Genomic DNA, 57,671 nt, shown 5'->3' with positions numbered 1-57,671 from the left:
TCTGGCAAAGCTTGGTTGATAGAGGTATTTCTTGCTTCACTTTTCTTTAGGTCCTCATATGCTCTTTTTTGTGAAGTTATGTCACGACCTACACCTAGAACATATTTAGCTCCTCTGTATTTTATTAGTGTAAGTGTAAGTTCAAGAGTTTTAATTTCATCATGAACCAGATATGAGGTTTCTATGGTCCCACCAATTTCCCATAATCTAAAATGTTCTTCTAAATCCACATTTTCCTGATTTGTAGGCAAGAAATTACTAATATTCATTTTTAACAGATCTTGAGATTGGACATTAACAAAATTGCAAAAAGCATCATTTGCTTTTATGTAATTGCCCTGTATATCGATAACAGCAATAGGGTTTAAATTGTTTTGAAACAAGGCCTCATAAAATCGAGCATTATAGCCTGCTACGTACTGATCTTCATTATTTTCAATTGATGACTATGTATTAAATTCCATAATTTTACAACCATTGATACAAACGTCGATTTCGCAAAGCACACATTAAAGATCATCTTATTTATATTTATATATATATTAAGTATGCTATGCCTAATAATATTTTGCTCATGCATTGTACAACCAAAAAAGGAATATAGCCTTGAAAGGAGAATACAAAATTTAGATAATCAACTCGAATCATTACAGGAATCCCTATCAGAAACCAACAAAGAGTACAGTGGGCCCGCTGGAATTCGAATCCAGGATCTCCGCCGTGTGAAGGCGACGTCATAACCGGCTAGACTACGGGCCCATAAAAAGATATTTACCTAAGTGAACCACAATAAAATATAAGGTTTTCGACGGCTTAGAAAATAGGAGAAGACAATTTTATAGAAATATAAAAAAAATGTGTGGTGAGAGATACCACTTTTATTCAATGTACATCAATTTACCTTCTTCTCCGGGATCGACCTGATACCTGGCATCAAGTTTCCATTCGTAATTTCCATTATTTTCACTGATTGCCCAGATGTCGTGATCCCAGTGTACCCTGTCACCATTTTCATCCAGTTTTGTCCAGCCGGTGACACCGAAATACGTATCGGAAAAGGGTATTCATTGCCAGTTTTGTGCTTTCATCCATTCTCAGGCACTGCATCGAGATCCACGAATGTAGCCAGCCAGAGAGCATCATATGCAGCCAGTGCATATGTTTCAGGAGCCCGGCCAAGTTCTTCCTCTATTCTGGATTCGATTACCTGATAGCGGTCGTTTTCTTCCTCATAACCATAAATTGGTGCTCTGAGGTTGATAAAAATGTATCAATGGTGATATCTGTCAATTCGGTACAATATTATGCGCGACAATCAAATATACAATTAGGAAAAATGATAATTGTCAGGTTTCTACTTTCTGAAAAAATAATCATATAACAGGTGTCATTATTACTAAGGGAGAAATGGATTATGTTCGATAAAATATTACCACAACAAAAAAGCATGTCCACAAAATTAGGCGGATTACTTGTACTTGTAGGAGAAACAATGTTCCTATTCTCCTTGATGAACTTGAAAAAAAACAACGCCCGGGAAAGGAATAAATGACAATTGAGATCGAGCCGCTTGTGGATGAACCTGCCCTGCTGGTAAAGGGTCAATCCCACAACCTTGTACTCTCAGACCTCCATATAGGTATCGAATGGGACCTCTACAACAGTGGTTTCCTGGTTCCCAGCGGTCTTGAAAGACGACTCAAAAAGATAGAGGGTTATATCGAACAGACCAAACCCGACAGGATAATACTGCTGGGGGATATAAAACACAATGTACCGCAAATTTCATGGCAGGAGCGGGATGAAATCCCCATGTTCCTCGAAAGGCTTGCCCTGCATGCAGAAGTCGATATTTTCCCGGGAAATCATGACGGAGGGATTGAATTCCTGCTGCCAAAAAACAAACGTATTCACCTTCATCCCTCCAGAGGTGACATAATAGAGGGGGTTGGATACTTCCATGGCCATACATGGCCCGATCCAAAACTCATCACAGCAGAGCATTTAATTGTAGCCCACAATCATCCGACCCTGCGAATCACCGACAGCCTGGGATATTCCACATCCGAACAGGTCTGGGTGAAAACTAAATTGAATCATGAAAAACTAAAAAACCATTTTGAAAAGATCGGTGTTGAAATACCGGAAAGTGACACACAACCTGATGTTGTAGTTATTCCTGCTTTCAATGAACTCTGTGGAGGGGTAGCTTTTAACGAAGCTATTCTTGATGACCTGCTCGGGCCTGCATTCTCTTCGGGTTCCATTGATGTATCAAATGCGGATATCTACCTGCTTGATGGAATGTACATGGGCAAACTGAAGGATATTAAAAAACTCAGTATTACAAAAAAGCGCACAGGCAAAAGGAGGCGAGGGCGATGATGGATACGGTCTTTGGCCAGTTGCACCCTAATATCAGAAAGGCCCTTGCAAAACAGCAATTCCATACACCCACCCAACCCCAGCAAGAGTCCATTCCACCTATCCTGGAAGGCAAGAACGTCCTGCTTATTGCACCCACCGGTTCGGGAAAGACCGAATCTGCAATCCTGCCTCTTTTTGATCACATCCTTGCCAAAAAACCAGATGACAGGAAAGGCATTTCTGCTCTCTACATAACACCCCTGAGGGCTCTGAACCGTGATATGCTACACCGCATACAATGGTGGGGCCAGGAACTCGATATCAAAGTCATGGTGCGACACGGGGATACCAGCCAGTATGAGCGCCAGAAACAATCAAAAAACCCTCCGGACTTATTGATTACCACTCCTGAAACCCTGCAGGCAATGTTTACAGGTAAAAGGCTGCGCAAAAATCTGGAAGATGTGAGTTTTATCGTGGTAGATGAGATCCACGAACTTGCCGAATCCAAAAGGGGAGCACAGCTGGCTATCGGGCTGGAAAGACTGGTAGAATTATCAGGCGAATTCCAGAGAATAGGCCTTTCTGCAACAGTTGGTAATCCTGATGTTGTGGCAGCTTTCCTTGCAGGGGCAGAAAGGGACATGCAGGTAGTAAAAGTGGAAATGCTCAGCCTGCTCAAGTTCAACGTGGTCACCCCTCACATGGAGGATGAATATCTCAAAACAGCACGTAAAATAGGATGTTCTGCGGAACTGGCCACACATCTGCGTTGTATTCAGAATATTGTAATGCAGAAAAAATCCACCCTGATTTTTGTCAACACGCGCCAGAGTGCCGAAGTGCTTGCATCGGGTTTCAGGATGCTGGACTTGCCCATCGGGGTACACCACGGCTCCCTGTCCTATGAAGCCCGTCTGGAAGCGGAAGAGAACTTCAAGAACGGGGATTTGCGAGGCCTGATCTGTACATCCTCAATGGAGTTGGGAATCGATATCGGCAGTGTGGATCATGTAATCCAGTATGGCTCTCCCAGACAGGTTGCCCGGCTGCTGCAAAGGGTTGGCAGAGCAGGACATCGCATTCATGAAATTTCGGAAGGAACGATAATTGCACTGGAATTTGATGATATCGCCGAAAGTATGGCCATCGTTGGAGCCGCCAGAGAAGGTCGGGTGGAGGACATTTCTCCCCAGAGCGGGGCCCTGGATGTAATCGCCAACCAGCTTTCAGGTATCGTGCTGGACTTCGGGGATATAGAGATTCCCCGTATACTTTCCATTCTCAGGCGAACCTACCCTTTCAAAGACATGAGCCTGCAGGCACTGGAAAAGATCGTGGAGCAGGTAACATACAACAGGCTTGTGTGGCGGGATAAAGGTTCCAGTATCATCAGTCGGCGCAAAAGGAGCTGGCAGTATTACTACCAGAACCTTTCCATGATCCCGGATGAGAGGAAGTTCGAGGTTTATGATATCGTCACCGGCAAGGCGGTCGGAACACTGGATGAAGCTTTTGTGGTAAACTTTGCCAATCCCGGAGCGATTTTCATAACGCGGGGAGAGGTGTGGAGAGTACTGGAACTCGATCCTGAACGAGGGCGCATAAAAGTTGAACCGGTGAGAAGTATGGGGGAAATCCCCAGCTGGGTCGGGGAGGAAATACCCGTTCCCTTCGAGGTAGCACAGGAAGTCGGGAAACTGCGCCGGGAAACTGCAGACCTTATTACAACAGGTGCAGAAGAGAAGCAAATCATCAATACATTGATGGAACGCTATCCTGTGGACAAATATTCAGCAGATGGGTTTTTCCGGCTAATCAAAAAACATGTGGATCAGGAATGCCCTATGCCACATGACCGACAGGTCATTATCGAGAAGGAAGAGGATGGAATGGTTATCAATGCATGTTTCGGGCACAATACCAACGAAACCCTGGGCAAGGTACTGACAGCCCTGCTTGCGGCCCGGTTTGGCAGCAGTGTGGGACAGGAAACAGATCCCTATCGCATCAAACTAGCCTTGCCGGTAAGTTTTCGTGCCGAACAGATACGTTCCATGATAGCCGATACACTTCCCGAACACGTGGAACCTATCCTGGAGATGACACTGAAAAATACCTCCCTTTTGAAATGGAAAATGGTGCAGGTAGCCCGCAAATTCGGTGCCATCAGCAAAGAAGTGGACTACGACAAGATCAGCATGAAAAAACTTATCGACATTTACGAAAACTCGGCTATGTACGATGAGGTATTAAGAGAGATTTTCCACAATATGCTGGATGTAAGTCGCACAAAGGAGATACTGGAAAAGGTGCAGCAGGGAGAAATCAACATCGCAACAGGCCCTCCATCCCCTCTGGGAGGAGCGGGATTCGATGCGAAAAAAGACCTGATAGCACCGGAAAGAGCTGAAGGTTCGATCATAACAGCACTGAAAAACCGTATTGAAAATGACAGGGTAATCCTGTTCTGTGTGCACTGTACTAAATGGGTATCCCGTCGCAAAGTGAAAAATGTGCCTGAGAACATTGTGTGCCCTATATGTGAATCTAAAATGGTAGCTGCCCTGAAACCCTGGGAGGAAGAAGAGATTAAACTGGTTAAGAAAAAAGATCGAATGGATTCAAAAGAGGACCAAAAACGCATCCATAAAGTATTTCGCAATGCCAACATCGTAATGACACAGGGAAGGACTGCGGTTGTGGCCCTGGCAAGCCGTGGGGTTGGCCCTGAAACCGCCACCCGTATTATACAGAAGATGCAGGTGGATGAGGAAGGTTTCTACAGGGACATCATGGAAGCCGAACGCAACTACGCTAAAACAAAACGGTTTTGGGGTTAATGAAGTCTGCATTTTGTTTCCTTCCAAAAACTAAAATAGATTACAAACTGTTATTCTTATTATGAGCTCAACTATTGAAGAGTTAGTCCAGTCATTAAATCCCAAACAGCAAGGCTATGTGAACCTCGAATTGCCCGACCCGACCAACGGTGAATACCTGCTTACGGTTTTCAGGCTAGTTCCCGGCGGGGAGATGAATATGCTACAGGCAGCAGCTGAAATCGCAGCGGAATCATCAACGGGTACGAATTTCAGGGTAAATACCGAGACGAAGTTCTCAAAGGTCATGAATGCCCTGGTCTACCAGATGGACCTGGAAAGGGAACTTGTGTGGATAGCCTATCCCTGGAGACTTTTTGACCGTGGAGGCAATGTACAGAACATCCTGACCTACATCGTGGGAAACGTCCTGGGAATGAAAGAGATATCAGCCCTCAAACTGCTGGATGTCTGGTTTTCTCCCTCAATGCTTGAACAATATGACGGGCCCGGTTTCACAGTCGATGATATGCGCAGTTATCTCGGAGTTTACGACAGGCCTATTCTCGGTACCATCGTGAAACCCAAGATGGGGTTGACATCTGCCGAATATGCCGAAGTCTGCTATGACTTCTGGGCAGGTGGCGGGGATTTTGTCAAGAATGATGAACCACAGGCAAATCAGGACTTCTGCCCCTATGACAAGATGGTAAAGCACGTTAAAGAAGCCATGGACAAAGCAGTAAAGGAGACGGGGAAAAAAAAGGTGCATTCATTCAACGTCTCGGCACCGGACTTTGACACCATGATCGAGCGCTGCGAAATGATCAGGAATGCAGGGTTTGAACCCGGAAGTTATGCTTTCCTCATCGACGGTATTACCGCCGGGTGGATGGCTATCCAGACAATCAGAAGGCGGTATCCAGATGTTTTCCTGCATTTCCACAGGGCAGCTCACGGTGCCTTCACACGCCCGGAAAATCCCATAGGTTTTTCCGTGCTGGTACTGTCTAAATTCGCACGTCTGGCAGGCGCCTCCGGCATCCATACGGGTACCGCAGGAGTCGGAAAGATGAAAGGAACTCCTGAGGAAGATGTTGTTGCAGCCCATGGCATCCAGTATTTGAGTTCACATGGCCATTTCTTCGAACAGAGCTGGGCCAAGATCATGGAAACGGATAAGGATGCCATAGAACTTGTGAATGAAGACATAGCCCATCACCTTATCCTGGAAAAAGACAGTTGGAGAGGCATGAAAAAATGTTGTCCCATTGTTTCCGGTGGACTGAACCCGGTCAGGCTGAAGCCCTTCATCGATGTAATGGGTAACGTTGATTTCATCACGACCATGGGATCAGGAGTGCATGCCCATCCGGAAGGAACCCGATCAGGAGCAAAAGCACTGATACAGGCATGTGATGCCTATCTGCAGGGGATCGATATCAAGGATTATGCCAAAAATCACAGGGAACTTGCACAGGCTATTGAATTCTTCCCGGAAAAATGACATCATATAATTGAAAAGGACGTCCTGTGCGTGCAACTGCTGCGGGCCGAAAATAACGGCTTCGCAGCAAAAAAGATCAGCCGTACTTATTCATGTAATTTTTGTAGGTCCGTATATATTCGGCATGAGGCCATATCAGTGGAATAGTGACGTATGCAAGTCCATCATTCCACTTGGGGTGAGCACGGACGTGTTCTATCATCTTCATCTTGCTGTCCCTGAGAATTTTGGCATTGGTATAATCCTCCAGCCACATCTCAAACCGTTCTATGGTTGAAATATGTTCAGGTAACTGGTACTCATGAGCCATATCAACCACCCATCCCAGGTACATTTCTGCCATTTCTTTTTGATCAATATTTATGAAATGATTTGCAAGTTCACAGGTAAAATGACACCATGGACCATAGCCACCATTATTCCGATCCCAGTGTTCAGGGTAGCGGTTCAGGCCGCCAATTTCCTTATCCCATAAATTATCATGAATTCGTTTTACAGTAGACTTTATTTTAACATCCGAATCCGGGAGGAGACCAAAATAGGCAGGTGCATATTCCACAGCATCCACATCAATAACACTGGAGGCAAATGCATCATAACCTATTGGGTTACTGCTTTTATCCTTCACACGGATACATTTTATAAAGGAACGCCTGCGTGGACTGTAAAGACGTGTCATGATGGCATTCCTGACCTTTCCCCCTTCTTCCTTCCACATTGAGACATCCTTACCCAGGGCTTCCCCCATCTTCACAGCTTCCAGTACACCCGCACAGCATGCACAGTTGGCATACATCTCAAAACCATGCTCATAAGCAGGATATTCATGAATACTGTTTACTGTATGGATAAGATCGACTTCTTCATTTTTATTCATCAGGATAAAACCGACTGCTTTTTCAATTACAGGCCAGTACTCTTCGATAAATTTCTTATCAGCCATCTTATCAAAAAATGACCCTCCTGTGGCCTCGAAATACTTCCCCAGCGCATAAAGGATAAGACCGTTTCCGTCTATCTGCAAATCCTTGTAACTTGCATCATTACCGTCTATATCATATCGCTGGGAAAATTCACCCAGGGGTTTCTGGGCATTCAACATAAATTCGAGCCCTTTGCGAGCCTGATCCATAAGATCAGCATCTATTGCACCAAGGATATCCATCGAATGATCCCTGGGGTAAATGAAAGGATATCTTGTACCGGGAGGACTTGCATAAAATCCACCCTTTTCATGTTGGTTTTCACTAAGAATCTTGACACTGTTTTCATAAAGCCTCTGGGCTTCCAGATAATTCAATAGGATCACTCCTCTTCAGGATATTCGATTTTAGATACGCAAAACGATTTATCAAGATAGCCGGAAACTTCATCCTTTGAGATACCGGACCTTGCAATAGCCTGCTCATTATATTCTTTAGTTTCACTTACAGGTGATTTACTACCCAGATTAAGGAGTTTTGCACCTGCCAGTTCAGCACGTCTTTTACTGTAGATATGATGCAATATCCCCACGACACTGGAAAGTGCAGGATAATTCCACCCTTCTTCAGATTGTTCTTTCTGATCCTTTACAAAATCAATTAGTTGCTGGTATTCTTCTGGCCTTTCCCCGTATATTTCTATAAACTCTACAAGGTCATTGCCAAATGGGCATACAGGCAAATAGTTTATGTTGTCGTCCCTTGCACCCTCAAATCCTGGACCTTCAATCTCAGCAAGCCTATTACCAATAGCTTCAATCCAGTGGTAGGTCTTTTCCGGCCCTACCAAATCCACCATTTCTATAATGCCCACAAGAAAAGCCTTGGGAAGCATATTTTCAAGTCGTATCACAATATTTCCCCCTTATTTTAAGATCAAACTGTATCCCTGTTCCCATTAGATCCGATTAATTTAAGAATTGCACGGTTCCATCCAACAGGGCCTATCCCTTCAACCCTGTTTATATCATCATCCTTAATCGCCGGATCATGTTTACCACCTGGTTTCTGGACAAGAAAAGCCACATCCACCGTCTCTAACATGGGCAGGTCATTCTGGCTATCTCCAAGCCCTACACTAACCACAGAGGGATGAATTTTCCTGTATAATTCAGTCAAGATAGAAACTGCCATTCCTTTGTCATTATCCCCCATCAAATGCCAGTATCTTCCCCCTCTGGTGAAATTCAATCCCTGTGCAAGAATGTGCTCTTTGAGCAGTTCCGTTCCTGCATCGTCTTCCATTTTAAAGGCTTCATCGTATTCCCTGCTTTTGGCAAGGGTTGCTGATTCAATGTCCAGGCCTGTATCCTTACTTACCTCTGCAGCATCCAGGTCACCAAAACCAGTAATTGGAAGAGAGGTACGATCTCGAATAATCGAAAGTACCCTGCGAAGCTCTTCATAGCGGGTTCCAAGTTCAATTATTTCATAATCCCCATTTTCACTTGTGTACTCAAAGTCCACATTGAAATAGCCACGGGGGATGAAAATAGCCCCACCGTTTTCAGAAATAAAAGGATGATGAATATTTAGTTCCTTAACGTAAACCTCTATTTCAGCGCGGGTCTTACTGGTACAGAAAATCAGGGGAATATCCTTTTGATCAATCAATTTTATTGCATCAAGGGCAGCTTCATATGAATAGGTATCATGATCAATCAATGTACCATCAAGATCAGTAAAAATAATATATTCCATTTTTGAACACTCCCACATAGGTATCACATTTAGAGTACCAAGGCCCTGCAAACATATCTGATTGCTATTATTGTCTCTGTAGATTCCATTTGTAAGAAGAAGTATGTGAACTACACCACGCTTAAGCATGGTGCTTCCTGCTTCATTCTTTTTCCTGACGGAAACAAGTCCACAGGCTCTCCCCGTAGTTCCTACGGTGCTTCAAATACCTACTAAATTCTGTTTATTTAAGGCAAACTTTTTAATGTTAACTGCAGCATTGACATCTCTGTCATGGGTTTCACCACAATCAGGACATTGCCATTTACGGTCTGCAAGTGTAATGTTTTTGTTATGATACCCACATACATTGCATATTTTAGAAGATGGCTCAAATTGTCCAATTCTCAATATGCTTTTGCCATACCATTCTGCTTTATATTCCAATTTGGTTACAAAAGAACTCCATGATACATCACTAATGGATTGTGCAAGTTTATGATTTTTCAACATTCCAGATACGTTTAATGTTTCCAGTGCAATCGCTTGGTTTTCGCTAATTAATCTGGAAGTTAATTTATGCTGGAAATCATTTCTCTGATTTGCGATTTTCTCATGAAGCTTTGATATCTCCTGTCTTGCTTTTTCTCTGTTTTTTGAACCTTTTTGTTTTCGTGAGAGACGCTTTTGCAATACTTTCAAACATTTTATTGAATTATTAAGATGCTTGGGATTATCTATTTTTTCGCCGTTAGACATGATGGCAAAATCCTTAATTCCAACATCAATACCAACCGTACTATTTTCATCAAAATCCTGTTTATCAGGCAAATTTTTTTCATTACCTACAAGAATACTAATGAAATATTTACCTGATGGTGTTTTCGATATTGTTGCAGTTTTCAAATAACCTTCAAAACATCTGTGCAACTTTGTTTTTATCCATCCGATTTTTGGAAGTTTCACTTTGTTACCATCAAAATCTACCTCATAATGTTGTGGAACAGAAAATGATTGTACTGGATTTTTCTTCGATTTAAATTTAGGAAAACCCTTTTTCTCACGGAAAAACTTAGTAAACGCATTATCCAGATTAAGAGTAGCTCCACGCAAAGATTGTGAATTAACCTCTTTCAACCATTTCCTATCTTCATACAATGTTGGAATCGTTTTATTTAATGTGAATCTGGATATCGCTTTCCCATCTTGTTCATAAGTTTTAATTTTCTGTTCTAACGCCCAATTATAGATTACCCTCACACATCCGAAATGCTTGCTAAACATTTCTTCTTGCTGTTTTGTAGGATACATTCTATATTTGTAGGCTTTTAACATGTATATTTACTTGTGCATTTGACACTATTTATACTTTGTGCTAAAACAACAAAAAGACGCATTCACCTCCTACATCACGGAAGGAGTCTTCTGCTTATTCAGATAAACAACGACAACGTTTACCAATTACATGGACAAGAAATAATAAGTAGACAGGTCTTACTTCACATGATGCAAAAGCTAATTTCAATATTCAACTCCCATATGAGTATTGCAACAAAAAATAACATCATTGATAAAATCGGGAAAAGACAAACTGAAATTATAATGCCCACTGCAAATCATTTATTAATGAAGATACAAGGAAAATCCAATACAAATGGAAATAAAAAACCATCAACAACAATTATAGATAATGGTTTATGTGAAAGCAAATCACATGTTCTTGCAGAGAAACTGAATACTCTCCTGACAGATGTAAATGGAAAACTGCAAGCTCCGGGACTGTATATCGAAGATATTAAGAGAGACGTAATTGGTGGTTTTGCTTTTATAACAAGAAGCAATAGGTGGATTACCTGCGCAACTGACCTTTTAGGAGTGAAATCTCTCTGGTATTCTACAGAAGATGGCTTTGCGGTTGCATCCGAAAAGAAATATCTTGAAATGACTGGTTACTATAATATTGAAAAAGTTGACCCGCGAAGTACCCTTAGCTATGATACAGAAAAGGGGACATTACATACATACAGCAACTATGAACTGAAACCATCTGTTGAACCTGCAACAAAACAACCCGATGAAATAATAGAACAATTATATGGACTGCTTGGGGATTCTATCAGCAGGTGTCTTCCTCCTTCTAAGATAGGAATTTTGTTTTCAGGAGGTGTGGATTCCACACTTGTAAGTATGTTGTGTAAAAAATATAGCAACCAAACTATCTGTTGCTATGTAGCAGGCCTTGAAAGTGAAATACAAGCACCCGATGTACAGCATGCACAAAAAATAGCAAACGAGCTGGAGTTGCCCCTGAAAGTTATTGAAGTATCTTTTGAGGAGACAGGAGAAATCCTGAAAAAACTCGTTCCCCTGATAGAAACTACAAGTGTACCCATGGTGGGGGTTGCCCTGCCAACTTATATAGCAGCCCGGGCAGCAAAAGAGGATGGAATCAACGTTCTTTTCACGGGTAGCGGGGCAGATGAAATGTTCGGTGGTTATAACAGGCACAAAAAAGCAACTGACCTGAACAATGAATGTCTGAAAGATACACTAAATATCCATCTGGAAGATACTTACAGAGACGGATTGATTGCATCCGAACTGGAGCTGGACTTACGCTCCCCTTTCCTGAACAGAAAAGTTGCAGAATATGCTCTGGGGATCCCTGCTGCCCTTAAACTTAATGAAAAAGGCAATAAGATGATACTGCGCCAGGTGGCTGAAAGGTCCGGAATTCCTGCAGAGTTTGCACTCAGAAATAAAAAGGCTGCCCAGTATGGGAGCAAGTTTGACAGGGCTATCGAAAAACTTGCAAAACGAGCTGGTTATAAAAACAAAACGGATTATCTGAAGAACATGGAAAAAAACTACAAACCCAAACTGGGAGTACTGTTCAGTTCGGGAAAAGATTGTCACTTTGCAATGTACAAAATGGAAAATGCAGGTTATCCGATCAAATGCCTGATCACAGTCAAAAGCCAAAATCCGGATTCCTATATGTTCCATACACCCAACATCAATATGGCATTCCTGCAATCCGAAGCCATGGGAATCCCCCTTCTGGAACAGGAGACAGCAGGGGAAAAGGAAGTTGAGCTTGATGACTTGAAAAAAGCAATCGAGAAGGCAAAGAAAGAGTATGGGATCGAAGGAGTTGTAACCGGTGCCCTGTATTCAACTTACCAGAAAGAGCGAATAGAAGGTATCTGTTCAGAACTCGGAATGAATGCGTATTCACCTCTATGGCATATGGATCAGGAAGAAGAAATGCGCAAATTGCTGGAAGAAAAATTTCATTTTCTATTCAGTAGCATAGCAGCTTATGGTTTAAGCAGCAAGTGGCTGGGTAAGGAAATTACCAAAAATGAGATCGATGAACTGGTAAAACTAAATGATACAATCGGGCTGAATGTCGCCGGAGAAGGAGGAGAATTTGAAAGTTTCGTTCTTGACTGTCCCCTCTACTCCAAAAGAATAGAAATAAAAAAGAGCACTATCATAGATATTGATGAGTATACTGCACGCCTTAATATAGAGGATGCTATACTTGTACAAAAGGACAGGGTACAAAGGGAGTGATTATATGCCTACACCATCAAATGAACCAAAACCGATTAAGAAAAAGGAAGAAGAGCCGGGGGAAACTGCTGAAGAGGAAATCGATGACTGGTGTGAACTTGTAAGCAGTGATGAAGAGGAAACAACAGAAGCTGACCGCGAGATGAAAGAATGGTGCAAGAGCACCACATCCAAAAAGGAAGAAGAGTAATAGTTGACTTCCTTACAAACACATGAGTATAAATATGAAATTACCAGATCACCGTACCAAAATTGTATGCACTATTGGCCCGGCTTCCAGTCCCGAACCTGTACTTCGGCAATTGATACTTAAGGGGATGAATGTAGCCAGGATTAATTTTTCTCATGGTGAGCTGGAAAAACACAGGGAAGTTATTCACAGGATCCGTAGTTTATCAACTGAATTGGGAGTGACTGTGGCCATCCTTGCCGACCTGCCCGGCCCCAGAATAAGGGTTGGACACCTGGAAAACGAACCTTTAACTCTTGAAAAGGGGGATACTGTTTATCTTACCCCTCTGGATATAGAAGGTGGGAAAAACATCATACCGGTAAATTACAAAAGGCTTTATGAGAGTGTTAGCCCGGGAAGCAATGTATTTCTCAATGATGGTTTTATCCAGCTTAGATGTTTGGGTAATACCGATAAAGGGGTAGAATGCAAGGTTGAAATCGGGGGTTATCTCACATCCCACAAAGGAGTAAATCTGCCAGGCTCCCGCATCTTTCTGGATGCTGTTACTGATGGTGACCTGAGATTCATGAAGTTTGCCCTGGAGGAAGGAGTAAACATATTCAGTCTCTCATTTGTAGAAAATGCATCTGATATTCAAAAGTTGCGACAATTTGCCCAGCAGCATGGTGAGTCCATTTATGTCGTGGCAAAAATAGAAAGGGAAGAAGCGGTAAAAAACATAGATGATATTCTTGGCCATACCGATGCTATAATGCTTGCAAGAGGGGATCTGGGAGTGGAAACCCCGATCCAGCAAGTACCGGTTTTGCAAAAAGAGATTATACATAAGGCAAATCTGCGGGGTAAACCTGTCATTACCGCAACACATATGCTTGAATCAATGACAGAAAATATTCGTCCCACACGTGCAGAAGCCACTGATGTGTCCAATGCAATACTTGACGGAACCGATGCCCTGATGTTATCCGGGGAAACGGCAGTCGGAAAATATCCGATTGAAACCGTGTTGATGATGACTGGAATCGCTTCAAGGACCGAAAAATGGAGAAATGAAACTGGCTGGGGAACTGAATTGCTTACAAAGGGCATCGATGAACTTACCATGTCAGTAAGTGATGTTATTGCCCTGCAGGTTTACCAGGCCATCAAACGTTTGAAAGTAGATCACACTGTAACACCCACCATTTCCGGCCAGACTCCGCGCAGGATTTCCCGACTTAAACCCGATTGCTGGATATTCGCTATGAGCAGAAGACAGGAAATATGTGAAACCCTTGCCCTTTCATATGGGGTTTATCCTATATATTCCCCGAATAAAGGTGGCAGCTGGGAACAAACTGCCTCTACATTGCTGAAAGAAAATCAGATAGCATCGATTGGCGATCTCATAGTGTTCACAGAAGGGCAATCTCCCGGTAAGCCGGGAGGTACCAACATGCTGAAAATCTTACAGATTGAATGATTTTAAAGCGTTTGTTCTGCAAGTAACGTAGAGATGTCTTTTATCGCTGGTTTTGGCTCTCCTGAAACACTTTCCAGATGATACTGGCAAAAGGGACAGTAGCTCACAAGTGTGTTGCTTTCCTGAAGATTTTCAAGGGTTAGATTTGCTATTTTACCGGATATTTCCGGGAAATTAGGTTTGACACCGGCAGGTGCACCACAACAAACCGTACCTTCAAACAGTTCTTCTATGGAATAACCCATCGCTGAAATCAATTGTCTGGGAACATCCTTTTCCTTTCTCATGGGACATGCATCCCTCAGAGAGACCGTACCCGTGGTCTTTCGTGGCTGCAATCTGCCTTTACTGACAAGATTACTGAAGAGGTCAAGAGAAAATACCACTTCGAATTCCGGTTTTTTGCCTAATTTTGCATACTCTTTCCCGATAACCTCATAACATCCCGGACATGAGACTACCAGTTTTTTTATTCCCTGTGATTCGATGTAATCCACATATTTACGTGCATGTTCTGCAGCTTCATCCAGATGGCCGTTGTCAATCAGGAAAAGGCCACAGCATTTTTCTTCTTCAAGTAACATGGGCCTGATATCTGCAGCATTCAGTAATTGGATCGTTGAACGTGCAATCTCCGGCTGAGCAAAGGATGCCCAGCAGCCACCCATGTAAGCAATTTCTGCCTTTTCAGCGATTTCCAGATCATTGGTTACCCAGTCAAAACGATGAGCATCATCCATGTGGCCCGGCACATTATTTACCAGAATGTTCTGACAGATCTTTCCGGTTTTCTCCGGTTCCCTGCCCTGCTCTGCGAGAAGTTGTCTCTCCCTCTGTATAATATCCGTTATTGGAATGTCCACGGGACAGACATCATCGCAGGCGCCACAGCGTGTAGAAAGATACACATTGTTCATTTCTTCTTCTGTAAGTTCTTTTCCTGCCTCAATACGGTCAAGCAGGGAAATTTTAGCCCGGGGTGTAAAAGAGTCATTGCCCGTAACTTTTGTAACAGGACATACATCAAGACATTTGTTACATTCGATACATGAATCTGCAAGTTCCTGTAAATTTATCATAAACTACCTCTGAATATTTTCTGCTATAAAATTGTGTTTTCGGATATTAATAAATAAGTAATTAGTTGTACAAAAATAAGAAAAATATCAGCTAATATACATCAGCCAATATCACTGGTGAAAAGGTAGTCATTGTCCTTTGCAGAATTGTGACAGTTAATGCAACCATCCACCTGTCCTTCCGCAAGGACTTCCCCTTCAGGTGAATAGGATGCCCAGAACCAATCATTATGGTCCGGATCATAACCTTCTACCTTATACATCACAACTATGTTGCTGAGTTGCCTGTCGGATGTGTATCCTTCCTTAACAACAATACTTCCCTCGGGCAGGACACCTTCCCTATTCTCAATTGCGATTCTTGCATCCTCTGTTACATAAGTTGTGAGTAATTCCCCATGTGCACCACTACTTTCATAAAATTCCCCGGCACCCGGCCAGAGGTCCCACTGCCTGTAATCGGAATCTTCTGTAATCATGCTATAAACATCAGCACCAGTTACTGATGCCGTGTCTTCCTGGGCAGTTTCGTCACCATTGCCGTAATCTGCACAACCGATAACCAAAAACATGCTCATCAGGATTGCAAGTACAATCATTGTCTTTTTCATATAAAATCCCCCTTAATATCCATTATAAAATAATGTGTCCTGTGGAATGATAAATATGCCGCTTAAATTTTCGCATTTGAGGGGGTCAATATTTATTCCTCAAAGATATCCACAGGTTTCTGATCACAACCTTTCTGGAAATGAAACGTAGTACACCCGGAATAAATCTGTACAGCCGGATACGAAAACTGCCAGAGGCATCTATTTCTAAAATTTCATTATTAAAACAGGGAACAATCTGATAATTGCATTGAAGGCAACTGCGCTTAACTATTCCAAGAGCCGCATGTAAAAACCCACACAGAATGCCTGTATATGCGGGATCATCAAAACCATATCTCATATCAAGAGAAAAAGAGGGAAAATGGATAGCTTTTAAGGTGTCTGATACCAACCTGAAAAGGGGATTTTTGATCTCAAAGAAAATAGAAGAATACGATGACAGATCATTTACAATAGTTGAATTGTTTTTTACCGGACTATCTGTTTTAATTTCATCTTCTTGTTCTTCATTTTTTTTATTGCTTGAAGATTTGATATTTCTGGAGATTCCCAACCAGGTTATTTTCAGGTTTGTTTTGTAACTGTTTTTTTCTAATGTAAAACTGAATGTCACATCAAATGCGACAAAAAAGAATAAAATTGCCACTAACAAAAGCAGCAAAATTACAGAAAAAATAATCATAGGCCACATAGACCCGGATACTTAAATTGCCTGTCTCCTAATGGAAACAGGTTAATCTTTTTCCTCTTTATCTGACTCTTCTTTTACTTCTTCAGGTCTGTCAGAGGCATGCTTTTTCCCTTTCATTTCTTTGAATTTCCCGATTAGTTCCGGAACTGCTTCAATGACCTTATCGATATCGCCTTTGCCGGATACACGCAACAACTTTACGTCTTCTTCAGATATAACAAGAAATGCAACAGGCTCAATTTTTGCACCTGCCCCGCCGCCGCCACCAAAGCCCGATTCGGTTGCACTTTTCTTACCTTCACCACCGCCGCTACCAAAGCCAAAGGATACTTTGCTGATGGGTATGATAGTCTTTCCACCTACTTCCATCGCTTCTCCTACAACGGTTTTTGTGCTTACAAGGCGTTCAAGTTCCCCTGAGACCTCTTTCATTACATCTTCTACTCCCATATTGACACTCCCTAAAATTCGATAGTTTATTGATATTAGAAGATAGGCACTTTTCTTTAAAAAGATATTCCACCATCATCTGGAAATGAGAAAATATAGTTACATACTAAACAGAAGTCTGTGCATGAATACAACGCTTAATTATATAAGCACGTACTTACACACACATAATGTTTCTAAAAGAAACTGGAAATAATTCTTAAAGCCAGATGGATGTGGAACAATGAAAGTTGTAGGTTTTGTAGGAAGCCCACGTAAAGATGGGAATACAGATGTCCTCGTACAGCAAGTCCTTGACGGTGCCTCCGAGAACGGGGCCGATGTCAGGAAATTCAATATCAATGAGATGGATTTCCAGGGTTGTCAGGCATGTGGATACTGTAAAGCCCATGAAAGATGCAAACTTGATGATGATATGGAAAAAGCCCTGGATGCAATTATCGACGCTGATGGTATTGTTTTTGGATCGCCGATATATTTTGGCCAGTTTACCGGACAGGCACGTTCATTCATAGACAGGTTCTACTCTCTGATTAACCCGGATTTCTCTCCGCGTATCGATGCAGGTAAGAAACTTGTATTGGTGGGTTCACAGGGATTCCCTGAAAAGAATCAGTACAAACCGGTATTTGAAGAGTTTGGAAGACTGATGAACCAGTTTTTCGGAATGGAAATCAAGAATACATTGCTTGGTGCCGGATACTACGAGCCAGCAGCAGTGAAAGATAACACTGAATTAATGGACGAGGCAAAAACTGCCGGAAAAGAATTGCTCGACTGATTCCCGAACATTCCTGCCTGTGTATTTTCATATCACAGGCATAAATTTACTTTTTACTTACGGAAAACACCGGTATAATGTGGCCATCTGAAATACTCCCCATGCCTGCCGGAAAGTTCTGCAAGACCTGCTTTTTTCATGTGGTCTACTATTTCTACAGGGGGCATACCATGGTCATGCTTGGTTGGTTCCCTGATGTAGATAAGACCGGTTTCCTTAAGTTTGCCTGCAAGGGAATTTAATATTTCCTGCCTGTCCTTTTCTTCAATGTCATGGAGGACAAAATGAATGATAACAGAATCAAAATAATTATCAGGCAGGTCTGCATCCTCGATCCTTCCACAGACAAACTCAACATTGGAAAAGTCCTTCATCCGTTTTTTTGCTTTCTCCAGCCAGAAAGCAGAGGTGTCAATGCAAACAAGATTGCCACTGTCTGAAAGGGCGTTTGCTATATGCTTTGAAGCCGCGCCTCCTCCGCATCCAAAATCCAGAATGTTTTCATCACCTTTCAACTGCAGACCCTGAATATATTGCTTATAGCGGAAACTTCCCAGACGGTTCCAGAGCACTTCCATTCGCAACTTTTCAAAAAAACCAGGGTTATCAAAGCTCATGCGGTATAATCAATAATCTATTTCATTAGTTTTTCGCCATATTTTACACATTGCAATTTTATTGAATTTGATGCCAGCAACGGTAAAACACATAAGTCTTTATCCCATGTGTATACCCATGCCAGCAAGAATACATGAAATCATGGAATCCGAAAGGCTTGTCATAAGGCCGCTGCAGGCGAAAGATTTTGCTGGTTTTTACAGATTTATCTCAAATGACAAAGCTACAAAATATTTTTTCTTCAGTCAAAAACCTGCATCCTATAAAGATACCCGCAGGTTTTTCCATAAAACGATGGAAAACTACAATGAACCAGATGAGGTCTATGCCTATACTGTCGCAAAAAAGAGCAGTGATGAATTTGTCGGTTCTGTTGGAATGCTGCCTGACCCGGCCAAGGGAGCATAGCAGGTTTACTGGTCCATTTTACCAAAACACTGGAACCGGGGATTTGCAACCGAGGCTATCCAGATCTTCTTGCATCACGCTTGCCGCAAACTGGATTGTAAGCAGTTCATCGCTTTTTCGCATGAGGATAACATTGCTTCCAGAAAAGTTGCTAAAAAAATCGGTATGAAAAATGAAGGACCTACAAATGTAAAAGGGGTTGACCATAAACCCCTGCGCTATACACTGGACAATTGTGAAAATTGAAATTGGGTATTCAATCGACCAATTTCAATCAAAAGAACTGATTAAAAATCGATTCAAAAAAGTTAAGCAGGATTTTATTTTGTAGACAGGTGATTTAGATCGGCGATTAATTTTTTAGTGTCCACATTCTGCTTGTCTGCGATCTGGCATATTTCATCATATAACAGAGTAAGTTCCAATTCGTATTCCGATTCTCCCTTGACTCTGGACCAATAATCCAAAAATATATCCCTCTCAAATTCGACAAAATTACCATCTATTTTTAAGAAAATTGCCAGTGGACTTGTTTCTACAATTTTCCCAACTTTGCCAGTCTCATTATTCTTATAAAACTCCCCATGTTTCATCTTGGTTCATCTCCAATGCCAACCACATATTTGATTTTCTAATTTATTAAGCATAGCGACAGGTTTTGGATTTCAGGCCTTGTAATTTCAATTTTTATGTCCTTGATCTTAACATTAATTACTCACCGACTCTTAACGGTGGCGTGTACATCGACAGAGCCAATATATTATAATTTCAAACAAATTTACTCATCATTTACATAAAAATATAAATGAACTGGTTTGAGATTTACAATTATAAGAAATATAGAAATGCATGAAGTAAATATTTGGCCAGAAAGCGAACCTGGAAAAGGAAGCACTTTCAGTTAGTCAATTCCATTTTGATATCTCTGAATATGTTAATTGTATCCGAAAATCTATGATGGGCAATACATCGTAAAAAAGCAGTTTGGTGGTATGGTGGTGGTACGATATGAAAGCTGCTTTCCATCTTGCCCATCGTAATTAATTATGTAAATTATAATAGTTACCATATGAACGAAGTTATATAATAACCCTATTTTAAAAATATTATAAAAGTAAATTAATCAATAAATTGTTAAGTCTAATCAGTTCAAATAATTAAAAGTGTATATACATAATACTTGATAATTTTTTTAATTTGAATAAAGAAGACCGATAGGGTCTATATATGTTACATATAAATATAAATATTCTTTGTAACATATTCTCAGCTACCGAATTGACTGCAAAATGTGATTGAATGAAAGCCAATTTTATTATTTTTGTGATTATTGTGGCTACAGTAATTATCGTAAGTTCTCATTTATTCATAAATTTTGATAATAATGAAGATTTTGAAGATGAAAGTCCACAAAAAGAACTTAAATATAACTGTAATGAAATCTCAAACTCATTTGATAAAAGCACAATTGCCAATGTTATCAAGGATAGTATGGGAGAGAAAGAATATATTATTCAAAATAACAGATCAAATTCAACAAATAGCAAATCGAACCGGAATATAAATTACCAAATCGTGGGTTTGATCTGTCTTTTATTTATGGCATCTATAGTATTATTTTTCGTATCCTAGTATTCTACAAAACGCTTAATATAGCAGTAGTTGCCAGAGAAACACTCTTTTATTAATCAATTGGAACAGTGAATGTAAAAATACTACCCTTTCCAACTTCACTTTCAACCCAAATATTTCCATTGTGCATCTCAACATACTTTTTTACAAGAGATAGGCCAAGGCCAGTACCGCCAAATTTTCTGTTAGCGGATGAATCTACTTGTTTGAAAGGATCAAAAATACTTTTGAACTCTCCTTCAGGAATTCCAATGCCTGTATCTGAAACAGAGACATGGAGTTTCCCATCAGTAATTTTTGTAGTAACCTGGACTTCACCTTTTTCAGGTGTGAATTTTATTGCGTTGCTAAGCAGGTTATACATGATATCCCTGAATTTTGACCTGTCAACCTGTATATCTGGATTTTCATGCTTAAAACTGACATGTAAATCAATTGCTTTCTTTTTTGCCATGGGGCTCACAAGCGTAATTGTATCATCAATTATTTCTTCAATATTTACAGATTCAGGCACATAATCCATATTACCAGATTCGACTTTTGAAATATCAAGAATATCGTTAATCAAGTTCAACAGATGGTCTCCACTTTTTAGAACATTAGATACATATTTAATTTCTTTATCGTCCAGATGATTGGAGGCATTCGTTTTCAGCACCTGGGAAAAACCGAGAATTGAGTTCAGAGGTGTACGCAATTCATGACTCATATTGGCAAGGAATTCAGATTTGGAAAGGTTGGCTTCGTATGCAATTGTTTTTGCTTGAATAATAGCATCTTCAGCATTTTTGCGATCCGTTATATCAATATGAGTGCCTGTCATCCTTATGGGTTTTTTGCCGTCTTCACTCCATTCAACGACACGCCCACGGTCTTGTACCCAAACCCAGTGACCTTTTTTATGTTTCATACGCAGATGACACTCATAGAATTCGGTATCACCTGCAAAATGTTTGTTTAACAATTCTTCAGCCAGCTTGTAATCTTTGGGATGAATCAGGTCAATCCATGTATGAATATTAATAGGTCTAAGTTCATCAAGTGTATATCCAACAATTTCAGCCCATCTTTCGTTAAAAACCGTTTCACCACTTTGGACATACCAGTCCCAAATTCCCGCTTTGGAACCTTGTAATGCAAGATCCAATCTTTCTTCACTTTGCTTAACTTTTTCTTCTGCAAGTTTACGGTTAGTTATATCCTGAACATGGACAAGATAACCATCTATACAATCCATACACAATGCAGATATTTTCACACTTATATAAATAATACCTGAACGACTTGTTTTGTACAAGTCTAGATTCTTGACCAAGTCAAAATCAAAAGTGGTTTCGTGCTCAATCGTTTCACCTGCAAGCAATTGTTCTCTTGTATCAGAAGGTAAATTTGGATCCTCAAAAAGATTGAAACCTTGTACCTCTGCAACATCAGATATACCAAAAAGTTTCAGGCAGGAAGTATTCGCATCAATTAAGTGTCCTTCAGAATTGTAAATTTCAATGGGAATCGGAGATTCTAAATAAATTTCCTTAAATCGTTTTTCACTCTTCTTTAATACTTTTTCCATAGATTTACGTTCAGTAATATCTAAAAGACTAACAAGCACCCCTGATTCTCTATCTATATTTATAAGGCAAGTCGAGACAAGAAATGTCAATTCTTTTTCTTTTCCCTCTACAGAAAATGGAAGCGTGGCTTCCACCATATCATGAGGATTGCCTGTTTCAAAAGTTTCCAATACTGTGTTTCTAACAGTACATTCGTCACAGAAAGGACCATATCCACAACCCCCAGGATCATCAAGATGATGCAGACATCTTAAGGCTTCACCGGTCCTTAAACCCATCAGGTTTTTTGCAGAGGACTCTGTGAATTTTGCTCCATAGTCATTTATATTTCTAATCCTACTCTCATTATCCAATAACATCATAACTATAGGAGCATTTTTGTATATAGCTGCAAGTTCATCTTCACTTCTTATTATCTCTTCTTCGGCAAGTTTTCTTTCCGTTATGTCTATATGTTGTAGAATAACATCAGTTGGATATGTCTTTAAAAGAGGGCTAACATTCAGTAAAAACCAGCGTCTTTCATCTGGACTGTGACAGGGATACTCCATTTTGAATATCGGCTTTTTTCCAGATATTACATCCCTGATTCCTTCTGCTGCAATTGAAGCCCCATCTGAATTCTGGCCTGTTGCATCATCACATACTTTAAGGTAATTAGTTCCTTCATCGCATTCATCTGGATTCAATCCATTATCTATTGCAAACTGTTTCCAGCTTTTATTAGTATAAGCGATAACTCCATCTGGAGATATTATTGCGATGTTATCTTCCCATAAATCAAATAATTCAGCACCAATCATCAAATCATGCTCAACAAAATATTAATATGATACACTGGTAATTATATTTAGAAACTATCTTATTTAAAATATTGCACTAGCCCTTATATTAATATTTCTCATAGAAAAATTGATGAAATTAATGCTGACAATTTAATCCTATAAATGGCTCATAAGTGTGATCCAATAAAGGCAAAATGTAAATGCATTTTCCTCAGACATGGAGAAACAGCCAAAATGACATATTTGATCCAATTCTTTTGGATATACAAATACCTGGGATGGGATTGAATTATTAGAGAAACTGAAAAAATTAAAAAATATACGTAATTAAAGTTGGCAATGCATCATAAACTCTAATGTGCTGACCTGTATCGGTATCATATAAATCAGAAATTATTCAAATCGATATATTTATAATACATACAATCTAAAAGAAGTAAAAGTTATATAATTATATTATTTTGTACATAATATTGATAGGCGTTTGTTGTTGCTATAACAGAAAGTGGTATATATGGATGATATGATACAATCTGATTTGTACCATTTTTATGAAATTGTAGAGGAAGGAATCTGTTTTCACGAAATGATATATGATGAAGAAGGTATTCCTGAAGATTATATTATCACTGGTTTGAATCCCGCTTATGAAAAGATACTGGGCTTAAGTAGGGAAAATGTTATTGGCAAACGTGCTTCAGATATATATGGATGTAAAAAACCTCCTTATATTGATGTATATTCTCAAGTTGCAAAAACTGGTAGAGCAACTAGATTTGAAACGTATTTTCCACCAATGAACAAATATTTTACTATATCTGTATCCTCATCCCAAAAAGGTAAATTTACAACTGTTTTCAGTGATATTACTGATATGAAAAAGGCACAAAAAGAACTTGAGGAAACAAAAGAACGGTTTGAATTAGCCATGGATTCAGCAAACCATGGTTTTTGGGATTGGAACCTGGATACAGATGAAACATTTTTTAGTCCAAGATATTACACTATGCTGGGATATGAACCAGGAGAACTTCCCATGAATGTAGATACGTGGGTCGGTTTGATGCATCCCGAGGATAAAAAAAGCGTTCTTCCGCGTATTCAGAAATTTGTTGAGAATGCCCAACCCTATGAGGAAGAGTTTCGCCTGAAATGTAAGGACGGAACATGGAAATGGATCTCTGGAAAAGGCAATACGTTTGAAGTTGACAAAAAAGGTATTCCTCATCGAGCTCTTGGTGTACATGAAGATATAGATCAACGCAAAAAGACTGAGAAAAAATTAACTGAAAGTGAAAACTTATATCGGGCTGTAGTTGAAAACAGTCATGATTCGGTTTATATAGAGCAAGGAAATAAATTTATTTTTGTTAATGATACCCTGTGCAAAAACATAGGGTACACAAAAGAAGAATTGTATAAAATAGATCTCTTTGAATTGGTTCATCCTGATGATAGAAAAAATATTCAAGAAATTCATCAAAAAAGAAAACAGGGAAAAGAAGTACCTCGTATCTATGAAGCCAAAGTATTAACAAAAGATGGATCCACTCTGTATTGTGAGTTTGCAGTAACTTCAATTGAGTATGAAGACGAATATGCAAATTTGGCCAATGTACGTGATGTTACCCAGCGAAAATTGATGGAAGAACAATTAAGAGATAAATTGAATCAATTGCAGCTTATAAATGAAAATATACCGAATGTCATCTGGAAAGTTGATATTGATGACAATTACGAAGTTAGAAATGCATATATATCTGATGCTGTAGATGAATTTTTAAACCTTCCTCCAAAAACCATAAACAATGATTGGCAAAAATATTTCAACTATATAAAACCAGAATATATTCCAAAAATAATGGACGCTTTTAAATTAGATTCCTCCAAGCTTGAAACAAAAATGTCACTTGAATATGAAGTAGAAAAAGCAGATGGAACAAATGCATGGTTTTTGTCGAGTGACAGGGGTTTTAGGAGGGAAAACGGGCTATTTCAGGTTTATGGTACAACTACTGACATAACTAACCGTAAGAAAATGGAGATTGAGCTTAATAACCAAAAAGATGAAAAAGAGATGCTGCTGGATACAGTAGACATTCAAATATGGTATCTAAGCGATCCAGATACGTATGCACTTGTTAATGATGCACATGCTAACTTTTTGGGAATGGAAAAGGAAGAGATTCAGTACAAAAAATTGACTGATTTTTTACCTCTAAATGTAGCAAATGTGTGTAGAGAAGGAAACTTGCGAGTATTTACTTCAGGCAAACAAGTGGATACTATCGAATGTGTTAAAGATCCAACAGGTGAAGAGCGTCTACTTTCAATTAAAAAAGTGCCAAAGATAGGAGACAACGGAGAGGTAGATTCTGTAATATGTACTGCATTAGATATCACCAAACAAACTCGATTAGAACATTTAATGCAACTTCAGATGGACATAGCGTTCGGTATGAGTGCGACTAACGATCTGGAGGAGGCACTAAACCTGTTATTGGATGAGATGACGGGAATCGAGACTGTTGATTCTGGTGGAATCTATATAGTAGATGAAGACACTGGAGGTCTTGATTTAATTATCCAAAAAGGCCTATCCAATAAATTCGTGAAAGAGAGCTCATATTATGAAAAAGATAGTCCTCAAGTAAAACTGATTAGTAAAGGCAAACCAATTTACAAAAAATACGATGAATTGAATCTCAACACAACTAGAGACAAAAAATATGAGGGATTGACAGCATTGGCCATTGTACCTATAATGGTTAACAAAAAACTTGTGGCGGCCATGAATTTAGCCTCACATACTCATGAAAGTATACCCGACTATTCTCGAAATATGATTGAAACCACTGCTTCGATGGTTGGTAATATAATAGAAAATAAAAAAATACATGACAGAACAAAGAGGCAAAGAAGAGAACTCATTAACTTTTATAACAATTTAAACGATTTGGTGTTTATTTTGGATATGAATGGGAATATCATTACTACGAATAAAATGGTTGAATTGAAATTGGGATATACATCTGATGAATTGAAATCAATGTATGTGCTTGATGTACATCCTCCCGAAAGAAGAGATGAAGCCCATACCATTGTTGAGGCTATGGTAAAAGGTCAAAAGGATTCATGTCATGTACCTCTTATTGATTGCAAGGGAAATGAAATACCTGTCGAAACTAAAATAACATATGGTACATGGAAAGGAAAGAATGTTATATTTGGTGTCTCGCAAGATATTAGTGAGCAAAAGAAATTTGAAGATGCTCTTATTCAAGCAAAAACAATTGCAGACGAAGCCAACCTTTCCAAATCTGAATTCCTTGCCAATATGAGTCATGAATTGCGTACACCCCTTAATTCAATAATTGGGTTTTCTCAGGTTTTAGATGGAGAACAATTTGGAGAACTAAATGAAAAGCAGCACAAGTATATTTCAAATGTAGAATCTAGTGGAGAATACTTACTGGAACTAATTAATGGTGTTCTTGATCTATCAAAAATTGAATCAGGTAAAATGGAACTGGAACCTGAACTGATCGATGTGCCTGCATTGATAAAAGAGGCGAGTATTTATGTCAAGCAGCTGGCAAAGGAAAAGAATATCCATCTTGAAATTGATATTTCACCTGATAGTTTTGAGATGTGTATCGATAAAATAAAACTAAAAGAAATTATCCACAATTTACTTAGCAATGCGATAAAGTATACTCCAGCAAATGGAAATGTATGCCTTAAAGGATCTATTGATGATAAAAAACTGAAAGTATCTGTTATTGATGAAGGAATTGGTATAAGTCCAGAATTACAAGAAACGATTTTTGACCCTTTCATACAGGCAGGTTCTTTTTCTAATAAAGAGTATAAAGGAACGGGATTGGGTCTTGCGCTTGTAAAAAAATACGTAGAGATGCATGATGGAGAGATCGGGGTCGAAAGTGCAGTCGGTAAAGGAAGTACTTTCACGTTTAATATTCCTTTGAAATAACACAAACTTATAGGATGTGAAGCTAATGGCAAAAATACTGGTTGTTGAAGATAATCCAATGAATATGGAACTTACTGTAGATCTTCTTGAATCATATGGTTATGAAGTCGAACAGGCTGAAGATGGATCAGAAGCTCTTGATATCGTTAATGAAAATTGTGATCTTGATTTGATCTTGCTGGATATGCAGTTGCCCAAGATGGATGGACTTGAAGTTTTGGACCATCTCAAAAAATCGGAGAATTCAAAAAACATACCTGTAGTAGCACTTACAGCGCATGCGATGAGAGGGGATGAAAACAAATTCATCAATGCTGGTTGTAAGGGATATATCTCCAAACCAATTGATATACATAAATTCAAGGAAACAGTATCATATTACGTAGATTCCTGAAAGCAATGAAAAAGATCAAAATCTGACATAGAGGAGATTACCATCTTCTCCAAATTAGGATATCTTCTTCTGATATGAGGAAAACAACATTTAAGATATATTTTACTTTACCTGGAAAAACAAAGCAAAGTAGTATCGTTATGATTTAAAGCAGTATTTCAACACTTCATCTGCTCAAAATACACAAAATAACCGGCCCTTCACTCCCACTTCTCCCTCAATCCCACCGCCAGCACGAACGCCGCTGTCACAAGTACTGCCAGAACCAGCAACGAGGCACGTGCACCGTACTGGTCCAGCATCACACCCGCAATCACCGGCCCCAGCGCTGCACCGAGCCACCGAATCATATTGAACGTACTCATTGTGGTACCCAGTATGCTTGAATCGGTACGTACAACTTCGTCTACCAGGATGGTTGAGGTAAGTGTTACAACCGGACTGAAACACAACCCCACCAGGGCGAAATTCAGGGCGATTGACAGGGGGTCCACTGGCATCCTGCAGAACAAGATTAAAGCGACCGCTGCCACGAATGTGACTGCGACCAGAGGTTTTTTCCGGCCGATTGTATCGGAGCATTTGCCACAACCTGAAGCACTTATCGAACTGACTGCTGCAAACGGTACGAACAATAAACCGGTAGTTGATGTAGATATACCCTGGTCCTGGGCGAAGAAGGGCAGCACGTAGGTTGCACCGATGGAAGCCATGTTGCAGAACATCGCTATAAAGGTCACAAATAGGATGGTGCGGGCTTTGAAAAGATTGAGGGACAGGGTCATAAGTTTCAGGAAATGGGTATTTTCCCGATATTTTGGAGCAGTCTCTTCCAGCAGGAAAAATACAGCACATACAAGAAAAACGATCAATGAAAGTGTCTTGAAGACAAATCGCCATCCGTATTCTTCCCCCAGTGTACCCCCGGCTATATATCCGGAAATCGTACCCAATCCCACAGCAATGGCTATTATACCCATTGCCCTTCCCCTCTCCTTTAATTCATAAAGGTCACCAATCATCGTGAACGAGGTCGAAAAAAAGATTGCAGCCCCAATTCCTGAAATAGCACGTGCCCCAAGAAGGCTGAGAAAGGAATAAGCAAAGGACGTCACAAATAATCCGCTGGAAAAAATAAATATACCGCCGATTATCATGGGCTTTCTTCCGAACCTGTCTGACATCATGCCAAAGGGAATCTGGAAAAAGGCCATACATATCATGAAAATTCCCGCCACCCAACCCAGGTTTGAGCGGGAAATGTTGAGTTCTGCAGCTATGGGTGGCAGCAGGGGAATAAAAGATAAAAGGGCCAGGAAAACACAGAAGGTCCCCACGAATAAAAGGGCAAGTTGTCTGGATAGATGCTTTCCTGATAGATTTTTCATTTTTTCTCTCGTAATTTACCTGCATCTGGAAGCTAAATACAGGTACTTCATGAATGGACCACTGCAGAGCTCTTTGTATCAAAAGGATTGGTTCGCATTGCCAGAGAGAAGAGGTATGAATGGTTATGCTTTAAATACTTCATGTAAGCCAGCCATTCTATAACAAGCCTGCTATAAGCCCTTTTTATATCCAGGGCCAGGTGATCGAGATCCGACTCAGGGAGATCTTCCAGGTCCGCGCGGCTGACCAGCTCCTCCATCAGGTGGAAGACCGCCCGCAATAAACCCGTGAATGATTCATGTTCAAGCAGAGAAGGATTTTCAAGTAAACCTGCCATAAAACTGCGGTGTTTTCTCAGGAAATCACGCAGGAAGACAAGATCCACGTTGCCTATATCCACCGAATATTCATAATTGCGCAGGAATGTAGTAATTTCCTCAAAATCTTCATCAGTCCAGTCTTTCCTTACAATTAGCCGATTGCGAACATTTTCAAGACCTGGATCGGCGTCTGAAAAGAAAGCGAGCAATTTCGTTCCCACTTCGCTGAAAAAAACACCGATAACCATATTCAATTTATCAAGCCGCTTGCTTCTCTCCATATCACTAAGCAACTTATGCAATATCATCGTGACAAGCAAAACCTCTATTGGAACAAATGCTATATCGCTCACGAGGAATATGAATATGTGGTGTGGATCATGAAAAATCAGGTAATGGAAGAAGTAAATAATGGTTGATGCAACCACCAGCGTTATTCCAAATATTTTGTAACTTTTTGAAATGTCCATGAATTGGTATCTCCTGTATAACAGATATTCTTAAGCCATCAAATATGTTTGTTCTTCCTATATACGATTTGGAGAAATAAAAACTTATAATTATACTACAAAAAGCAACTATGAACAAATTAATAAAAATATTCCTGGTATTTACTATTATCACTATAGCAGCCTCGGTCCTATGGACCAACCACCAGAACCAGATGTACGAAGATACTTTCCAGAGCGAGTATCAGTATGATGTCAGCATAAAAACATTGCAGCCGCTTCATAACGTGACGCTGTATTTACCCCTTCCTTCTGATGGGAATGAATCTTTTTTTTCAGAGGCCCTGAAATCAGAGAACAATCTGAACAAGCCAACCGGCTGGAACTGTACCATTAAAGAAACCAAACACGGGAAAATGCTGCAAATCACAGCACATGAAATTGACCCTGAATTCCATTCAACTCCGGTTCCAATAGAAGAAGGTCAGGGTGAAGGACTGAACCGTACAATAAACGAATCCACTGAATATTCAGAAGATACGCCTGTACCCTATCCAGAGAGTTTCAGCATCTACCAGAATGGTGATCATGAATTGAACACAAGAAACCCTCTGGAAAATGAAGTTACATTCATACCAAAATACAACATAAAAGAAGTTGCAAACCAATTCCCCAATGAAGACAATGAAAATGTTAAGACGTACCAATACGATAGCCGTCTTTATGCAAAGTACAACACAACTGCAGAAAATACGGTAGATATTTCCATGAGTTTTATGGGAATGAACAATTGGTGGATCTATGGCTGGAGTGGCAACCAATATTATGAACATCTGTACATAACCCTGGAAGGAAGCCTGGACGGTTGGGTCCCAATCGTAGGGGAAAGCGTTGCTGGTGAAGGGAATTATCGGTGAAAGACGAAGTTATTCCCTCTTATTTAGTTTCATTAATATAATAGATGAATATTAATTACTCCGTTTTTGAGGGTTATCCTTTTGATTCCTATTAAACATAATTTTACCATCTAATCTATACTTTGTTTTGAATTTTATTTGTTTGAAAAGTATGTAAACTATAGGAGGAGTGGAAATGGTAAGTTTTGGAGATGTTGTTGACGTAGTAGCAGGAGTGGCAACCGGCGGATTATATACGCTTGGTAAATCGATTTATGAGAGCAGTGAATCTGCAGGGGATGCTGCAGAAGCCGCAGGTATATCCATTGCGATAATTGGCTCGACAATCCAATCCGTAGGAGAACAGCTAAATTCTTTCCTGCAGGAAACAGAAGAACTCATAGCCATAAAAAGGCTGAGCCCCCGGGCAGAAAATGATCTCTGGGAAGAAGAGAAAAACAGACTTGATGAATTGAAACTTGAAAAGCAGGAATTGTTGCAGCAACTTCAAAATCTGGGTGTGGAAGACCCCCTGGATTTTTCCTTTAATTTCTGGGACATGATTTCAGATATGGAAAATGTACTGGAAAAGTTCGAAATCCTGTCAAGAATCGCAGCTATCAACGGTCAGATGATGGAAATTCTCTACAAGGAACCGGGAGTTCTTACCACCGGGATATACAACGCAAAAGAAGTTCTTGAGCGCCTGAATACCGTAGAACAGCCTATGATAGAAGATGTTCTCGGAGGAATTGATGACAATCTGGAGGTTAGTGAAGAAGTATTGACAGAAACAAAGAAATTGTTTGTTACCAGAGAAAAGGTACCTATATCCATTACAGACCTTAAACCTGCACAGAAACTAAAACTTGACAGAATAACTGCACGTAAAGCCTACTTCAATGACCTGATAGAACGCAAAGGTGAGATCACATCATCCCTGCAATCTGTAATGAAAGAAATGCCTGTTGCAAAATTCGAAATGAACAATGACATCATTCAACCTGTGGGAATGATTGATACATCGGACTACCTGAAAATTCCAACATCCGGTTTATTAAAGCAGGATTCATCCAGTTTCATGCCAATAAGTGATGATAATGAAGTTAAAAGAACCTTTAATCCTGATGATTTGAAAAAAAATAAAGAGAACCAATTTGCAAAGATTGACACAGGAAAAAGGGATTACCAAAATACGGAAGAAAAATCTGGATTTAAAGACAAAATACCTGCAAGCACAGAGGCAAACATTTCAGCTATAAGGAATTCATTAGGATCTTCAGGAAAACGTTCACTGGAAAAAGCACAGCCTGTGGGTGCAAGGGTTTCAGCTTCCATTGCGACAAAATTTGATGGCTACCAGCGCAATTTTGATCATATAATGGCCCAGAGTTCCCTTTATGAAAGGCAATTGCATAAACTTGAAAAAGAAGAATTGCTGCTTACCCATGTGTGGAAAGATAAACCCGGCATTATCCCACAAACCCTTGATGAAGCTCATGGGATCCTGGAAAGTTTGCGTAGCGATCAACAACCACGCATTAATACCGTACTGGACAACCTGAATGATAATCTTGAAGAATCAAAAGAGACACTTTCAAAAGCAAACGACACAATGGATTCAGTACAACAATCCCTTTCAATATTCGATTTCAATACCACATGGCTCAAATACGGAGTAATGGCAATCGGAGGGCTTGTTGTATTGAATTTACTTATGGGGCTTATAGTGCTTACACGTACGGCTTTTGGAATATAAAGAAAAGAGGGGCAAAAGGACCCTTTCACAATTTTATACTTTCTTTTTAAGTATATCCCTGAACTTGACCCATCTGCGAGTCATGATTACAGTTTTATCGGTACCACGAATGACCTGTTCAGGGAACACACCCCTCAGGAAGTTCTTGAGGAAGGGACGGGTGGTTGCGCCCAAAAAGATCACATCATGATTCTTTGCCTCTTCAGCAATTACTGACACTGCATCATCACCAATGATAAACTTGCTTTCTGTTTTCACTCCCGATAAGTGAGTGGAAACCCCCTGGAATGCCTTTGTTGCACCTTTCCTATCCTCATCCGAAGAACCAACATTGAGCATTGTAACAATACCTTTTTCTTTCCTGGCAAGACTACGTGCCATCTCTGCTGCAAGAATAGCATGAGGTCCTCCTGCCGTGGGAAGCAGGACATTCTTCATGTCCTTCCATTCCCGGTCAGCTTCGAAACGGGCAACTACCACGTCACAGGAAGCCTTGAGCAATAATGGATCAATGGTACTGCCAAGAACAACGTCTTGTCTGAAGGTCCGGCCTCTCCAGCCCATAACCAGCATATCAGATTCTTCTTCTTCCAGAGTAGCCAGTATGGTATCAGGTGCAGACCTGCCTACCTTGATGATACCGCCTGCAGGTACATCAACTGAATTGATAAGTCTGTGAATAAATTCCTGTTTTTCTGGCAGGTACTCATCAGCAGCCGAGAATGGCGTCTGTTCAGGCAGGGTTATCACACTCAGAAAAAGGATTGTCCCGTCTTTCTCCTTTGCCACGGAACGGGCAAATGATGCAAGTTTAAAGGCACTTTCCTCATCCTTTATAGGGACCAGGATTCTGTAACCTTCTTCCCGAGCAGGTTTTCTTTCATACATTTTCTTACGGCTGACCCTGGCACGTTTTTTAAGCTCCTTCTCTGAGTAAGAGAAATAGATGAAAGAACCCAGTATAACCCAGAGGATAGTAACTGCAACTACAAATGCAGTATTTTCGATTTCAGTTACCATATAATATCCAATAAAAATCTGCACAACGATTGCAACCAGGGGGAGATAGGGTGCAAAAGGCATCTTAAATGCCCTTTTCAGGTCAGGTCTTCTAAAGCGGAGAATTATGAGGACCATGTTGACCAGAATGAAGAGAATCAAAAACATCACATTTGCAGCTGAGGCCACCGTTTCGATGGGAAGCAGCGCCATTGACGCTATGATCAGATAACTGAAAAGGATTGCAAAATGAGGCGTCCGCCTTTTTTCATTGATGGTTGAAAGGGAATTTGGTAAAAATCCCATCCTTCCCAGGGCAAAGGCCACCCTTGATGAGGAATATACGGTGGCGTTCATTGCACTGATAGTGGAAACGAAACCACCCACCAGGATCAGCACCGAACCAAAGGATACTATCTGGCTTGCCACCCTTATCATACTGAATTCACCAAGTTCACCCAGATAAATCCAGTTGGGAATACCTACTTCAATACCTCCTATCAAAGCAAAAGCGACTATTATGTAAATGATAACAGCTGTCCACAGGGAAATAAGAACAGCTTTAGGAATGTTATGTTCCGGCCTTTTGACTTCCTCACCACTCTGCACTATGATTTCATATCCCTCAAAGGCAATGAAAGTCAAACCCATAGCTACCAGGATACCTATGAAACCGTTGGGTGCAAAAGAAGGATCACTGAAAAATGAAAATGTCCAGTCGGGTTGGGTAATTGTTTTGTAAATGCCAAAACCGGCAAAAACTACCAGGATAGCAATTTTAAAAAGTGTGACAAAACCACCGAGGCGACCACTTTCCTTGGCTCCCATGAAATTTATGAGAGCCATAAGGGAAACAATCACAAGAGCTGATATTTTTATCAGCATTCCCTGATCAAACTGCTCATATCCCAGGAAATTAACAATGAGTTCTGAAAAAAATGCACCGAAAGTTACTGCATAGAGGGCACATGCGATAGTATGTGCTGCCCAATCAACCCAGCCGGAAAGAAAACCCAGATGGTTTCCCATACCTTCCCTTACCCACAGGTAACTTCCACCGGCTTCAGGCATTGCAGAACCAAGTTCAGCGTAAGCCAGCCCTGTAAAGGTGGCAATCACACCATTGAGAAGAAAAGCAAGCATCACTGCCGGCCCAGCTATACCTGTGGCTATACCGGTGAGGGCAAAAATACCGGCCCCTATCATTCCGGCAAGTCCGATCATTGTAATATCAAAAAGGGTAAGATCCCTGCTCAAACTGACACGTATATTATCGTCGGGCACAAGGGAAGAGAAAAGGAGAACTACTTAAAAAGATTTTCTCTTTATGTGTCTGCATTTTTGGATACAGGGACATAATTGTTATCGACTTCCAGTTCTTATAGAAATATTAATTCATGCAACATCCGGTGTATTTCGGAATACATGATCCTTCAACATCCCGTATTCATCAAAACAAATACGTGATGTCAGGAAAATTGCAAGTGTCACACATGTAACAGTGGATACATAAACAGAAACCATTACTGCAATCTGGTATTTGATCGCCAGGAACGGTGATGCTCCGGCTATCAACTGGCCACTCATCATGCCGGGAAGGTGAACTATTCCTATAGTAGAAATATCTCCAACAGCCGGTTTCAGGGAAGAACGGAGACCTTTTCTTACATAGGGCATAAGTGCCTCATTCATTCCGGCACCAAATGAAAGCCTTGAAACATAGCGGTTTTCATTTCTTTTCAGGCTGCTGTAGAAATTTCCTACACCAATTATAGTTCCGCCAAGGGAATTACCAAGCAATATACCACCTATGGGTATGAGGTAGGGAGCTTCAAACACATTGGCCAGATCAATTACAAAGGCATTCACATACATAAGGATCAGGAACGTACCTCCCAGGAAAGCACCAAGTGTTGGAAGATAGAGGGATTTAAGATCCATTTCCTGACGCTGGACGGACTCAAAGGCTGCAAATGAAACCATCAGGAAAAACCACAATAAATTCAATACAGGATTATTCATATCAAATACAAATGTCAAGAAGAGACCGGCAAGGAAAAGCTGTATCGTCATCCTGAGAATAGCTGTAAGGGATTCTTTACCCATATTCAGCCGTACATATCTCATTATTAATAAAGGAATTATGAGCAAAAGAAAACCAAAGAATAAACCTGTATAAGAAATCTCATCAGGCATTTATTTCACATCCATCAACAAAGACTTCATCCATAGCTACTCTATCCCATGTGTTGTCGTGGGACACAACAAGAAGTGTCCAGTCTTCATTTTCAAGAAAGAAGTCCACAACCTTTTCCTTAAGTTCGGGATCCAGTGCCGATGTGACTTCATCAAGCAGGAAAATCTCCTTGCCCAGTAACACTGAGATTATTATGCATATTCTCTGTTTCTCCCCTCCAGAAAGACCTTCAAACTTCTTGTACACAATGGACCTGTCAAGCCCAAAGTATTCAAGCAGGGAATTACGCTTCCTGTGATACTTTCTTCCCCGGTTATGGTCGAAAGAAAATATTTCGTTGATCAAATCCTTGACAATTCCCTCACCGATATCAGTATCCTGTGATACATATGCGATTTCTTTCCTGATGTCCCATATGTTAGAGGACGAAACTTTTTTGCCCCTGTAAAAAACCTCTCCATCATCGACACGTAAAATACCCAAAAGTATTTTGAGAAGAGTTGACTTACCGCTTCCTGACCGCCCTTTCAGAATTAACTTATCACCCAGATTGACAGTCAGGTTAAAGTTAGAAAAAAGACGGGAACCATGAAAATCAACACATATATCCTTATATCGTATCAGTTCTGAACTCATTTATAGACCTCACTCAAAAACCCTCATTTTAGTAACACTTAAATCACAAATATTATAATTATTATTGAAATAAAACATATTAATTAATACTGCTATGCATATTGTTTTTTATAACACATGATCATTTATATCTATTTTACTTGTTTTGTTGAGTCAATAATTTTAGTTTAGTATCTATTAAACGCATATTACATATGAATTTTACTTATTATTTTTAACACTAAAGTTGTATTTGATTATAATAAAATCCCTTATAGTAACACCCTAACTTCACATCGACAAAATCTGTCAATGTTTTTGAAAACAAAAAATGCAAGGATTACACTGAAGTAGTAAACGAACTAAAGCTAAATGAAATAGAGAAAGAATATCTTATACAAAGGCCAACCATGCAACAAAAACAGAGAATAATCAATGCACTGGATCACAAACCGGTAGATAAAATTCCTGCAGGATTGTTCACAACCGCTGCTCCACTGGAAATCATGGAATCCTGTGGTGTTGCCAGACCCGAAGCCGACCATGATCCTGAAAAGATGGCTGAGCTGGCAATAGCCACCCAGAGTACCCCTGAATTTGAGACAATACGCTACCCCTTTGACTCAACAGTACTGGCAGAAAGTTTCGGCTGCAAGATTCACAGGGGATCAAAGGATATACCTCCCGCTGTACTCGAAGAACTGGAGACCAGCATTGAAGACATAGAAGTTCCTGAAGATTTGATGCAAAGAGGAAGAATGCCTGCAATTCTTGAAGCCACACATATTATAAAAAGGCAAGTCGGGAATGAAGTTCCACTTATATGTGGTTTTGCCGGTCCTGTAGACCTTGCTGTTAATCTGATGGGCATGAAGCCTTTCCTGTTAAAAATACTGAAAGAACCACATAAAATAGAAAGATTGATGGAAGTCACTACCCGGGCATGCATAAAGGCTGCTAATGAAAGCCTGGAAGCAGGAGCAGATGTGATATGTTTCGGAGAAGCAGTTGTTTCCCCCGACATTGTTCCACCGGCTATGTTTAAGTCCGTAATAAAATCACACTATAGACAACTTGTAGATTCTGTTAACGGGAAATGTGTAATCCATGTATGCGGGAAAGCCGATCCCATAATAAAAGATATTGCAGAATGTGGATTTTGTGGCATAAGCGTGGAAGAAAGTATTGAAGATCTGCAATACGCCATTCAAATGGCACATGAAGGCGGTGCTGCACTGATAGGCAATGTTTCAACTTCCACTACCATATACAATAAAACTGCTGAAGAAGTAAAAGCAGAAGCGTTGAAATGTCTGGGGGCAGGTGTGGACATCCTGGCCCCAGGTTGCGGAATCGCACCACAATCACCCATAAAGAATATGCAGGCTCTTGCACAGGCACGTAATGAATTCTGCGGGGAAAGATAAAAAACGGATCAAGAAGTAATTTATTTCTTAAAAGGTGTAATGAATGAAAGTAATAATCATTGGCGGATTCCTGGGCAGCGGTAAAACTACTACCCTGCTTAAATTGGGCAAATATCTCAATGATAAAGGCGAAAAAATCGCTATTATCGTAAATGAGATAGGTGAAATCGGAGTTGACGGGACAACACTGGATATAGAAGGAGTGGAAACCCGGGAAATCACCAACGGATGTATTTGCTGCACTTTGAAAATAGATATGGAACAGGCACTTGACTCCCTTGCCGAGGAATATGGGCCGGACACGGTAATTATTGAACCTACAGGTGTTGCGTTCCCCCGACAGATCAAAGAAGAAATTGAATTGATGAAAATTGCAGATATGGAGTTTTCCCCAATAATAAACCTGATAGATGGCAGCAGGTTCGATCTGGAAATAGAACAGGTTCCAAAATTCATAAAGACCCAGATAGAGGATGCAGATATTCTGGGCATTAACAAGATAGACGTTGCGACAGATGAACAGATCAACAAGGTCAAAGCTTTGTTGCAGCACTATAATAATAATGATGCAAGAATTCTGGAATTTTCGGCAAAGGAAAATGAAGGAAATTTTGAAGAATTAATAGAAACCATAAGTGGAGAAGGAAAACAAAGAGAGCATTCCGCAAAACAAAATTCTATTGCCGAATCAAATGTATCATCCCATGCCATTGAATTTGCAATTGAGTCAAATGATCTGGAAATCAAGAAGGGACATGAGCTGGCAAATGGAATTGTTGATTCAATCCTCAGCCAGTTCATTCATCTGAATCCGGATTTCATCGGCCATATAAAAATGTCCATGGACCTGCCGGAAACTTTCCTGAAAATCAGTCTCACATCATCTACAAACAAACCTGAAATAGAAATTTTTGAGAGGGAAAATGTTGCGAACCCAAAGGTTAGAGCATTGGCAGCTGTGACAAATATCAGACAGGATGAAGTAGTCAAAATCCTGGAAAATACTATTGAAGAAACGTTTACAGAAATGGGAATTGCCCTTCAGAGAATCCAGCAACATACAGACACAAAGAATATCATTAACCTGTGCGATAATTCTATATAAACAGAACCGGGGGATCTAACAATAACTGATAACAAATCGGAGCAAAATCAGAGAGTGATGCCTATATGGGTATCTGCAGGAGCTATTGCGGGTGCACTCTACGGCAACCTGTTACTTGGACCGTCTATCGGGAGTGTGGGGCTTGGCACCATAATGGGTATAGCAATTGGGTCAATTGGAGGTGTTTCTTTCGGATTATCACAAATCCGAAAACAAAAAGGAGATGACAGATATTCTTTTGAAGGTGAAGAGAACCTCATGAAGATAATGGGAGCAGTCGCTATCATCCTTTTTGTAATTACTCTTGCTATGTTGTTCTGACCGGAGGAAGAATGCCGATAAAGGGGATCAACATTCCTGAAATGAGTCATACAGCCTATTATGTTATATGAGTAACTTATATATCATTTGCAAACAAATAAATGTGTTAACAATTGTGAATCCGCCGATGTAAGAACTATCCAGGGGAAAAAAATGACAACAATAGAAGTAGATACCAGAGGGGAAACCTGCCCGGTCCCGCTAGTCGAATGCAGGAAAGCACTGAGAAAAGCTGCACCCGGAGATGAGGTCATAGTCACCGGCACCCATCCTGCTTCAAAGAAAGAGATACCAATGGCCTGTGAATCCATGGGGCTTGAAATTATCGGTATCGACGAAGAAAACGATGAGTGGAAAATCAGAATAAAGCGCTAAAAGGATTGGTTTCTGTGAGCAACAAAGCAGTCATAATAGTCCATAGCGGGGATATGGATAAACTGTACAGTGCACTCATTATTGCAAATGGTTCACTGTCAATGGGAATGGAAGCTTCCCTGTATTTTACTTTCTGGGGTCTTGAGAGGTTAAAAAAAGGAGGACTCGAAAAGGGCCCCTTATCAAAAATGAATTTCCTGGGGCTTGGCAAATGGATGGTCAAAAGCAGGATGAAAAAGGCCAATGTAGCTCCTCTTGAAAAAATGATGACCGATTTCAAGGAACTGGGGGGTAAAATAATTGCCTGTGAAATGACCATGGAAATTATGGGGGTCAAGCAAGAACAGCTGCGTACCGAATGGATTGACGAATATGGTGCGGTGGGTACCTATGTCCATGAAGCAAAGAATGCAGAGATTACATTGTTTATCTGAGGAGTTGTATGGAAGACAAAACCGCTTATTTTGATAATTCCGCAAGCACACGGCTGGATGAAAGAGTCTTTGAGGCAATGAAACCATATTATTTTGATACGTATGCAGTGGCAACATCAGAATTTGCCTATTCGATGGGAATTGATGCAAAGGAAGCACTTGAAGAAGCGAGATCTACCATTGCAGATTCATTAAATGCTTCACCGGGAGAAATTGTATTCACATCCGGAAGCACCGAATCAAGCAATATGGCAATAAAGGGAGTAACATCTGCACTTAAAAATAAGGGAAGACACCTGATTGTCTCAAAGATCGAGGATTTCCCCGTCCTTAACACCGCAAAATCACTGGAAAAACAGGGGTTTGAAGTCGATTTCATTGAAGTGGACGACACAGGTCGGCTAAATACAGAACAACTTGCAGAGACGATCACAGACGAAACTGTTCTCGTCTCGATACAGCATGCCAATCAGGAAATAGGTACGCTGCAGGACCTGGAAAGCATTTCAAGCATATGCAGGGAGAAAGGAGTACTTCTGCATACAGATGCTACCCATAGTTTCACACGTGTTCCAATAGATGTGCAACAAATTCCTGTGGACCTGATAACGATTGCATCACATACCATACATGGACCCCGTGGTGTTGGAGGCCTCTATATACGCAAAGGCACGCCTATCAACAAATGGATGGATGGTGGATTCCAGGAATTCAACCTCAGGGCAGGCCTTGAAAATATACCGGGGGCTGTGGGATTTGCAAAAGCAGTCGAACTTGTGACAGAAGAGGAAAACAAGCAGATCAAAGCACTGAGAGACCACCTTATAGAAAGAATATCCAGTGAAATTACGGATGTAATATTAAACGGAAGTAAGGAACACAGGAGTCCACATAATGCCAACATAACGTTCCATTATGTAGAAGGTGAATCACTTACCCTCCATCTGGATATGCGTGGATTTGCAGTCAACACGGGTTCTGCGTGCTTTAGCCGCTCCCTTGAAGCAAGCCACGTTATACTGGGCATAGGGGGAGACCATGAAAGGGCTCATGGGTCATTGCGCTTTACCTTCAGTCGTTACAATACCCTTGAGGAAACCGATACCATTGTGGATGCGATTAAGGAAATCGTTGCTCAATTAAGAGAGATTAGTCCATTGTACGAGAAAAAGTGAGGTGTTTAATGTGAAATTCCCTTACAGCGAAAAAGTTCTTGATCACTTTAAAAACCCGCGGAATGTGGGTAAAATAGAAAACCCGGACGGCAAGGGGCTGGAAGGAAGTCCGGCATGTGGTGACATGGTGGCAGTATACCTGAATGTCAATCCCGAAACCCTGGTGATAGAGGATATAAAATTTGAATCCTATGGATGTGCATCCAATATCGCTACAGCTTCCATAATTACGGAAATGACCAAGGGAAAGACCCTGGATGAAGCCAAAAATATCTCATGGAAGCAGGCCACCGAAGAATTAGGAGGGCTGCCCACCGTAAAAGCACACTGTTCAGTACTGGCTGTGGAAGGTTTAAGGGCGGCAATACGGGATTATGAAGAAAAGCACGGTCTTGTGAGTGAGAAAGAAACTACTACTGAAGAAGTTGTCAGAAGGCGGCTGAAACATGTCATGAATCCCATGGCAGGGCTGGACATCATCAGGACGGAACTTGTGACAAAGATAGAGATCAATGAGGGTTCGGTGAGAATACTTATAGACCTCCCTTCAGATCACCAGTTCGCATCGGCTATTAAAGAGGATATTCTGGAGAAAGTAGAGTCACTCTGGGATATCGAAGAAGTGAATGTAGTTTTCACAGAATAATTACAGAAGAGGAGGAATATAGGATTACAATCGATATTCTGGGAATCTGTGCAAGTCCAAGAAAGGGAGGCAATACCGACGTGTTGCTGGATGAAGTTATGGAAGGCGCAAAGAGAAACGGTGCTACAGTCGAGATAGTACATCTGCGAGACTACAGTATCGAATCCTGCGTGGGATGTGAAAGATGCCGGCAGGATAAGACCTGTACCCGCTTCCATGACGGGATGAATTTACTGTATCCAAAGATCGAAGAAGCAAAGGGTATGGTTCTTGGCTCCCCTACATACAATTACAACGTTACCTCCCTTATGAAAACCTTCATAGACCGCCTCTACCCCTACTACAATTTCACAGATGACAGACCACGTGAGTATTCCAGTCGGCTGGCAGAGCAGGGGAGACGTGCCTGCGTTTTCACCATTGGAGAACAACCAATCATTGAAGATATCGGATTTAGTCTGGAAGCCATGAGTTATCCGCTGGAAGCCCTGGGATACACAGTGGATAAGGCGATGCCTGTGCTTAACCAATTTGACAGGGGAGTTGTCAAAAAGGATGAAGCAGCGCTTAAAAAGGCTTTCGAAATGGGCGAGGAACTTGCAGGGAAATTAAAGTGAAGTAGGGCCTGTTGGATTGATAATTAAAATACATTTGTTATTGAAGAATCACAGGCACACATGAAGAAAAGCTGGAACAAATGAGGAATTTGAGAGATGCAATAAAAAAGAGAGTGGAACAATTCGTAGAAGAAACAAGCGGATTTTCTGAAGGCTCAAAATAATCAATTCCAGAATACTTTTTAAGTGGAGGGCATAAATCACCCCACATAATGCTTTTTTATTTCTCATTCACATAAGGATAAACTATATAAGAAACCCTTATCACAGCAATAGCAATAATCATTTTAATAAAGATGCACCCTGAGTGTATCGTCTTTATTTTACAATTATTGAGGAGATAAAAATGGTATCAAAAGAAGTACCTTTTACTAAAGAAAAAGTACAGGAGATCGCGGAAAAATATCCCACTCCATTCCATCTCTATGATGAGAAAGGCATACTGGAAAATGTGGAAAAACTTAAAGAAGCCTTCGGGATTCTGGAAGGTTTTCAGGAATACTACGCTGTAAAAGCCCTCCCCAATCCTTATATACTCAAAATCCTGAAAAATCAGGGATTCGGTGCCGATTGCAGTTCCCTCCCCGAACTTGTACTTGCTGAAAAAGCGGGTATTGTTGGCGAAAATATTATGTTCAGCTCCAACGATACACCAGCAGAAGAGTTCGTCAAGGCAAAAGAACTGGGCGCTATAATCAATCTTGACGACATAAGCCATATCGATTACCTTGAAAAGCATGCAGGCCTGCCTGAAATGATCTGTTTCCGCTATAATCCCGGTGCACTAAAAAAAGGTAACAAGTTCATAGGCAATCCAGAAGATGCAAAATACGGTTTTACCCGGGAACAGCTCTTTGAAGGATACAAAAAACTTGCAGATAAAGGGGTCAAGAGATTCGGTATCCACACAATGGTAGCGTCCAATGAACTGGATCCTACCTATTTCATAGAAACTGCCAGGATCCTCTTTGAAGTTATCGCCGATATTTCAAAGGAACTCGGTATAAAATTCGAATTCGCGAATCTGGGAGGCGGTATAGGAATACCCTACGAGCCCGACCAGGAACCAGTCCCCTATGATGTTATAGCAAAGGGTGTTAAGGAAGAATATGATAAAATAATTTCCGCAAACGGCCTTGGCCCCCTCAGGATCTACCTTGAATGCGGGAGAGTAATCACTGGACCCTATGGATACCTTATCAGTAAAGTACGCCATCTCAAGCATACCTACAAGGATTTTGTAGGAATGGATGCCACAATGGCAAACCTTATGAGGCCGGGCGTTTACGGCGCTTACCACCATATAACTGTACTTGGCAAGGAAAACCAACCTCATGACCATACATATGATGTAACAGGTTCTCTCTGCGAAAACAATGACAAATTCGCCATAGACAGGAAACTGCCTGAAATCGAAATTGGTGACATCCTGGCAATGCATGATGCCGGAGCGCACGGCCATGCAATGGGATTCAATTATAATGGCAAATTACGCTCTGCTGAAATTTTGCTCAGGGAAGATGGCAGCTCTGTACAAATCAGAAGAGCAGAAACCATGGAAGACTATTTTGCCACACTGGATTTTAAAGGTCTTGAGAATTTTAAATGAAATGGCCTGAAAAAACAAATATAATCGGGTATGAAACCCGATTATTTTTTATACCACCGTGAAGGCAGCTCATATTCCAGGTTGGGATCGTATTCCTTTGGCAGGAAGAATTTCGTTCCCCGGTTGTCCAGAGTCTCTTCAAAACCCGGATCTATGGAATCAAGTTTCAGTTTGGTTGTCTCTGCCTCTGAAGATTTACCTATCCTATAAAGGGCAAACCGTTTATTGTAAAGCACAGAAGGGTTGTTCGGATCAATCGAAAGGGCCCGATCATAGCATTCTATTGCCTCATCAACATTGCCCATCATATTATTGGCAAATCCTTTGTTGTACCATGCAGAAATGCAATTGGGTTTCAACTCAAGTAGACGGTCATAATACATTATTGAACCTGCATAGCTACTCAACAGGTACTTGACAGTAGCCTTGTGATAGAGAGCGTCAACGTTGTTGGGTTCTATCTTTAGGATCTGGTCATATACAACATCGGCTTTATTGTACTCTCCAAGAAGGTATAGATCAAACCCTTTATGCTCCATTGCAGTGACATGCCGTGGATTAATGGCAAGTAACTGTTCAAAGCATTCGATTGCTTTCTGGTACTGTCCGATATTTTCAAAGGCCAGCCCTTTATTGAACAGTGCATCCTGGTTTTGAGGATCGGATTCCAGAATTTCATCATAAACAACTATTGCATCGCTGAAGCGACCCATCTTTTCAAGGTTGTCAGATTTGAGATACAGAGCATCCTGATTTGAAGGCTGATTATGAATGACAGTATCGATAGCATTCAGGGATACATCATACATCCTTGCTTTGTGTGCGGATTGGGCCAGCATATACCATGTGTCCATATCTTTTGGCTCCAAACTGAGATATTTCTGGTAAGCATTGGCTGCATTCCTGAAACTTCCAATTTTGTCGTATATAACTCCCCTGTTATACAAGGCATCCCCATTATCCGGATCATTCTCTACCACTCTTCCATAAGCATACAGAGCAGTCTGGAGGTTACCTGCCTTTTGTGATACTATTGCGTATTTGTGCCACAATTTTGCAGAATCAGAATTAACTGAAAGAGCCTGTTTAAACGCATCTGAAGAATCGGCCCATTGATTGTATTTTTTGAATAGATCCCCTTTACCTTCCCAGGCAGCTGCATAATCAGGTGCTATCATTGTAGCCATTTCAAATGAAGAGAGGGATTTATTGGTATTATTTACTGCTGACATCGTCATGGCGCGTGAATACCATAGGTATTCAGGAGCTGGCAGCTCACCATCTTCAATAGATGTAGGAGAAGCGACGGACACATCTTTCCCGTTTGCCATGATAGTTAGATCAAATCCATGACTCTTAAGGAAATCAAGGAATGGGGAATTACTTGTGTAATGAAAATTATTCTTCTGCTCTAATTCTTTTTGCTTGGATTCCGATAGCTTACTCTGATCAGTCCTTAGTTGATAACTAGCTGCTGAATGACCAGGATTCAGTTCAAGGACTTTTTCATAAGAAGTGATAGCTTCATCATATCTTCCAAGTTCATCCAGAACGGCCCCTCTTTCATACCACACCTGTGCTGAGGATGGCTCAAGTTCACAGACTTTATCATAAGCCTTTAAAGATTGCTCATATTTACCCAGTATTTTCAGGTCAACAGCCATTTCATACCAGGCAAGGGTATAGTTCTCATCCCTTTCTGTGACCTCATCATAGCTCTTTACCGCCTTTCCATACTCGCCTATCCTGTCTAGCAATACCGCCTGTTCATACCATACAGCAGGGGCGTCCGGTTCAAGATCAAGGGCTTCTTCGTAGTTATCGATAGCTTCGGAAAACTCACCATTGTTTTTAAGAATAGTAGCCTTTCGATACCATACGACGGCATAAGGTTCTGTTTCAAGTACTTCACTGTAGCATTCAAGTGCATCCTCATATTTTTCCAGCCTATAGAATGCTTCACCTTTATTGAACAGAGTTTGGGCAGACTCGGAATCAAACTGTGGTGTTTCATAAAAAAACTCATGGGAATCGGTTTCAATCATAATTGAGGGTGCCTCTGAAACACGTCCGATGCCACGTGCATGCTCCGGATTTAATTTCAGGGCCTGATCATAACATTCAATAGACTCCTCATACCTACCCATTTTATCCAGTAATTGCCCCTTAAGGTTCCATAGTGTCTTATTTTCCGGATCGTATTTCAGTGCCTGGTTGTAACAGGTTAGTGCATAATTATTCTGACCCAGCGCTTCAAGACTGCGGGCTTTGTATCTCCATGAATCCACATTGTAGGGTTGTATTTCAAGCACTCTGTCATAATATTCAACGGCCAGACTGTAATCATCCATTTTTTCTGCAACAAGGCCATACTTCAATAATAATTCAGAATTATTTGGCTCCCTTTGGAGGGCTTTATCATAATTATCCTGTGCTTTCTGGTACTCTCCCATAGCTTCATAGCATTCCCCCAGCTGTGCCCAGGAATCTGTTTTGGAGGGATTGATACGCAAAGCAGCCCGGAAATGCTCGATTGCATCTCCGTAATTGCCTTCATTTTTGTGATACAGACCTTTGTTATAGAGGTCTTCAGAATGATATCCATAAGCACTTAAGGCGGCATCCTGATATGTGAGCGAATCATTATAATTACCCTCTAAATAGCTTATTTTTCCTTTAAGGAATAGTATAGGCAATGATTCCAGATCCGGATTATCGACCATTTCAGTTATATTTTGATCAGCATCCTTCAGGTTTAAAAGAGCTTTTTCATAATACTGTGTGGCCTCATTCTCACGAGCCAGCTTTTCGAGACTCAGGCCAGCCATGTATAGGGCATAAGTAGAATTGGGATTGGAATCCAGGACCCTGTTGGAAACTTCCAGGGATTGATCATAGTTTCCTGCTAAGTAAAAAGATGAAATGTTCTCATATGTGTTATTATAAGAATACTGAGAATCATTTGTCTGAGAAATATTTACTTCATCCGAATAAAGGGATATATCATCATTCAAATTATCAACAGCAACAGCTGGATGACATAGAGTAATTGTCAAAAGTAAGACTAAAAATAATCTTAATAAAATGTTTTTGCACCCCATTATCATTTGAACCTACCACCACGGTCCATTAAATCAATTAATATAATACGATGCTTTACTAAAATTTAAAGTTATTGTCCGGATATAAACCATCACAGGACAATAAAAAAAGACATTATAATTTAATCAAATGGGTTTGGCAGTCCACATTCTTATTTGCCTATAATCAATATTGCCACCTATTTGTCTTGCTTTTTGCTATTTGGATTCGCATTCCTGCAAAAATGCACATTTACCAATCGTATTCCATATTACGCAATTTGAACAAAATATTTCTTTGTTTTCCTGAGAATAACCAAATTTTTCGATCTGGCACATTCAGTACTTAGCTAATTTTGAACATCTGAACTTAACAACACACCCCGATAGATTTATATGCGGCGAGAACGCCGCTATATGTCATTTCTACCATCCAATTCAAGGACCAGTAGTAAGCTCGAATTAAGACCAAAACAGTGTATTGATGCTGCTCTTAAACCACTTCTAGAGAATATCAACATCAGGATAAAACGGTTCACTTAGCTCTAAAGATCTATTTTACATTGCCATGTGTAGGCAGTGGATAAGAGTTCAGTTCATATGCATCAAAACACTATCAAGAGATTCCATGTGAGACATCTTAGAGATATCATCTCAGGAAACTAAGTTTTGAAGAACTTATCCAAACAAATCAAAGCATTCTTCTTCACAGTTCTGTCAAATCCGAAAGGTAAAAAAGGCAAATACGGATGTGAAAATCTTGGTCTTGTTTTTTATGGAGTTAAATAGCCTCCAAGGAAGGTTAGTAACGTCTACAGAAGACGGAATGCTTACGAATCATCTTACAGGATGAGAAATATTGTTAAACCAAGGACATCAACAAAAGATGCAACTTTCAGATATTTCTTTACAATAATATCATTCCTGCTCAGAAATTTATGGCTATATCTCCAGAAAAAGCATTTTATAATCGTAAAACCAGGTCCAATAACCATTGATGAAGAATGTCTCAAATGCAGTGACAATCTGACTTAAATGGTTGTATCAATTTTTTTCAATCTAATGAAAAAAAGACTTCCTTTACCATAAGGATTGTCGGTCACACCAACATTTCCATCATGAAGATCAACAATCTTCTTAACTATAAAAAGTCCAAGTCCAGTACCTTTTATATTGCCTTTATTTACACGAGTGAATCTGTCAAATACATAAGGTTTATCTTCATCAGAAATACCTTCTCCCTCATCAACTACTTCAATTTTCCAATAACTATTTTCATCAACGATTTTAATGATGATGGTACTTCCATCAGGACTATACTTGATAGAATTGGATATCAAATTCCTAAAAACCTCACCTATCATATTATTTGCCAGTACAGGATAATATCCTGACATTTCCAGATTTATATCCATCTGTTTTTGCTCTAATTGCAATTCAAAGCTATTTACAATTTCATTTATGATAAGTCCAAGGTCGAGATGTTCAACGTCTAAATCCTCAACATTTTCAAGTTTTGCCACCATGGATGCGCTTTCAACCATCTCAATGAGCCCTTTTGTACTATTAGTGATATTCTTAAGGAAACGCTTTTTTTGTTCATCTTCTTCCTTATCAAGCAAAAGCTGTGAATATCCCTGGATAGTATTAGCAGGATTTAGCAGATCATGGCGCATGATATCTGTAAACATATCCTTGAGCTCATTTGATTTTTTGAGTTCAATGTTTTTCAAATGAGTTTCTTCTGCCCTTTTTCTTTCTGTGATATCATTAAGAATGGCAATTAAATAGGTTTCACTCTTTATTTCCATGGACGAAAGTGATACTTCAAGAAATACCTTGTTAGAATTTTTCGTGTAACCTATAACTTCAATACGCTTATGAATGTTGTTTTTTTCAGAAATAGAACTCAAATATCTTTTAATATTTGCTGCTGAATTATGGTCCAACACTATATCAAATGGCTTTCCTATTAAATCAGATTCACCATATTTGAACAAGGATACATAAGCAGGATTTACATATTTTGTGATACCATTATGTGAAATATTAATTGCATCGTAAGAATTCACAAATATTTTACTGAACCATTCATTAGATTCTTCCATTTTCTTTAAGGAGACATTTAGATCAGATGCCATACTATTGAATGAATTTGAAAGTTCTCCTATCTCGTCATATGATTCAATATTTACTCGATGAGATAGGTTACCATTGGCGATTTCATTAGCACCTATATTCAATTTCTTGACAGGATTCGAGACAAATTTCCTTGTAATTCCAAAAAGCAGAATTTCCACAGAACCAATCATGAAGATTGCAAATAATAACAATTCCTGTTTCTCATTCTGAAGAGCTGCATACTGTTTATCCATTGGCAAAATAACACTTATTCCACCCCTTACATCGCCTACTCTATAACCACTGTGACACTTAATGCAAGTTTCTTTGACATAAAGGGGGGGCCATATAATGATAATACCTCGAATTGTTAGCAACTAATATTGTATGTTCATTTGTTGAACCATTTTCAAATTGTTTCAAAAACTCACGTTCTTTTTCTGTAGGAGCATTAGAAGGATTCACAGGATCAAGACTTGTAATTTTAAATTTGAAAAAATTACTATCGTTTGCATAATAAGATATTTCACGAGTCATAAGGGCAGGATTTTTCATTGTATAGGTTACCCCATCTACGGTTAAGATATCTGGATTTATACCGACGGTTTTGAGATAAGGGTTGGACTGCACACCTTCTTGTTTCTCGACAAAGACCCCCCCCATAATCACTATTCCAATGGCGAGTTGAAACTATTTGTTCAAAAGTAATTTCTGCTTTCCCTTCCATTTCAGAATAGGCATAATTTTCACTACTAACTGATATGTAGGCGAACATCAATATAAGCAAAATACCAACAGTGATTCCAGCTGAAAGCATGAATTTGGTATCGATACGTTGCAACAAACTGCTGCCCGAAGGTCCTTTCATAATAATTATAATATGATCTATGATAATATATAAGTATAGTAGGGAATCAATTTCTTCCATTTCTAATTAATTTTTTCCAAAAGGTTACCTCCATCTGGATATTTAGTTTTTCCTCAGAGGTACTGAGTAAATATGAGGAATCGATTAGAAGAGGGAAAATTAGGTAACTACTGACATTGTAACCCTTCATGTTAGCATATCAGAATTGGATCTATTCCAGCCTGATCTTTTTGAGTCCAGTAATGGCAGCATTCACATATCTGATACTTGTTGTTTTCCCTGAGATCTGTTCCGCAAACCGGGCAATTTTTTAAGAGATAGTCATATTGGTTCATTGTACCACTCCTTAATGCTCCATAAGGAAAGAACATTAATATATATTTTTGGAATATGAACTATAAAAATAGTGCATTAATATATAGTTAGTATGCATGATTTCTGGTTACAACCTGGAATCTGAATCGCTTCATGCAAGTCTTCAAAAATTAATGTTACTATTTGTGCACAAATACATATATAAAGATAAATTAAACTAAAAGATGACTTTTATAAATAATCAGTGCTTTATTAAACAAAAAATCTCTGATTTTCATGACAGGCTGGCCAAAATGCTTTACCGGAGAAGATAAAGGGAAAAACTATACCCCCTATTTCATAACTATCGCATTAGTTTCCATGCTCATATTTCCATTCTTAAGCAGAGAAATCTTACTCCTGATTTTTGCAGGTGCCGGTGTATATGGCTACATAACCAATAGCGATCGGAATATAACCAATCTTATTGTTTCAGTAGTTTTGCTACTTTTGATAAGTATTACTGCAAATCTCTATTCCTATTCCCTGCCAAAATACATAATTGTATCAGCAATACAGATCTCCACCATTGGCTTCACAAGTGCAACCATAGTGCGCTGCGGCGCCAAAAAGGACTTACAAGAAAATACCACCAATCTGCCATCAAGTCTTGCTTTATTAATAGCAGGGGGTTCTTCTGCCTTCATAGCAGGTTCATGGTATGCATACTGGACAGCCGCTGTATCATACGAACTTATATTTTTCATAGCAGTAATCGGAGCAATTACAGCAGCTCTATTTGAATCCATACCATCCTCTGTAGATCGGCTTTTTTCAATGACCCTCGGTTCGGCAATGGCAATGTGGATTCTTGCAGCCTTTGGTTACACAGTTGCTCCTTTACATTTACTGATTGCATTCATTTTTGCACTCTTTTTGGGGTATCTTGCATATCGCACTACTATAGCCGATATTTCCGCAGTGTTGAGTGCTACACTTATGGGAGTTTTGATTATTGTTTTTAGTAACATCCTCTGGTTTGTTTTACTACTTACCTTTTTCATACTCGGAGGAGTATTCACCAAATACAAATACAACTATAAGCTGGATATGGGCATCGCACAGGAGAAAGGCGGAGTAAGGACTTATGAAAATGTATTCAGCAACAGTACTGCAGCCCTTGTGCTTGCCATTGCATATGGCATATATCCCCAACATAGCAATCTAATAACATATGCTTTCCTGGGAACCGTAGCAACAGCTGCAGGGGACACCCTTGCAAGTGAAATCGGAACAACTGCACGCCAGACACCCAGGATGATAACAAACTTAAAATCTACAAAAACCGGTACCGATGGGGCTGTAACATCACTCGGAGAACTTGCAGCCTTTGGAGGAGCACTGGCAATAGGAATACTTGGAGCAGCCTTTGGATTTGTGGAGCATATAATTCCTGCCATACTTATTACATGTGCAGGCGGATGGGGAGGTACAAATATCGATAGTTTACTCGGTGCTACATTCCAGAAAAATGGTTACCTGTCCAATAGTGGAGTCAATTTTGTAGCAACTGCCACAGGTGCCCTCATATCCGGTATACTGTATATTCTTGTCCTCTAAGGACAAAAAAGATATACCTACCACAATAATATCTAACATATGAAAGTAGAGGGGATTGCCCGGGAAACACTGGAATTTATATTGAAAAGTAGTGAATCAACATATCCCCGGGAATTTGTGGGTTTACTGGAAACAGAAAAAGGTATAATAAGCAATGTGATGATTCTGCCCGGCACAGAGAGCAGTGAAATGAATGGAGTAATCAAATTATTCATGATGCCAAATGTACAATCCGTAGGTTCTGTGCACAGCCATCCGGGACCCGGTTACCGACCCTCAAATGCCGATCTTGTAATGTTTGGTAAAACCGGGGACTGGCATATAATTGTTGCCGAACCTTTCGATGAGAACAGCTGGCAATGCTATAACAGGGAGGGTTATCCTGTAGATCTGCCGGTACTTGATGTAGAATTGGACCAGCCGGAACTGCCCTGACAAAAATAAATATGAAAAAAATCGAATTCTTAAAAGGAGTGATAAATATGGAACCTGAAAACTATGTAATTAAAGAAGGACCAATACCACATGAAAATGCCAAATTTGGAGCCGGTCTTGTAATATTGATCCTGTACATTATTGTACTTGGAAGATGGCTGGGAATATTTTAATCCCATTACTTATTTTCCCGCAGGATCGAATATGTAAACCCTCCGAGCCAATAGCCGATCATTCCAAAAAGGAAAGCTGCGGGGATTAGTATAAGAGATTCATAACCCAAATCCAGTATCCATTCAAAAGCCATTATTACAAACAGGATAACAAAAAGAATATATCCTGCATATTTGGCACTCTTTTTGCCCAAATACATTTTGATCACTTTAAATCATCTGGCAGGCAGGTCCCCCAAAGCCACATCTTGACATCATAGTGTCTATTTGTTCTTCAGAAGAAAAATCATCATATGCTTTATTCGCCTCTTCCACGCTGGAATAAAGGCGTGCAAAGATACAATCCCAGCACCCATCATCACTTTTTACAATTGAATTATACTGATTGGTTTCAGCGGGTGCCCATATCAACACCTGCCCGCCGATTCCCTGCTGGGACTGGACTTCAATCTTCAACCTTCCAAGAGCCTTGGTTTCATGATTAATACTATTATTTTCTGCCATAGCATCCCAATATAATTCCATCATTTTTAACCTATTGGGTCACCGGAAACGATTTGTATTTAAAGATCAAAAACAAAATTCGACAGGTACTTAAAGAAGATAAATTAAAGAGGAAATGTGAAAGAAATAATGGGGGTAATTATTCCTATGCAGGACAAAAATCAAGAATACGAAAATCCCATAATAGTTTTTCTATGGAATGCAGAAAAGGACTGGCCGGTTGAATTTGTATCCGATAATATTCAGCAATTCGGATACAACGCCGATGATTTTATATCCGGGGACAAGACCTATGCACAGATAATCCATCCACACGATATCGATGAAGTCAGAGAAAACATACGTCGCATCTGTAAGGAAGGCATCAAAGAATACACCCATCGATACAGGATACTAACGGCTGATGATAAGGAAAGATGGGTTATGGAAAAAACCCTTGTGGAAAGAGACATCGAGGATGAACCCTGCCATTTCCAGGGTTTTGTAATGGATATCACAGGCCAGATGGATTCCGAAGAGATGAGTGTGGATATGATATCTACAAAAAGTCCTGTTGTAGCATTTGTCTGGAAAGTAGAAAAGGGGTGGCCGGTAAAATACGTTTCAGATGAAATTGAAAAGTATGGATACACGACCGAAGAATTCCTGTCCGGCAATCTTAATTACGGGGACATTATCCACAAAGACGATCTAAAAAGAGTAGAGGACGAACTGAGCAGGAGATGCCGCGAAGGATACAATGATTTCTATCAGGAATATCGGATATACACAAAAGAAGGCCAGATAGGCAAAGTTGCTGAAAGGACCCTTATAATTCGTGACGAGAATGGCAATCCTTCAAAATACCAGGGAATCATTGAAGACCTCTGATTCCCAGATAAATTATATATAAAATAATATTATATTTTAATAGTAAGTATGCGTGCCTACGTCAACAGAAAAGGTTTGAGAGATTATATAATATACACACTGGCCTTGCTTCCCATAGCCATGTTGTGTTACAAGCAACAGCTAACTCTTGGACCAATTTCATCATACCCTCTCTTTATAATCCTACTCCTGATGCCAATTGCATCAAATATAGAAATACCGATAACCAAAATCAGAACTCGCAAAAACCAGCATATGCATAGGGACGCCCTTCTTCTGGAGGAAACGTACGGAGTACCTGTGGTAAATGAACTTACTACAGGCACAAACCTGATCTATGATACAAAGATCACACTTAATATCGGTGGATTTGTAATTCCTATGTTAACAATTCTGTACCTACTGGTCAGTGAAATGGATTTTGTTGCATTGGAAATAATGCTCATAGTACTGGTTGTCGTTGCATTACTGGCTGATTTTGTTGATGGAGTAGGAGTAGCAATACCCGCATATGTAGGGATATTTACAATTCCACTGGCACTGATATTGGCCCCTCAGAATGCTGCTACTATCATATTCATCGCCGGGGCAGGCGGAATCATAGCAGGCTCTGTGGCATCCCTGATGGCCTTGAAAAGAGAAGAAAAAGGAAGCGGTTATATTGATATAGGTGGTGCAGCCTGCTTTCAGGCAATATACATAACCGCCTTAATGGCTGCATTAATATCCGGGTTCATTCCTTGAATAAGGACTAACATTCAATTGACTTCCAATTTTGTTTTGCAGGACTTTTGATGTTTGGATGGAGCGATATTTTTCAATCCCTTTCTCACCGAACCTGAATGATTGAGGAGTAGAATCTATTTTTGTGGCCCTCATTTTTTGTATGGCCATAACAGGAGTTAAGGTATTATCAATATCATTTAATTGTATGGAATCAAGAAATATGATACCATCACCCAGAAAATCATATTCATCAAAATCTTTGGTTTCAATACCATGCTTTTTTTCTGTTATTAAAAATGAAGTTATATTCCTATTCTTAATTGTCCTGTGTAACGAACGCCAGCCTCCGGAATTGCGGAATTGTTCAGGATTGCTAAAAACATTAAGGGAATCAAACACTATCCTGCGGGGCTTATACGTCTCAATAATCTCTGTGATCTCTTCAAAGGTCAACATCGACATCCCAAAAACTTCCAGGTAGCCATCATCGATGTATTTTGCAACATCCCAGCCAAATCTCATAAATTGTTGCACCAGCTGTGGAAGACGTTCTTCAAAGGAAAAAAGGACACATTTCTCTCCTTTGGTTACACCTTCCATAAGATATTGCATGCAAAGAGTGGTCTTTCCCGTACCAGGAGGACCTGTAACAATCACTGAGAAGCCTTCAGGTATACCCCCTTCCAGCATATCATCCAGCCCAACAATACCGGTACTTATCCGTTTTATTGAACATTGCAAATTACCGGCATCCATTTTTGACCTGAAGCGCCCCTTGTCAAGCGAGAGTAAAGCTTTCTCGAGTACAAGGTTTTTCGCACCAAGTTCTTTTTCATACCTATCAAGAACTTTAATGGCATCCGAACTGAGTGTCGTATGAACCGGATATTTGTTACGTACCATGCTATAAGGATATAGTCCATAGTGCATATAAAATTTTGCGCACCATGGACACAAAAAAAGAAAGTATGTACATCAATCGTCGTCTTTAACAGAGCCGGCACCCGGAAGGAAATTGCCCCTTCCTCGCCCTCCCACGATATCCCCATCCCAGATAATTTCCCCGCGGGAAATGGTATACTCAGGGAATATCCCCTCCATTCCTTCATACGGAGTCCATCCTGCCTTGCTGTGCAACATATCTGAATTAATAGGTTTCACATTTCGCGGATCCATTATTATTAAATCAGCATCATAGCCCTCGGCAAAAGCACCTTTTCCATGTTTGTCAAGTCCAAAGATTCTTGCCGGATTGCTGCTTGTGACTTCAATGAGACGTTTGAGAGGGAAAAGATTTCTTTTAACTCCCACCATCATAAGGGGCATAAGGGTTTCCACACCCGGTACACCAGATGGAGCGCTCTTAATGTCTCCCTCCTTCTCCGATTCCCTGTGAGGGGCATGATCTGAAGCTACAACATCTACTGTACCATCATTTATTCCATTAACAAGTGCTTTCACACTTTGCCGGTTCCTCAGAGGAGGATTCATTTTACCAAAAGTACCAAGTCTGTCCCAATCACGATCTGATAGGAAAAGGTGATGGGGAGCTACCTCAAAGCTTAAATGACGCGAAACATCCTCTTTTTCAAGAATGTATTTTTCCCTTTTTAACTGACCAAAAGCCTCCAGGGTACTGATGTGGCAAAAATGAGTATTTACGGATGTCAAACCGGACAGCTCAAGCGCATTCTTAACTGCCATTGCCTCACATTGATTGGAGCGAATCCGGGAATGGGACTGGGGAGTGAAGTCTTTCTTGAGTAAAATTTCATTATCGCATTTGATTTTTTCATCCTCGGCATGGATACAGGCCAGCGCTCCAAGTTGTTGAATCGTTTCAAGAGCCTCTTTTAGCAATTCTGAATCCAATCCCAAACCAGCAGTTGATTCGGCCATGAAAATTTCACCGAAAGCCGTAATACCCAGCCCCCAGAGACTTTCCAGTTTTTCAATGTTCTTTCCCACACCACCATTAATTCCAAAATCAATGATGGATTTACGGTTTGCCAGTTTGAATTTTTCCCTGAAAGATTTTCTGTCAAGAACCGGCGGCAATGTGTTTGGGTGTTCCACAACTGTCCCAATACCACCTGCAGCAGCCGCACAGCTTCCTGAATACCAATCTTCTTTGTGAGTCATACCGGGCTCCCGGAAATGCACATGTACATCGATGCCTGCTGGAATAGTAAGTCCCCCGTGTGCATCAATCCGTCTGTCCGCCTCCTCGCCCTTTAGATTTTTGGCAATTTTTTTTATTTTACCTTCATCTATGAGCACTTCGCCGGGTTGCAACTGATTTTTATAAAAAACTTTAGTGTTCTTAATTAATATATCATTCATGCTCTTCCCTTCGACTAGTTATTGGTAGGTATGCATATTATTTTTCCCATTTTACATCTTCTGACCGGATGGAAATAATGATTTAAATTTTATATATAGATAAGTAGAACAAAGTATATATTAATGAAACACATTACTTATTTTGGTGGAGGAAGTGATAGACAATATGAAATGCATTGAGAAAAATGAAAGGGGAATTAAATCCCAAAAAGGTAATCCGAACATTTCCCATACTATATATAGGGGAAGGATTAACGGAAACCTTGACAATGAAGAAATGGACCTTTACAGGTTCCTTATAGGTGGAATCGAAGGAAAATGAGTACAAAAACAATGGCTAACATAGTGCCAGGCAATGTACAATGTTATTTTTGTAGCTCATATCTTGAGAACAGACGCCTGGGAAATATGGCCATATACTTTTGCAACAATTGCAATCATATAATACCAAAAAAGATCGAGCCCAACTTTGACAGTTTTATTTTTAATCAACTGAATGTCTCTCTTTTTAGGTTCTATTCTAATCTCTATGTTTATCTTTTTTCTTCTAGTCGTTCGCTAGCGTCTTTTCTTTCTTCCATGCTTGTTTTTATAATTTTATCCATTTTTTGCCCCATTGATTTGACAGTATCACATAAGTCATTGGATTGTGTTTTTTCTGATTTTTGCCCATTTTTTGGACAAAGAATTT

52 protein-coding genes, 1 tRNA gene and 1 pseudogene (1 of these 54 running past the window's edge) are annotated in these 57,671 nt (G+C 40.1%); 29 read left to right on the top strand and 25 right to left on the bottom strand.

The features are described from left to right. Both EFE42_RS01940 and EFE42_RS01935 read right to left on the bottom strand, forming a co-directional pair. Nucleotides 1-440: the 5' portion of a PAS domain-containing sensor histidine kinase gene (locus EFE42_RS01940; RefSeq protein WP_255419046.1), read on the bottom strand. The gene continues 1,027 nt to the left of window position 1, outside the view; 440 of the gene's 1,467 nt are visible here — the first part of the coding sequence; the start codon lies at nt 438-440; its stop codon lies beyond the left edge, outside the window. A 245-nt stretch (nt 441-685) separates the two neighbouring features. Then, nucleotides 686-759: transfer RNA gene (locus EFE42_RS01935), tRNA-Val, on the bottom strand. A 655-nt stretch (nt 760-1,414) separates the two neighbouring features. Between EFE42_RS01935 and EFE42_RS10465 the strand changes: the two genes are divergently transcribed. From EFE42_RS10465 to EFE42_RS01915, 4 genes are all read left to right on the top strand, one after another. Beyond that, a complete protein-coding gene (locus EFE42_RS10465) occupies nt 1,415-1,552 on the top strand; it encodes a hypothetical protein (RefSeq protein ID WP_158599174.1) in 138 nt (45 codons plus the stop codon). Continuing rightward, a complete protein-coding gene (locus EFE42_RS01925; protein WP_123135664.1) occupies nt 1,549-2,385 on the top strand; it encodes a metallophosphoesterase in 837 nt (278 codons plus the stop codon). Before EFE42_RS10465 ends, EFE42_RS01925 begins: the two co-directional genes overlap by 4 nt. Then, nucleotides 2,385-5,210 carry a DEAD/DEAH box helicase gene (locus tag EFE42_RS01920; RefSeq protein WP_123135688.1) on the top strand — a complete coding sequence of 942 codons (2,826 nt, stop codon included), beginning with the start codon at nt 2,385-2,387 and terminating at the stop codon, nt 5,208-5,210. Before EFE42_RS01925 ends, EFE42_RS01920 begins: the two co-directional genes overlap by 1 nt. Before the next feature lie 61 nt (nt 5,211-5,271). After that, nucleotides 5,272-6,696 (top strand): ribulose-bisphosphate carboxylase, encoded by a 1,425-nt coding sequence (locus EFE42_RS01915; RefSeq protein ID WP_123135663.1) that lies wholly within the window; start codon nt 5,272-5,274, stop codon nt 6,694-6,696. A 76-nt stretch (nt 6,697-6,772) separates the two neighbouring features. Here the strand turns inward: EFE42_RS01915 and EFE42_RS01910 are convergent, their stop codons facing one another. From EFE42_RS01910 to tnpB, 4 genes are all read right to left on the bottom strand, one after another. After that, nucleotides 6,773-8,005 (bottom strand): glycoside hydrolase family 15 protein, encoded by a 1,233-nt coding sequence (locus EFE42_RS01910; protein ID WP_233564687.1) that lies wholly within the window; start codon nt 8,003-8,005, stop codon nt 6,773-6,775. Next, nucleotides 8,002-8,532: a hypothetical protein gene (locus EFE42_RS01905; RefSeq protein WP_123135661.1), complete on the bottom strand. Its 531-nt coding sequence runs from the start codon at nt 8,530-8,532 to the stop codon at nt 8,002-8,004. The genes EFE42_RS01910 and EFE42_RS01905 overlap by 4 nt, the downstream gene beginning before the upstream one ends. A gap of 23 nt (nt 8,533-8,555) precedes the next feature. Next, entirely contained in the window at nt 8,556-9,380 is an 825-nt protein-coding gene (gene mpgP, locus EFE42_RS01900) for a mannosyl-3-phosphoglycerate phosphatase (RefSeq protein WP_123135687.1), read from the bottom strand. A 201-nt stretch (nt 9,381-9,581) separates the two neighbouring features. Continuing rightward, nucleotides 9,582-10,694: an IS200/IS605 family element RNA-guided endonuclease TnpB gene (gene tnpB / locus EFE42_RS01895; protein WP_123135660.1), complete on the bottom strand. Its 1,113-nt coding sequence runs from the start codon at nt 10,692-10,694 to the stop codon at nt 9,582-9,584. Nucleotides 10,695-10,985: 291 nt separating this feature from the next. On the opposite strand from tnpB, the gene EFE42_RS01890 reads away from it, so the two are divergent. From EFE42_RS01890 to pyk, 3 genes are read left to right on the top strand one after another with little or no spacing between them, the layout of a single operon-like run. Then, a complete protein-coding gene (locus EFE42_RS01890) occupies nt 10,986-12,938 on the top strand; it encodes a diphthine--ammonia ligase (RefSeq protein ID WP_158599173.1) in 1,953 nt (650 codons plus the stop codon). A 4-nt stretch (nt 12,939-12,942) separates the two neighbouring features. Further along, entirely contained in the window at nt 12,943-13,128 is a 186-nt protein-coding gene (locus EFE42_RS01885) for a hypothetical protein (RefSeq protein WP_123135658.1), read from the top strand. A gap of 34 nt (nt 13,129-13,162) precedes the next feature. After that, nucleotides 13,163-14,596 carry a pyruvate kinase gene (gene pyk / locus EFE42_RS01880; protein WP_123135686.1) on the top strand — a complete coding sequence of 478 codons (1,434 nt, stop codon included), beginning with the start codon at nt 13,163-13,165 and terminating at the stop codon, nt 14,594-14,596. Between the two features lie 2 nt (nt 14,597-14,598). Here the strand turns inward: pyk and EFE42_RS01875 are convergent, their stop codons facing one another. The 4 genes from EFE42_RS01875 to EFE42_RS01860 all read right to left on the bottom strand — a co-directional run bounded on the left by EFE42_RS01875 (nt 14,599) and on the right by EFE42_RS01860 (nt 17,430). Further along, nucleotides 14,599-15,675, bottom strand: a complete 1,077-nt coding sequence (locus EFE42_RS01875; protein ID WP_123135657.1) for a (Fe-S)-binding protein — start codon at nt 15,673-15,675, stop codon at nt 14,599-14,601. 101 nt (nt 15,676-15,776) lie between these two features. Then, entirely contained in the window at nt 15,777-16,286 is a 510-nt protein-coding gene (locus EFE42_RS01870; protein ID WP_123135656.1) for a cytochrome P460 family protein, read from the bottom strand. 85 nt (nt 16,287-16,371) lie between these two features. Next, on the bottom strand, nt 16,372-16,935 hold the full coding sequence (locus tag EFE42_RS01865; protein WP_158599172.1) for a DUF2953 domain-containing protein: 564 nt from the start codon (nt 16,933-16,935) through the stop codon (nt 16,372-16,374). Nucleotides 16,936-17,022: 87 nt separating this feature from the next. After that, complete coding sequence (locus EFE42_RS01860; RefSeq protein ID WP_123135654.1) at nt 17,023-17,430, bottom strand: GerW family sporulation protein; 408 nt, start codon at nt 17,428-17,430, stop codon at nt 17,023-17,025. Between the two features lie 223 nt (nt 17,431-17,653). Between EFE42_RS01860 and EFE42_RS01855 the strand changes: the two genes are divergently transcribed. Continuing rightward, entirely contained in the window at nt 17,654-18,211 is a 558-nt protein-coding gene (locus EFE42_RS01855; RefSeq protein ID WP_123135653.1) for a flavodoxin family protein, read from the top strand. 53 nt (nt 18,212-18,264) lie between these two features. Here the strand turns inward: EFE42_RS01855 and EFE42_RS01850 are convergent, their stop codons facing one another. Further along, nucleotides 18,265-18,828 (bottom strand): class I SAM-dependent methyltransferase, encoded by a 564-nt coding sequence (locus EFE42_RS01850; RefSeq protein WP_123135652.1) that lies wholly within the window; start codon nt 18,826-18,828, stop codon nt 18,265-18,267. 70 nt (nt 18,829-18,898) lie between these two features. Here EFE42_RS01850 and EFE42_RS10700 point away from each other — a divergent pair. Beyond that, nucleotides 18,899-19,483: pseudogene (locus tag EFE42_RS10700) on the top strand (GNAT family N-acetyltransferase). A 74-nt stretch (nt 19,484-19,557) separates the two neighbouring features. Here the strand turns inward: EFE42_RS10700 and EFE42_RS01835 are convergent. Next, entirely contained in the window at nt 19,558-19,830 is a 273-nt protein-coding gene (locus tag EFE42_RS01835; protein WP_123135649.1) for a hypothetical protein, read from the bottom strand. 706 nt (nt 19,831-20,536) lie between these two features. On the opposite strand from EFE42_RS01835, the gene EFE42_RS01830 reads away from it, so the two are divergent. Then, nucleotides 20,537-20,869: a hypothetical protein gene (locus EFE42_RS01830; protein ID WP_123135648.1), complete on the top strand. Its 333-nt coding sequence runs from the start codon at nt 20,537-20,539 to the stop codon at nt 20,867-20,869. 52 nt (nt 20,870-20,921) lie between these two features. Here the strand turns inward: EFE42_RS01830 and EFE42_RS01825 are convergent, their stop codons facing one another. After that, the gene (locus tag EFE42_RS01825) at nt 20,922-23,243 is read right to left on the bottom strand and encodes a PAS domain S-box protein (protein ID WP_123135647.1); all 2,322 of its coding nucleotides are present in this window, start codon (nt 23,241-23,243) and stop codon (nt 20,922-20,924) included. Nucleotides 23,244-23,739: 496 nt separating this feature from the next. On the opposite strand from EFE42_RS01825, the gene EFE42_RS01820 reads away from it, so the two are divergent. Together EFE42_RS01820 and EFE42_RS01815 are read left to right on the top strand one after the other, a co-directional pair. Beyond that, the gene (locus EFE42_RS01820; protein WP_123135646.1) at nt 23,740-27,219 is read left to right on the top strand and encodes a PAS domain S-box protein; all 3,480 of its coding nucleotides are present in this window, start codon (nt 23,740-23,742) and stop codon (nt 27,217-27,219) included. A gap of 25 nt (nt 27,220-27,244) precedes the next feature. Then, nucleotides 27,245-27,613, top strand: coding sequence for a response regulator (locus tag EFE42_RS01815; protein WP_123135645.1), 369 nt, complete (start codon nt 27,245-27,247; stop codon nt 27,611-27,613). Between the two features lie 200 nt (nt 27,614-27,813). Here the strand turns inward: EFE42_RS01815 and EFE42_RS01810 are convergent, their stop codons facing one another. Next, on the bottom strand, nt 27,814-29,001 hold the full coding sequence (locus EFE42_RS01810; protein WP_123135644.1) for an MFS transporter: 1,188 nt from the start codon (nt 28,999-29,001) through the stop codon (nt 27,814-27,816). Between the two features lie 47 nt (nt 29,002-29,048). Then, the gene (locus EFE42_RS01805) at nt 29,049-29,792 is read right to left on the bottom strand and encodes a hypothetical protein (protein WP_123135643.1); all 744 of its coding nucleotides are present in this window, start codon (nt 29,790-29,792) and stop codon (nt 29,049-29,051) included. A gap of 110 nt (nt 29,793-29,902) precedes the next feature. Here EFE42_RS01805 and EFE42_RS01800 point away from each other — a divergent pair, with 110 nt between their 5' ends. Beyond that, nucleotides 29,903-30,688, top strand: a complete 786-nt coding sequence (locus EFE42_RS01800) for a hypothetical protein (protein ID WP_123135642.1) — start codon at nt 29,903-29,905, stop codon at nt 30,686-30,688. 175 nt (nt 30,689-30,863) lie between these two features. Further along, nucleotides 30,864-32,426 (top strand): hypothetical protein, encoded by a 1,563-nt coding sequence (locus tag EFE42_RS01795; protein ID WP_123135641.1) that lies wholly within the window; start codon nt 30,864-30,866, stop codon nt 32,424-32,426. A 33-nt stretch (nt 32,427-32,459) separates the two neighbouring features. Here EFE42_RS01795 and EFE42_RS01790 read toward each other — a convergent pair whose 3' ends face one another. From EFE42_RS01790 to EFE42_RS01780, 3 genes are all read right to left on the bottom strand, one after another. Continuing rightward, on the bottom strand, nt 32,460-34,709 hold the full coding sequence (locus EFE42_RS01790) for an amino acid permease (protein WP_123135640.1): 2,250 nt from the start codon (nt 34,707-34,709) through the stop codon (nt 32,460-32,462). Between the two features lie 111 nt (nt 34,710-34,820). Continuing rightward, nucleotides 34,821-35,621 (bottom strand): ABC transporter permease, encoded by an 801-nt coding sequence (locus tag EFE42_RS01785; protein ID WP_123135639.1) that lies wholly within the window; start codon nt 35,619-35,621, stop codon nt 34,821-34,823. Then, entirely contained in the window at nt 35,614-36,258 is a 645-nt protein-coding gene (locus EFE42_RS01780) for an ATP-binding cassette domain-containing protein (RefSeq protein ID WP_123135638.1), read from the bottom strand. Before EFE42_RS01780 ends, EFE42_RS01785 begins: the two co-directional genes overlap by 8 nt. Before the next feature lie 389 nt (nt 36,259-36,647). Here EFE42_RS01780 and mtaA point away from each other — a divergent pair, with 389 nt between their 5' ends. From mtaA to lysA, 9 genes are all read left to right on the top strand, one after another. Then, nucleotides 36,648-37,664, top strand: coding sequence for a methylcobamide:CoM methyltransferase MtaA (gene mtaA, locus EFE42_RS01775; protein WP_123135637.1), 1,017 nt, complete (start codon nt 36,648-36,650; stop codon nt 37,662-37,664). A 43-nt stretch (nt 37,665-37,707) separates the two neighbouring features. Continuing rightward, the gene (locus tag EFE42_RS01770; protein WP_123135636.1) at nt 37,708-38,769 is read left to right on the top strand and encodes a GTP-binding protein; all 1,062 of its coding nucleotides are present in this window, start codon (nt 37,708-37,710) and stop codon (nt 38,767-38,769) included. Between the two features lie 57 nt (nt 38,770-38,826). Next, on the top strand, nt 38,827-39,090 hold the full coding sequence (locus tag EFE42_RS01765) for a hypothetical protein (protein WP_123135635.1): 264 nt from the start codon (nt 38,827-38,829) through the stop codon (nt 39,088-39,090). Nucleotides 39,091-39,243: 153 nt separating this feature from the next. Next, entirely contained in the window at nt 39,244-39,465 is a 222-nt protein-coding gene (locus EFE42_RS01760; protein ID WP_123135634.1) for a sulfurtransferase TusA family protein, read from the top strand. Nucleotides 39,466-39,479: 14 nt separating this feature from the next. Beyond that, nucleotides 39,480-39,899 carry a DsrE/DsrF/DrsH-like family protein gene (locus tag EFE42_RS01755; protein ID WP_123135633.1) on the top strand — a complete coding sequence of 140 codons (420 nt, stop codon included), beginning with the start codon at nt 39,480-39,482 and terminating at the stop codon, nt 39,897-39,899. 8 nt (nt 39,900-39,907) lie between these two features. Continuing rightward, nucleotides 39,908-41,074: a cysteine desulfurase family protein gene (locus tag EFE42_RS01750; RefSeq protein ID WP_123135632.1), complete on the top strand. Its 1,167-nt coding sequence runs from the start codon at nt 39,908-39,910 to the stop codon at nt 41,072-41,074. A 10-nt stretch (nt 41,075-41,084) separates the two neighbouring features. Then, nucleotides 41,085-41,720, top strand: coding sequence for an iron-sulfur cluster assembly scaffold protein (locus EFE42_RS01745; protein ID WP_123135631.1), 636 nt, complete (start codon nt 41,085-41,087; stop codon nt 41,718-41,720). Further along, a complete protein-coding gene (locus tag EFE42_RS01740) occupies nt 41,717-42,337 on the top strand; it encodes a flavodoxin family protein (RefSeq protein WP_370448645.1) in 621 nt (206 codons plus the stop codon). Before EFE42_RS01745 ends, EFE42_RS01740 begins: the two co-directional genes overlap by 4 nt. A gap of 346 nt (nt 42,338-42,683) precedes the next feature. Beyond that, a complete protein-coding gene (lysA, locus tag EFE42_RS01735; protein ID WP_123135629.1) occupies nt 42,684-43,946 on the top strand; it encodes a diaminopimelate decarboxylase in 1,263 nt (420 codons plus the stop codon). Nucleotides 43,947-43,987: 41 nt separating this feature from the next. On the opposite strand, the gene EFE42_RS01730 is transcribed toward lysA, so the two are convergent. The 3 genes from EFE42_RS01730 to EFE42_RS01715 all read right to left on the bottom strand — a co-directional run bounded on the left by EFE42_RS01730 (nt 43,988) and on the right by EFE42_RS01715 (nt 49,810). Further along, nucleotides 43,988-47,002 carry a tetratricopeptide repeat protein gene (locus tag EFE42_RS01730; RefSeq protein WP_158599170.1) on the bottom strand — a complete coding sequence of 1,005 codons (3,015 nt, stop codon included), beginning with the start codon at nt 47,000-47,002 and terminating at the stop codon, nt 43,988-43,990. Nucleotides 47,003-48,057: 1,055 nt separating this feature from the next. Beyond that, complete coding sequence (locus EFE42_RS01720; protein ID WP_123135626.1) at nt 48,058-49,401, bottom strand: ATP-binding protein; 1,344 nt, start codon at nt 49,399-49,401, stop codon at nt 48,058-48,060. Between the two features lie 58 nt (nt 49,402-49,459). Then, nucleotides 49,460-49,810 carry a DUF3365 domain-containing protein gene (locus tag EFE42_RS01715; protein WP_123135625.1) on the bottom strand — a complete coding sequence of 117 codons (351 nt, stop codon included), beginning with the start codon at nt 49,808-49,810 and terminating at the stop codon, nt 49,460-49,462. 796 nt (nt 49,811-50,606) lie between these two features. On the opposite strand from EFE42_RS01715, the gene EFE42_RS01710 reads away from it, so the two are divergent. From EFE42_RS01710 to EFE42_RS10460, 3 genes are read left to right on the top strand one after another with little or no spacing between them, the layout of a single operon-like run. Beyond that, nucleotides 50,607-51,929: a TIGR00297 family protein gene (locus EFE42_RS01710; protein ID WP_199724068.1), complete on the top strand. Its 1,323-nt coding sequence runs from the start codon at nt 50,607-50,609 to the stop codon at nt 51,927-51,929. A 39-nt stretch (nt 51,930-51,968) separates the two neighbouring features. Then, nucleotides 51,969-52,364: a Mov34/MPN/PAD-1 family protein gene (locus tag EFE42_RS01705; RefSeq protein ID WP_123135624.1), complete on the top strand. Its 396-nt coding sequence runs from the start codon at nt 51,969-51,971 to the stop codon at nt 52,362-52,364. Between the two features lie 11 nt (nt 52,365-52,375). Beyond that, nucleotides 52,376-52,537 carry a hypothetical protein gene (locus EFE42_RS10460; protein ID WP_158599169.1) on the top strand — a complete coding sequence of 54 codons (162 nt, stop codon included), beginning with the start codon at nt 52,376-52,378 and terminating at the stop codon, nt 52,535-52,537. Nucleotides 52,538-52,542: 5 nt separating this feature from the next. Here EFE42_RS10460 and EFE42_RS01700 read toward each other — a convergent pair whose 3' ends face one another. After that, nucleotides 52,543-52,746, bottom strand: coding sequence for a hypothetical protein (locus tag EFE42_RS01700; protein WP_148039240.1), 204 nt, complete (start codon nt 52,744-52,746; stop codon nt 52,543-52,545). Between the two features lies 1 nt (nt 52,747). Continuing rightward, nucleotides 52,748-53,041 (bottom strand): hypothetical protein, encoded by a 294-nt coding sequence (locus tag EFE42_RS01695; protein WP_148039239.1) that lies wholly within the window; start codon nt 53,039-53,041, stop codon nt 52,748-52,750. Nucleotides 53,042-53,158: 117 nt separating this feature from the next. Between EFE42_RS01695 and EFE42_RS01690 the strand changes: the two genes are divergently transcribed. Together EFE42_RS01690 and EFE42_RS01685 are read left to right on the top strand one after the other, a co-directional pair. Beyond that, nucleotides 53,159-53,911 carry a PAS domain-containing protein gene (locus tag EFE42_RS01690; protein ID WP_123135621.1) on the top strand — a complete coding sequence of 251 codons (753 nt, stop codon included), beginning with the start codon at nt 53,159-53,161 and terminating at the stop codon, nt 53,909-53,911. Between the two features lie 192 nt (nt 53,912-54,103). After that, complete coding sequence (locus EFE42_RS01685) at nt 54,104-54,655, top strand: DUF1614 domain-containing protein (protein ID WP_233564685.1); 552 nt, start codon at nt 54,104-54,106, stop codon at nt 54,653-54,655. Here the strand turns inward: EFE42_RS01685 and EFE42_RS01680 are convergent. Further along, nucleotides 54,632-55,540 (bottom strand): ATPase domain-containing protein, encoded by a 909-nt coding sequence (locus EFE42_RS01680; protein WP_123135619.1) that lies wholly within the window; start codon nt 55,538-55,540, stop codon nt 54,632-54,634. The genes EFE42_RS01685 and EFE42_RS01680 overlap by 24 nt on opposite strands. A 72-nt stretch (nt 55,541-55,612) precedes the next feature. Beyond that, complete coding sequence (locus EFE42_RS01675) at nt 55,613-56,980, bottom strand: dihydroorotase (RefSeq protein WP_123135618.1); 1,368 nt, start codon at nt 56,978-56,980, stop codon at nt 55,613-55,615. A 166-nt stretch (nt 56,981-57,146) separates the two neighbouring features. Between EFE42_RS01675 and EFE42_RS10455 the strand changes: the two genes are divergently transcribed. Beyond that, complete coding sequence (locus EFE42_RS10455) at nt 57,147-57,302, top strand: hypothetical protein (protein ID WP_158599168.1); 156 nt, start codon at nt 57,147-57,149, stop codon at nt 57,300-57,302. The last annotated feature ends 369 nt before the right edge of the window (nt 57,303-57,671 follow it).

This window comes from Methanohalophilus sp. RSK, from assembly GCF_003722075.1.
In the GTDB taxonomy this organism is placed as follows: Archaea; Halobacteriota; Methanosarcinia; order Methanosarcinales; family Methanosarcinaceae; genus Methanohalophilus.
Note: the sequence above shows the minus strand (reverse complement) of the source record. Positions and strands in the feature narration are given on the sequence as shown.

Bases quoted from the DNA above. Each gene is read 5' to 3' on its own strand.
- EFE42_RS10465 (WP_158599174.1), top strand. From the start codon at position 1,415: ATGTTCGATAAAATATTACCACAACAAAAAAGCATGTCCACAAAATTA.
- EFE42_RS01925 (WP_123135664.1), top strand. From the start codon at position 1,549: ATGACAATTGAGATCGAGCCGCTTGTGGATGAACCTGCCCTGCTGGTA.
- EFE42_RS01920 (WP_123135688.1), top strand. From the start codon at position 2,385: ATGGATACGGTCTTTGGCCAGTTGCACCCTAATATCAGAAAGGCCCTT.
- EFE42_RS01915 (WP_123135663.1), top strand. From the start codon at position 5,272: ATGAGCTCAACTATTGAAGAGTTAGTCCAGTCATTAAATCCCAAACAG.
- mpgP (WP_123135687.1), bottom strand. From the start codon at position 9,380: ATGGAATATATTATTTTTACTGATCTTGATGGTACATTGATTGATCAT.
- tnpB (WP_123135660.1), bottom strand. From the start codon at position 10,694: ATGTTAAAAGCCTACAAATATAGAATGTATCCTACAAAACAGCAAGAA.
- EFE42_RS01890 (WP_158599173.1), top strand. From the start codon at position 10,986: ATGAAGATACAAGGAAAATCCAATACAAATGGAAATAAAAAACCATCA.
- EFE42_RS01885 (WP_123135658.1), top strand. From the start codon at position 12,943: ATGCCTACACCATCAAATGAACCAAAACCGATTAAGAAAAAGGAAGAA.
- pyk (WP_123135686.1), top strand. From the start codon at position 13,163: ATGAAATTACCAGATCACCGTACCAAAATTGTATGCACTATTGGCCCG.
- EFE42_RS01875 (WP_123135657.1), bottom strand. From the start codon at position 15,675: ATGATAAATTTACAGGAACTTGCAGATTCATGTATCGAATGTAACAAA.
- EFE42_RS01870 (WP_123135656.1), bottom strand. From the start codon at position 16,286: ATGAAAAAGACAATGATTGTACTTGCAATCCTGATGAGCATGTTTTTG.
- EFE42_RS01860 (WP_123135654.1), bottom strand. From the start codon at position 17,430: ATGGGAGTAGAAGATGTAATGAAAGAGGTCTCAGGGGAACTTGAACGC.
- EFE42_RS01855 (WP_123135653.1), top strand. From the start codon at position 17,654: ATGAAAGTTGTAGGTTTTGTAGGAAGCCCACGTAAAGATGGGAATACA.
- EFE42_RS01850 (WP_123135652.1), bottom strand. From the start codon at position 18,828: ATGAGCTTTGATAACCCTGGTTTTTTTGAAAAGTTGCGAATGGAAGTG.
- EFE42_RS01835 (WP_123135649.1), bottom strand. From the start codon at position 19,830: ATGAAACATGGGGAGTTTTATAAGAATAATGAGACTGGCAAAGTTGGG.
- EFE42_RS01830 (WP_123135648.1), top strand. From the start codon at position 20,537: ATGAAAGCCAATTTTATTATTTTTGTGATTATTGTGGCTACAGTAATT.
- EFE42_RS01825 (WP_123135647.1), bottom strand. From the start codon at position 23,243: ATGATTGGTGCTGAATTATTTGATTTATGGGAAGATAACATCGCAATA.
- EFE42_RS01820 (WP_123135646.1), top strand. From the start codon at position 23,740: ATGGATGATATGATACAATCTGATTTGTACCATTTTTATGAAATTGTA.
- EFE42_RS01815 (WP_123135645.1), top strand. From the start codon at position 27,245: ATGGCAAAAATACTGGTTGTTGAAGATAATCCAATGAATATGGAACTT.
- EFE42_RS01810 (WP_123135644.1), bottom strand. From the start codon at position 29,001: ATGAAAAATCTATCAGGAAAGCATCTATCCAGACAACTTGCCCTTTTA.
- EFE42_RS01805 (WP_123135643.1), bottom strand. From the start codon at position 29,792: ATGGACATTTCAAAAAGTTACAAAATATTTGGAATAACGCTGGTGGTT.
- EFE42_RS01800 (WP_123135642.1), top strand. From the start codon at position 29,903: ATGAACAAATTAATAAAAATATTCCTGGTATTTACTATTATCACTATA.
- EFE42_RS01795 (WP_123135641.1), top strand. From the start codon at position 30,864: ATGGTAAGTTTTGGAGATGTTGTTGACGTAGTAGCAGGAGTGGCAACC.
- EFE42_RS01785 (WP_123135639.1), bottom strand. From the start codon at position 35,621: ATGCCTGATGAGATTTCTTATACAGGTTTATTCTTTGGTTTTCTTTTG.
- EFE42_RS01780 (WP_123135638.1), bottom strand. From the start codon at position 36,258: ATGAGTTCAGAACTGATACGATATAAGGATATATGTGTTGATTTTCAT.
- mtaA (WP_123135637.1), top strand. From the start codon at position 36,648: ATGCAACAAAAACAGAGAATAATCAATGCACTGGATCACAAACCGGTA.
- EFE42_RS01770 (WP_123135636.1), top strand. From the start codon at position 37,708: ATGAAAGTAATAATCATTGGCGGATTCCTGGGCAGCGGTAAAACTACT.
- EFE42_RS01765 (WP_123135635.1), top strand. From the start codon at position 38,827: ATGCCTATATGGGTATCTGCAGGAGCTATTGCGGGTGCACTCTACGGC.
- EFE42_RS01760 (WP_123135634.1), top strand. From the start codon at position 39,244: ATGACAACAATAGAAGTAGATACCAGAGGGGAAACCTGCCCGGTCCCG.
- EFE42_RS01750 (WP_123135632.1), top strand. From the start codon at position 39,908: ATGGAAGACAAAACCGCTTATTTTGATAATTCCGCAAGCACACGGCTG.
- lysA (WP_123135629.1), top strand. From the start codon at position 42,684: ATGGTATCAAAAGAAGTACCTTTTACTAAAGAAAAAGTACAGGAGATC.
- EFE42_RS01720 (WP_123135626.1), bottom strand. From the start codon at position 49,401: ATGGATAAACAGTATGCAGCTCTTCAGAATGAGAAACAGGAATTGTTA.
- EFE42_RS01715 (WP_123135625.1), bottom strand. From the start codon at position 49,810: ATGGGGGGGGTCTTTGTCGAGAAACAAGAAGGTGTGCAGTCCAACCCT.
- EFE42_RS01710 (WP_199724068.1), top strand. From the start codon at position 50,607: ATGACAGGCTGGCCAAAATGCTTTACCGGAGAAGATAAAGGGAAAAAC.
- EFE42_RS01705 (WP_123135624.1), top strand. From the start codon at position 51,969: ATGAAAGTAGAGGGGATTGCCCGGGAAACACTGGAATTTATATTGAAA.
- EFE42_RS10460 (WP_158599169.1), top strand. From the start codon at position 52,376: ATGAAAAAAATCGAATTCTTAAAAGGAGTGATAAATATGGAACCTGAA.
- EFE42_RS01695 (WP_148039239.1), bottom strand. From the start codon at position 53,041: ATGGCAGAAAATAATAGTATTAATCATGAAACCAAGGCTCTTGGAAGG.
- EFE42_RS01685 (WP_233564685.1), top strand. From the start codon at position 54,104: ATGCCAATTGCATCAAATATAGAAATACCGATAACCAAAATCAGAACT.
- EFE42_RS01680 (WP_123135619.1), bottom strand. From the start codon at position 55,540: ATGGTACGTAACAAATATCCGGTTCATACGACACTCAGTTCGGATGCC.
- EFE42_RS01675 (WP_123135618.1), bottom strand. From the start codon at position 56,980: ATGAATGATATATTAATTAAGAACACTAAAGTTTTTTATAAAAATCAG.
- EFE42_RS10455 (WP_158599168.1), top strand. From the start codon at position 57,147: ATGAAATGCATTGAGAAAAATGAAAGGGGAATTAAATCCCAAAAAGGT.